This window comes from Paraburkholderia sp. EB58 (assembly GCF_050436665.1).
Lineage (GTDB): Bacteria > Pseudomonadota > Gammaproteobacteria > Burkholderiales > Burkholderiaceae > Paraburkholderia.
Genome location: NZ_JBNDMQ010000001.1, coordinates 287,950 through 345,620 on the forward strand (window position 1 = coordinate 287,950; position 57,671 = coordinate 345,620).

Annotated in this window: 48 protein-coding genes and 1 pseudogene (1 of these 49 running past the window's edge); 15 read left to right on the forward strand and 34 right to left on the reverse strand. The window is 61.9% G+C overall.

What is annotated here, in order from left to right:
• The first annotated feature begins 49 nt into the window (after window positions 1-49).
• The 3 genes from P3T40_RS01360 (at window position 50) to P3T40_RS01370 (ending at window position 3,128) form a co-directional block, all read left to right on the forward strand.
• A complete protein-coding gene (locus P3T40_RS01360; RefSeq protein WP_429265879.1) occupies window positions 50-553 on the forward strand; it encodes a DoxX family protein in 504 nt (167 codons plus the stop codon).
• Between the two features lie 155 nt (window positions 554-708).
• The gene (locus P3T40_RS01365) at window positions 709-1,350 is read left to right on the forward strand and encodes a DUF1109 domain-containing protein (RefSeq protein ID WP_429266118.1); all 642 of its coding nucleotides are present in this window, start codon (window positions 709-711) and stop codon (window positions 1,348-1,350) included.
• 122 nt (window positions 1,351-1,472) lie between these two features.
• Window positions 1,473-3,128, forward strand: coding sequence for a methyl-accepting chemotaxis protein (locus tag P3T40_RS01370; RefSeq protein ID WP_429265880.1), 1,656 nt, complete (start codon window positions 1,473-1,475; stop codon window positions 3,126-3,128).
• Here P3T40_RS01370 and P3T40_RS01375 read toward each other — a convergent pair.
• Window positions 3,112-4,776: a sigma-54 interaction domain-containing protein gene (locus tag P3T40_RS01375; protein WP_429265881.1), complete on the reverse strand. Its 1,665-nt coding sequence runs from the start codon at window positions 4,774-4,776 to the stop codon at window positions 3,112-3,114. The two genes, P3T40_RS01370 and P3T40_RS01375, sit on opposite strands and share 17 nt — an antisense overlap.
• Before the next feature lie 355 nt (window positions 4,777-5,131).
• Between P3T40_RS01375 and P3T40_RS01380 the strand changes: the two genes are divergently transcribed.
• From P3T40_RS01380 to P3T40_RS01395, 4 genes are all read left to right on the forward strand, one after another.
• Entirely contained in the window at window positions 5,132-5,515 is a 384-nt protein-coding gene (locus P3T40_RS01380) for a DUF485 domain-containing protein (RefSeq protein WP_429265882.1), read from the forward strand.
• Complete coding sequence (locus tag P3T40_RS01385) at window positions 5,512-7,074, forward strand: solute symporter family protein (RefSeq protein WP_429265883.1); 1,563 nt, start codon at window positions 5,512-5,514, stop codon at window positions 7,072-7,074. The genes P3T40_RS01380 and P3T40_RS01385 overlap by 4 nt, the downstream gene beginning before the upstream one ends.
• A 72-nt stretch (window positions 7,075-7,146) precedes the next feature.
• Window positions 7,147-7,833, forward strand: a complete 687-nt coding sequence (locus P3T40_RS01390) for a haloacid dehalogenase type II (RefSeq protein WP_429265884.1) — start codon at window positions 7,147-7,149, stop codon at window positions 7,831-7,833.
• Between the two features lie 196 nt (window positions 7,834-8,029).
• On the forward strand, window positions 8,030-9,589 hold the full coding sequence (locus P3T40_RS01395) for a class I SAM-dependent methyltransferase (RefSeq protein ID WP_429265885.1): 1,560 nt from the start codon (window positions 8,030-8,032) through the stop codon (window positions 9,587-9,589).
• Between the two features lie 594 nt (window positions 9,590-10,183).
• Here the strand turns inward: P3T40_RS01395 and P3T40_RS01400 are convergent.
• The 9 genes and pseudogenes from P3T40_RS01400 to P3T40_RS01440 all read right to left on the reverse strand — a co-directional run bounded on the left by P3T40_RS01400 (window position 10,184) and on the right by P3T40_RS01440 (window position 19,181).
• Window positions 10,184-10,624, reverse strand: a complete 441-nt coding sequence (locus P3T40_RS01400; RefSeq protein ID WP_429265886.1) for an SET domain-containing protein — start codon at window positions 10,622-10,624, stop codon at window positions 10,184-10,186.
• Window positions 10,625-10,811: 187 nt separating this feature from the next.
• Window positions 10,812-11,036, reverse strand: a complete 225-nt coding sequence (locus tag P3T40_RS01405; RefSeq protein WP_429265887.1) for a hypothetical protein — start codon at window positions 11,034-11,036, stop codon at window positions 10,812-10,814.
• A 177-nt stretch (window positions 11,037-11,213) separates the two neighbouring features.
• Window positions 11,214-11,297, reverse strand: a pseudogene (locus P3T40_RS01410) (HU family DNA-binding protein); the annotation flags it as partial.
• A gap of 231 nt (window positions 11,298-11,528) precedes the next feature.
• Window positions 11,529-12,326, reverse strand: a complete 798-nt coding sequence (locus P3T40_RS01415; RefSeq protein WP_429265888.1) for a transglutaminase family protein — start codon at window positions 12,324-12,326, stop codon at window positions 11,529-11,531.
• Between the two features lie 13 nt (window positions 12,327-12,339).
• Window positions 12,340-13,290 (reverse strand): alpha-E domain-containing protein, encoded by a 951-nt coding sequence (locus P3T40_RS01420; RefSeq protein WP_429265889.1) that lies wholly within the window; start codon window positions 13,288-13,290, stop codon window positions 12,340-12,342.
• A 107-nt stretch (window positions 13,291-13,397) separates the two neighbouring features.
• Window positions 13,398-14,807, reverse strand: a complete 1,410-nt coding sequence (locus P3T40_RS01425; protein ID WP_429265890.1) for a circularly permuted type 2 ATP-grasp protein — start codon at window positions 14,805-14,807, stop codon at window positions 13,398-13,400.
• A 396-nt stretch (window positions 14,808-15,203) separates the two neighbouring features.
• Entirely contained in the window at window positions 15,204-15,653 is a 450-nt protein-coding gene (locus P3T40_RS01430) for an HU family DNA-binding protein (protein WP_144153053.1), read from the reverse strand.
• A gap of 346 nt (window positions 15,654-15,999) precedes the next feature.
• The gene (locus P3T40_RS01435; RefSeq protein ID WP_429265891.1) at window positions 16,000-17,484 is read right to left on the reverse strand and encodes a PLP-dependent aminotransferase family protein; all 1,485 of its coding nucleotides are present in this window, start codon (window positions 17,482-17,484) and stop codon (window positions 16,000-16,002) included.
• Window positions 17,485-17,660: 176 nt separating this feature from the next.
• Window positions 17,661-19,181, reverse strand: a complete 1,521-nt coding sequence (locus P3T40_RS01440; RefSeq protein WP_429265892.1) for a peptide MFS transporter — start codon at window positions 19,179-19,181, stop codon at window positions 17,661-17,663.
• An 831-nt stretch (window positions 19,182-20,012) separates the two neighbouring features.
• Between P3T40_RS01440 and P3T40_RS01445 the strand changes: the two genes are divergently transcribed.
• Window positions 20,013-20,585 (forward strand): helix-turn-helix domain-containing protein, encoded by a 573-nt coding sequence (locus tag P3T40_RS01445; protein WP_429265893.1) that lies wholly within the window; start codon window positions 20,013-20,015, stop codon window positions 20,583-20,585.
• 114 nt (window positions 20,586-20,699) lie between these two features.
• Here P3T40_RS01445 and P3T40_RS01450 read toward each other — a convergent pair whose 3' ends face one another.
• From P3T40_RS01450 to P3T40_RS01485, 8 genes are all read right to left on the reverse strand, one after another.
• Window positions 20,700-20,999, reverse strand: a complete 300-nt coding sequence (locus tag P3T40_RS01450) for a hypothetical protein (RefSeq protein WP_429265894.1) — start codon at window positions 20,997-20,999, stop codon at window positions 20,700-20,702.
• Window positions 21,000-21,109: 110 nt separating this feature from the next.
• On the reverse strand, window positions 21,110-22,045 hold the full coding sequence (gene panE, locus P3T40_RS01455; protein ID WP_429265895.1) for a 2-dehydropantoate 2-reductase: 936 nt from the start codon (window positions 22,043-22,045) through the stop codon (window positions 21,110-21,112).
• Between the two features lie 164 nt (window positions 22,046-22,209).
• Window positions 22,210-23,394: a thiolase family protein gene (locus P3T40_RS01460; protein WP_429265896.1), complete on the reverse strand. Its 1,185-nt coding sequence runs from the start codon at window positions 23,392-23,394 to the stop codon at window positions 22,210-22,212.
• Between the two features lie 167 nt (window positions 23,395-23,561).
• A complete protein-coding gene (locus tag P3T40_RS01465) occupies window positions 23,562-24,986 on the reverse strand; it encodes an efflux transporter outer membrane subunit (RefSeq protein WP_429265897.1) in 1,425 nt (474 codons plus the stop codon).
• Window positions 24,987-25,007: 21 nt separating this feature from the next.
• The gene (locus tag P3T40_RS01470; RefSeq protein ID WP_429265898.1) at window positions 25,008-26,579 is read right to left on the reverse strand and encodes a DHA2 family efflux MFS transporter permease subunit; all 1,572 of its coding nucleotides are present in this window, start codon (window positions 26,577-26,579) and stop codon (window positions 25,008-25,010) included.
• Between the two features lie 80 nt (window positions 26,580-26,659).
• The gene (locus tag P3T40_RS01475; protein ID WP_429265899.1) at window positions 26,660-27,766 is read right to left on the reverse strand and encodes an HlyD family secretion protein; all 1,107 of its coding nucleotides are present in this window, start codon (window positions 27,764-27,766) and stop codon (window positions 26,660-26,662) included.
• Between the two features lie 79 nt (window positions 27,767-27,845).
• The gene (locus tag P3T40_RS01480) at window positions 27,846-28,262 is read right to left on the reverse strand and encodes a MarR family winged helix-turn-helix transcriptional regulator (protein WP_429265900.1); all 417 of its coding nucleotides are present in this window, start codon (window positions 28,260-28,262) and stop codon (window positions 27,846-27,848) included.
• Window positions 28,263-28,363: 101 nt separating this feature from the next.
• Window positions 28,364-28,789 (reverse strand): MarR family winged helix-turn-helix transcriptional regulator, encoded by a 426-nt coding sequence (locus tag P3T40_RS01485; protein WP_429265901.1) that lies wholly within the window; start codon window positions 28,787-28,789, stop codon window positions 28,364-28,366.
• Window positions 28,790-28,997: 208 nt separating this feature from the next.
• Here P3T40_RS01485 and fliD point away from each other — a divergent pair, with 208 nt between their 5' ends.
• Window positions 28,998-30,482 carry a flagellar filament capping protein FliD gene (fliD, locus tag P3T40_RS01490; RefSeq protein ID WP_429265902.1) on the forward strand — a complete coding sequence of 495 codons (1,485 nt, stop codon included), beginning with the start codon at window positions 28,998-29,000 and terminating at the stop codon, window positions 30,480-30,482.
• 112 nt (window positions 30,483-30,594) lie between these two features.
• On the opposite strand, the gene hutG is transcribed toward fliD, so the two are convergent.
• The 5 genes from hutG to P3T40_RS01515 are packed head-to-tail and all read right to left on the reverse strand — an operon-like array spanning window position 30,595 to window position 34,543.
• Window positions 30,595-31,533, reverse strand: a complete 939-nt coding sequence (hutG, locus tag P3T40_RS01495; RefSeq protein WP_429265903.1) for a formimidoylglutamase — start codon at window positions 31,531-31,533, stop codon at window positions 30,595-30,597.
• Window positions 31,530-32,297, reverse strand: a complete 768-nt coding sequence (locus tag P3T40_RS01500; protein ID WP_429265904.1) for an amino acid ABC transporter ATP-binding protein — start codon at window positions 32,295-32,297, stop codon at window positions 31,530-31,532. Before P3T40_RS01500 ends, hutG begins: the two co-directional genes overlap by 4 nt.
• A complete protein-coding gene (locus tag P3T40_RS01505) occupies window positions 32,294-32,962 on the reverse strand; it encodes an amino acid ABC transporter permease (RefSeq protein WP_429265905.1) in 669 nt (222 codons plus the stop codon). The genes P3T40_RS01500 and P3T40_RS01505 overlap by 4 nt, the downstream gene beginning before the upstream one ends.
• Before the next feature lie 17 nt (window positions 32,963-32,979).
• The gene (locus P3T40_RS01510) at window positions 32,980-33,735 is read right to left on the reverse strand and encodes a transporter substrate-binding domain-containing protein (protein WP_429265906.1); all 756 of its coding nucleotides are present in this window, start codon (window positions 33,733-33,735) and stop codon (window positions 32,980-32,982) included.
• A 58-nt stretch (window positions 33,736-33,793) separates the two neighbouring features.
• Entirely contained in the window at window positions 33,794-34,543 is a 750-nt protein-coding gene (locus P3T40_RS01515) for an IclR family transcriptional regulator (RefSeq protein ID WP_429265907.1), read from the reverse strand.
• Between the two features lie 123 nt (window positions 34,544-34,666).
• Between P3T40_RS01515 and P3T40_RS01520 the strand changes: the two genes are divergently transcribed.
• Window positions 34,667-34,804, forward strand: coding sequence for a SymE family type I addiction module toxin (locus tag P3T40_RS01520; RefSeq protein WP_429265908.1), 138 nt, complete (start codon window positions 34,667-34,669; stop codon window positions 34,802-34,804).
• A gap of 63 nt (window positions 34,805-34,867) precedes the next feature.
• On the opposite strand, the gene P3T40_RS01525 is transcribed toward P3T40_RS01520, so the two are convergent.
• Together P3T40_RS01525 and P3T40_RS01530 are read right to left on the reverse strand one after the other, a co-directional pair.
• Window positions 34,868-35,104, reverse strand: coding sequence for a hypothetical protein (locus P3T40_RS01525; protein WP_429265909.1), 237 nt, complete (start codon window positions 35,102-35,104; stop codon window positions 34,868-34,870).
• 16 nt (window positions 35,105-35,120) lie between these two features.
• On the reverse strand, window positions 35,121-35,861 hold the full coding sequence (locus P3T40_RS01530; protein ID WP_429265910.1) for an RHS repeat-associated core domain-containing protein: 741 nt from the start codon (window positions 35,859-35,861) through the stop codon (window positions 35,121-35,123).
• A gap of 67 nt (window positions 35,862-35,928) precedes the next feature.
• Here P3T40_RS01530 and P3T40_RS01535 point away from each other — a divergent pair, with 67 nt between their 5' ends.
• The gene (locus P3T40_RS01535) at window positions 35,929-36,030 is read left to right on the forward strand and encodes a SymE family type I addiction module toxin (protein WP_429266119.1); all 102 of its coding nucleotides are present in this window, start codon (window positions 35,929-35,931) and stop codon (window positions 36,028-36,030) included.
• Window positions 36,031-36,078: 48 nt separating this feature from the next.
• On the opposite strand, the gene P3T40_RS01540 is transcribed toward P3T40_RS01535, so the two are convergent.
• From P3T40_RS01540 to P3T40_RS01565, 6 genes are all read right to left on the reverse strand, one after another.
• Window positions 36,079-36,447 (reverse strand): DUF6984 family protein, encoded by a 369-nt coding sequence (locus P3T40_RS01540; protein WP_429265911.1) that lies wholly within the window; start codon window positions 36,445-36,447, stop codon window positions 36,079-36,081.
• A complete protein-coding gene (locus tag P3T40_RS01545) occupies window positions 36,441-39,788 on the reverse strand; it encodes an RHS repeat-associated core domain-containing protein (protein WP_429265912.1) in 3,348 nt (1,115 codons plus the stop codon). Before P3T40_RS01545 ends, P3T40_RS01540 begins: the two co-directional genes overlap by 7 nt.
• A gap of 250 nt (window positions 39,789-40,038) precedes the next feature.
• Window positions 40,039-40,353 (reverse strand): hypothetical protein, encoded by a 315-nt coding sequence (locus P3T40_RS01550; protein ID WP_429265913.1) that lies wholly within the window; start codon window positions 40,351-40,353, stop codon window positions 40,039-40,041.
• Between the two features lie 563 nt (window positions 40,354-40,916).
• Window positions 40,917-41,807 carry a transglutaminase family protein gene (locus tag P3T40_RS01555; RefSeq protein WP_429265914.1) on the reverse strand — a complete coding sequence of 297 codons (891 nt, stop codon included), beginning with the start codon at window positions 41,805-41,807 and terminating at the stop codon, window positions 40,917-40,919.
• Entirely contained in the window at window positions 41,804-44,428 is a 2,625-nt protein-coding gene (locus P3T40_RS01560; protein ID WP_429265915.1) for a circularly permuted type 2 ATP-grasp protein, read from the reverse strand. Before P3T40_RS01560 ends, P3T40_RS01555 begins: the two co-directional genes overlap by 4 nt.
• 28 nt (window positions 44,429-44,456) lie before the next feature.
• Window positions 44,457-47,960: a DUF2126 domain-containing protein gene (locus tag P3T40_RS01565; RefSeq protein WP_429265916.1), complete on the reverse strand. Its 3,504-nt coding sequence runs from the start codon at window positions 47,958-47,960 to the stop codon at window positions 44,457-44,459.
• A gap of 341 nt (window positions 47,961-48,301) precedes the next feature.
• Here P3T40_RS01565 and P3T40_RS01570 point away from each other — a divergent pair, with 341 nt between their 5' ends.
• Both P3T40_RS01570 and P3T40_RS01575 read left to right on the forward strand, forming a co-directional pair.
• Window positions 48,302-49,471, forward strand: a complete 1,170-nt coding sequence (locus P3T40_RS01570; RefSeq protein ID WP_429265917.1) for a zinc-binding metallopeptidase family protein — start codon at window positions 48,302-48,304, stop codon at window positions 49,469-49,471.
• 138 nt (window positions 49,472-49,609) lie between these two features.
• The gene (locus P3T40_RS01575) at window positions 49,610-52,018 is read left to right on the forward strand and encodes a tetratricopeptide repeat protein (protein ID WP_429265918.1); all 2,409 of its coding nucleotides are present in this window, start codon (window positions 49,610-49,612) and stop codon (window positions 52,016-52,018) included.
• 11 nt (window positions 52,019-52,029) lie between these two features.
• Here P3T40_RS01575 and P3T40_RS01580 read toward each other — a convergent pair whose 3' ends face one another.
• The 3 genes from P3T40_RS01580 to phaP all read right to left on the reverse strand — a co-directional run bounded on the left by P3T40_RS01580 (window position 52,030) and on the right by phaP (window position 54,822).
• Window positions 52,030-53,298 carry a DUF3443 domain-containing protein gene (locus P3T40_RS01580; RefSeq protein ID WP_429265919.1) on the reverse strand — a complete coding sequence of 423 codons (1,269 nt, stop codon included), beginning with the start codon at window positions 53,296-53,298 and terminating at the stop codon, window positions 52,030-52,032.
• A gap of 10 nt (window positions 53,299-53,308) precedes the next feature.
• Window positions 53,309-53,758 (reverse strand): DUF2844 domain-containing protein, encoded by a 450-nt coding sequence (locus tag P3T40_RS01585; RefSeq protein WP_429266120.1) that lies wholly within the window; start codon window positions 53,756-53,758, stop codon window positions 53,309-53,311.
• A 641-nt stretch (window positions 53,759-54,399) separates the two neighbouring features.
• Window positions 54,400-54,822 (reverse strand): TIGR01841 family phasin, encoded by a 423-nt coding sequence (phaP, locus tag P3T40_RS01590; RefSeq protein ID WP_429265920.1) that lies wholly within the window; start codon window positions 54,820-54,822, stop codon window positions 54,400-54,402.
• Between the two features lie 494 nt (window positions 54,823-55,316).
• On the opposite strand from phaP, the gene P3T40_RS01595 reads away from it, so the two are divergent.
• On the forward strand, window positions 55,317-57,044 hold the full coding sequence (locus tag P3T40_RS01595) for a methyl-accepting chemotaxis protein (RefSeq protein ID WP_429265921.1): 1,728 nt from the start codon (window positions 55,317-55,319) through the stop codon (window positions 57,042-57,044).
• 240 nt (window positions 57,045-57,284) lie between these two features.
• Window positions 57,285-57,671, forward strand: partial view of a hypothetical protein gene (locus tag P3T40_RS01600; protein ID WP_429265922.1) — the 5' portion only. Its footprint extends 57 nt past the window's final position; 387 of the gene's 444 nt are visible here — the first part of the coding sequence; it begins with the start codon at window positions 57,285-57,287; its stop codon lies beyond the right edge, outside the window.

Here is a 57,671-nt window from a genome sequence, read left to right on the forward strand (position 1 = left end):
CAGCCGGCGCATTTACCGGCGTTCACGTGCAACACGGAGATTGACCAGGATGTCGAACCCACAGAACATTAAACTGCCCTTACCGGCCGTACTCCTATCCGCGATCGTTACCGCGAGACGACTGATCCAGACGCTCGCGCAACCGTGGCTCGTCCAGCTCGTGCTGCGGATAGCGCTAGCCGTGCCGTTCTGGAAATCCGGCATTCTCAAATGGCACGGCTTCCTTCAGCTCAACGATACCGCAATCGATCTGTTCACGCAGGAGTTCCAGTTGCATCTGCCAGGTGGTCCTTATCCGTTTCCCGCTCCAGCGGTTTTTGCGTTTCTGTCGGGTTGCGGCGAGGTGACATTTCCGGTGCTGCTCGTGCTTGGCTTGGGCACCCGGTTCGCCGCAGCCGGTCTGATCCTAATGACATGCATAATCGAACTGACCGTGCCTGAGGGCTGGCCGATCCACTTGACCTGGGTTGGGATGGCGCTGGGCATTGCGGCCTGGGGGCCGGGCCGGATATCCATTGACTATCTGCTGGGTGACAGGTCGTTCAGGTCCTGACCTGAAGTGCTCATCGAACGCAATGTAAACCTGAGAGCGTCGGGACGACAGGTTCGAACTATTGCGCGCCCCCGACCGAGCTCGTGCCCGACACCCATATCCGTATTGCACTACGTATCGCTTTCCGAATGTACGGATGTTTTCCATTGAGCAACATGAGAACTTCAGATCTGATACTCAGGTTGACTAACAATTTGACGCCGATCGAGTCGAATTTTTCTTCCAGAAAGCTTAATCGCGCGCTAAGTGTTGGCCTGGCCAGCAGCACGGCGTTGCTGGTTGTGCTTTACGGCATCCGGAGCGATATGCCGGAATTGCTATTGACGACGATGTTCTGGGTACGACTCGCGTTTCCGGTAGCAACACTCATAACCGCATTGAACCTCGCTGGACGTCTTGGACGGCCCGGCGCACCCATCAAGCTAGCATGGTTCGCGGTCACACTACCATTCATTACCATGTTGCTCGTCGCCACGTTCATGGTGCTCGCGACTCCACGAGGCTATCGCCTGCAACTGATGTTAGGTACAACGTGGAGAGTCACCACAGCGAATATTGTTCTGCTCTCTTTGCCATCACTTGTGGCTGTGATGCATGCCTTGAAGGGGCTCGCTCCTACTCGCCTGATACTGGCGGGTACAGGCGCCGGACTGCTCGCTGGCGCACAAGGTGTGCTCGTATATTCCCTTTACTGTTCAGAGATGTCAGTACCGTTCTGGGGCGTCTGGTACGTACTGGGCATCATCATAACCGCTGGTATAGGTGCCCTATTTGCTCCACTCTATTTGCGGTGGTAGTCCGTCGAGGGCGCCAAGCGAAATCACGTTGCAAGAAAGCGGGTTTCCTGATCAATACGGGTTGTACGTATTGATTGGACACTGAGTCAACGCTTGTTGCAACCCACACCCGAAGGAACATCGTGAAAGCTATTGGTAACCTCAGAATCAGCATTCGCCTTGGCATTGGATTTGGCGCGACGCTCGTTTTGCTATGCCTGGTCGGCGCGCTGGGCCTCAACCAGGCTTCCCGCATTTACGATGGCACGCAGGACCTTGCAACAAACCTGCTTCCCAGTGTCCAGCGCCTGGGTAATATCCGCGCGCTGGCTGATGAGGCGCGCCAGGCATCCTTAAGTTATCTGATTGCAACCAGCGCTTCGGAGCGTCAGTTCCAGCGCTCGAAACACGACGCAGCGCTGAATGAGCTTGCACGGGTGTGGCCACAGTACGAGGCGGTGGTCGGCTCCGCCGAGGAACTGCAACTGTCCAACCAGATAAAGGCAGCATGGAGCACGTACCTTTCCCTGGACAAACGGCTGAACGAGCTTTCCGACAGCGGAGATGAGCATTTCAGTGACGCCCGGGCTTTCGCTGGAGGCGAGTCTTCGCGCGTATTCACCAAAGTCACTGAGCTCATTGCGCAGGATATCGCCCTCAACAGTCAGGGAGCAGACGACTCAGGTACGCAGGCTGCGGCCGTCTTCCACAGCGCCGTGGTGCTTACGTGTGTGCTGATCGGAATAGCCATCGCGTTGAGCCTCATCGTTGCGTTCATCATTACCCGCTCCATAACGGTTCCAATTCGCGCGTCCGTAAAGATTGCCCAAACGGTCGCACAAGGCGATCTCACCTCGAAAATCGAAGTGAGCGGCAAGGATGAAACGAGCCAGCTACTGCGAGCGCTCAAACATATGAATGGAAGACTCGCAGAACTGGTTGGGCAGGTACGATTGAGCAGCGAGAGCATTGCGACGGGTGCTGCGCAAGTCGCAGCAGGCAATACGGATCTGAGCCAGCGCACCGAAGAACAGGCCGCATCGCTCGAGCAAACCGCCGCAAGCATGGAGGAGCTGACCTCCACCGTCAGGCAAAACGCTGAAAATGCGCAACAGGGCAGCACGCTCGCAGCGGGCGCATCCGATATCGCACAGCGTGGCGGCCATGTAATGGGCCGGGTCATCGAGACCATGCATGCAATATCGGAAAGCTCGGCCAAGGTGACCGATATTATCGCCGTGATCGAAGGAATCGCTTTTCAGACCAACATTCTCGCGCTCAACGCGGCGGTAGAGGCGGCGCGTGCGGGCGACCAGGGTCGCGGCTTTGCCGTTGTCGCAGCAGAAGTGCGAACGCTCGCGCAACGAAGTGCCAGCGCTGCAAAAGAGATTAAAGGACTCATCACGCTCTCGGTTGACCGTGTGAAGACCGGCTCGAATCTGGTGAACGAAGCCGGCACGACCATGGGCGAGCTGGTCCAGGCAGTCAAGCGTGTCTCCGATCTGATGGAAGAGATTACCTCCGCATCGCTCGAACAGCATACCGGTATCGAACAGGTCAATACCGCTGTTGCACAGATGGACCAGGTGACGCAGCAAAACGCCGCATTGGTTGAAGAAGCCTCGGCCGCAGCGCAATCAATGTCAGCGCAATCCGGCACGCTGCGCGAGGTCGTGTCGGTCTTCAGGCTGGAAGTCGATCCTGCAAAGGACGGCCTTACGGCACGCCAGACTGAAGTTGCTGCCGCACTGCCAGTCAGATCAGACCGGCGAAATAGATCTTCTATTTGCCGCGCCTGAGCTTGCGGACCACGCTTGACTGGCTGAGCCCCAACACCCTCGCGACTTCACGCGTGTTGCCATGCTGGCGCAACGCATCTTCGATCAGGCGGCGCTCGAAGCGTTCCACACGCTGGCGAAACGTGTTTGGCTCCTCGTCCAGCACGTCGGCCGGCAGCACGCCATCGAGGAATTCTGGCCCGATTACGTCGGTCTGGCTCGTCACGACAAGCCGTTCGACCACGTTCCTCAGTTCGCGGACGTTGCCCGGCCAGTCATACGCGAGCAGCAACGCAATCGCCTGCTCGGAGACCTTGCGGTGCAGCGCGTAGCGCTCGTTGAATTCGTCGACGAACTGAAGCACGAGCGGCGCGATGTCGTCCTTGCGTTCCACGAGCGCCGGCACAGTGATCGGCACGACATTGAGTCTGTAGTACAGGTCATCGCGAAAGCTGCGTTCCAGCACCATCGCCTTGAGGTCACGGTTCGTCGCCGCGATGACGCGTACGTCGATGGAAATCGACTTCGTGCCGCCGAGCCTGACGATGATGCGGTCCTGCAGGACTTGCAGAAGCTTGACCTGCAGATCAAGCGGCAGATCGCCGATCTCGTCCAGAAAGAGCGTACCGCGGTGCGCCAGTTCGATCAGTCCGGATTTGCCTTGCCGCTGCGCCCCGGTGAACGCACCGGGCTCGTAGCCGAACAGCTCCGACTCGAGCAGATCGCGCGGTAGCGCGCCGCAATTGATCTTGATCAGCGGCCCGTTCGCCCGGAAACTTTCCCCATGGATAAGTCGCGCAAGCACATCCTTGCCCACACCCGATTGACCTGTAATCAGCACAGTCGCATCAACTTTGGCCACGCGCGCCGCGAGACTCGCAACGCGCTGCATCGGTTCGCTGCGTAGAACGAGGCCGTCCACCTTCACGTTTTGCAAACGCAGCGCTTCGATCTCCGCGTCCACACGCTGCAGGTCCGCCTTCGCCCTTGCAAGTGCATCCTGAAGCTGGATCAACTCGGTCGTGTTGCGCGAATTGATGATCACCTTGCGTACGTGGCCAAGCGCGTCGAACAGGGGAATACCCGTGACCATAATGGTCTTTCCCGTATGCGTTCGCTGCGTGGTGGAAATGCGCTGCCCGGTTGCGGCAACCTGCTGCGCGACCACCGGCTGGATCCAGCCCTTCTGCTCGAACTCGGACACATGCCGGCCTATCATGTCAGCTGCTTTCAGGTCATAGTTGCGCTCACAGCCTTCGTTGACCATCAGCGTCACGCCGCGGCCGTCTGCAACGAAGATGCCGTCAAAGGAATGGCGAAAGATCTCCTCTAGATCCTGGCACAATTGACGAAGCCGCACGATTTCCGGAAACGGGGTTTCTGAATCGATCCCGGCCATCAGCAGCACCAACGCCGACTCGCCGGACACATGCACACCAACGTAGTAACAGGTGCCGCCCAACTCCACCTGTGCAGCGGCCTGATCCGTTCCGGCGAAGCGCATCGAACCCAGCGCGGCGAGCGACTCGTGAATCACACCAGGATCTCGCGAGTCCCTTGCAATGCCGTTGCGAACCACAGCGTTCTGCCACTCGACCCGTCCATCCCGGATCACCGCGACGCCAACCGGCAAGTCGTCCAGCGTCGCCATCAAGGCCCTCGTGTCCATATGCCATCCGTGTTTTTCGACGATCCAGCATACACCAGCAAAGCCGAATATCCGCCGCCCGCCTGTCGGGTCGAAGCTTGAGTCAAATCTGAATCGGCCGATGTCAAAACTGGTTCGCCTCGCGGTCCTGAAGCAGGGTCAGCGGTGACTTATGAAGGACCCGATAGGGGCACAGACGTACGCCGCGCCAGCCCCCAAGGCTTAGGCGCAAGCACCGCGCGATCTGCGCGCGGCACGTCTGCTGCGCGCTGGCGTGGACCTTGCTCTATGGATTGCGCTGCGTTGAATGGCGAGTGGTCCGCCACCTCACGCGGCCTGCCTACGCGGACACACCTACAAAAGCACGGAGACATCGATGATCGAGCTGTCGCACGACCCGCATTCGCCGCAAAATCGTTCGTTAATCCCGTTGTCCATCGTCGAGGGGTCCGAGGCGCCAATCGCACCGGTTGAGTTGATGAGCTTCCGGGCGCTCGTCAGCTCAAAGATCCGCGTCGTCGCTCCGCTGCTGGGGTTTAGCCTTCTCTTCATCCTGGGCACCGCGCTGCTCGCCGGCTACGACCGCCCGCTGATGGCGCATAAGGTGGCAGGGGCGTTCAATGTTGGATATCTGCTCGTGCTGCTCATGTACGCGCTGAGCTGGGCGGTGGCGTGCGTTTACGTGTATGTGGCCAACAACCGGTTCGACGCGTGGGCTGCGCAGGCTGCCGACGACGTCGGCCATCGGAGCCGGACATGAAAACAATGACCGTCGGCATCTTTCTGCTCATTCTCATGCTTACGCTGGCTATCACATGGTGGGCGGCGCGACGCACGCATACCACCAGCGAGTTCTATGCCGCGGGCGGTAACCTGTCGGCGCGGGCGAACGGCTTTGCGCTGGCAGGCGACTGGATGAGCGCCGCGGCCTTCCTCGGTTTTTCAGGCCTCGTGTCGCTGTACGGCATGGATGGTTCCCTCTATGCCGTAGCCGCGCTGGTTGCTTTCCTTGTCGTGCTGATGCTCATTGCTGAGCCGGTTCGAAACACAGGCCGCTTCACCTTCGGTGACGTAGTGGCCGAGCGCATGCGCAGCCGCCATGCGCGGCTCGCGGCTGTGATCGGCACAGTGGTCGTCAATCTGGCGTACATGGTCCCGCAAATGGCCGGTGCGGGCGCGCTGATCAAGCTGCTGCTCGGCATTCCGTATGACCTGGCGATCGTACTGGTCGGCGTCGGCATGATGGTGTACGTGCTGTTCGGCGGCATGATCGCGACCACGTGGGTGCAGATCGTCAAGGCGGTTCTGTTGCTTGTCGCGGCGGTCGTATTGGTGCTGATGCTGCTCTCGGCCGTGCATTTCAACGCCCTGACGTTGTTCGCGTCGGTGGAGCGCCTCTACGGCCCGCGCATGCTCGTCGCGGGCGGCTATTTCCATCACCCGCTCGATCCGCTATCACTTTTCCTGTCGTTCATCTTTGGGGTGGCGGGCCTGCCTCACATCATGACGCGCTTCTATACGGTGCCCGACGCGCGGACCGCACGCAAATCCGTCCTGTGGCTGATGTTTCTCGCGGGAAGCTTCTTTCTGGTCACGACCCTGATCGGCTTTGCCGCAGCCACCTTCGTGGGACAGGATGCGATCCGCGCAGCGGACAAGGGGGGCAATCTTGCGCTGCCGCTGCTCGCGCAATATCTCGGCGGAGGGGCTGGAACCTTCGGTGGTCAAATCTTCCTCGCGTGCATTAGTGCAATCGCGTTCGCGGCGATCCTCGCCGTTGTCGCCGGTCTGACCCTGGCATCGTCCGGCGCCATCGCGCACGATCTTTACGTGAACGTGATAAGCGACGGCAAGGTCGGCGAAGTCGACCAGGTGCGCATCGCGAGAATCGCCACCGTGGCGGTGGGCGTCGTGGCGGTGCTGCTGGGACTGCTTGCGCAAGGCATCAACGTCGGCGTGCTCGTCATACTCGCGATTGCGGTCGCGGCTTCGGCCAACTTCCCGGTGATCCTGCTGTCGATATTCTGGCGCCGCTTCAATACCGCGGGCGTGATTGGCGGGATGGCGGCCGGACTCGCATCGTCGGTGCTCCTCGCCTTCCTCGGACCCGCGTTCCTCAAGGGACACGCCATCTTCCCGATCGTGAACCCGACGATTCTCAGCATGCCACTGGGATTTGCCGGTGCGTGGGCCGGCACCATGATCACGAGTCGCCGAGGAAGACGTGCCATGCGCGAAGCGCACGAAGCGCGCTTCGATGCCTTCGTGTTCAGGGCACACACCGGCTTCGATCTCGACCCTGGGCATACACCGAAGTAACCCGTTCAACCCGTCCCTGGCCGCACCGTTGATCCGGCGTCGGCCTTCCTGCACCTATCCCGGAGAAACCCTATGAAAGCCATCAAAGGAATCATTTTCGACCTGTACGGCACGCTCTACGACGTGCATTCAGTCGCTCGCCATTGCAGCGAACACTTCCCCGGACGAGGGCTCGAAATCAGCATGATCTGGCGGCAGAAACAACTCGAATACACGTGGCTGCGCAGTCTGATGGGGCATTACCTTCCCTTCGAGGAAGCCACCGACGATGCATTGCGCTACACCTGCAGCCACCTGAAACTGATGCTCACGAACGACGTGCGAACCACACTGTGCAACGAGTACCTGAAAATCCAACCGTATCCGGAGGTGCCGGCGGCGCTCGCCGAACTTCAGGCAATGGACTTGCCGCTAGCGATCCTCTCTAATGGGTCAGTGCGCTCGATTCACAGCGTGGTGAGTCATTCCGGACTCGAAGGACACTTCGCACATCTGATCAGCGTGGAACACGTCAAGGTGTTCAAGCCGCATCCTGACGTGTACGCGTTGGCGGAAAACACGATGGGGCTGCATCGGTCGGAAATCCTGTTCGTGTCGTCAAACGCGTGGGATGCCTCCGGGGCCCGGCATTTCGGCTATCCCGTCTGCTGGGTCAACCGGGCTGACAGTTCGTTCGAAGAACTCGGCCAGCAGCCCGACCATATCGTGTCGCGGCTGGACGACCTGCCGCTATGGCTCGGCCAGGCGGTCCCGCGCTGATTGAGGACCGGGGGCGCGAGGATGCGCGCCCGGCTCTGCACGCTGAAGGTCGCGTCAGATCCGAGACTCTAGCCCGCATCAAGGATGCTTTGCATTACGTGCCAGCCACCGGTATCGTGTCGGGCATCGCCAGACAGCCGGTTCGGCAATCTGAGGAGCCAATGCGGGTACCCGCGCAAAGAACGAGAGCTAAAACATGAGTGAGTCGGACACAGGCTACGTTGATGAGATTGCATACACATTCGGCTATTGCGACGAGCTGAATCCGCTGCGGCTGAGCCTTCCTTTGCTGCACGCTGGGCTCGCTTTGCCAGCTATGCATACCGCTTGTGAGCTGGGTTTTGGCCATGGCTTGAGCATAAATATTCACGCTGCCGGGTCTCCAACGCGATGGTACGGCACCGACTTCCACCCGTCTCACGCGAACTTCGCCCGACGACTTGCGGACAGTGCCAAATCGCAGGCGCAATTGTTCGGCGAGCCTTTTTCGGAGTTCTGCCGGCGCGACGATTTACCGGATTTCGATTTCATCGGCATGCACGGCATCTGGAGCTGGATTTCGGACGAAAATCGTGCGCTGATTGTTGAATTCATACGCCGCAAGCTCAAGGCCGGTGGCGTGCTGTATCTGAGCTACAACACCCAGCCGGGATGGGCCGCGATGCTGCCCGTGCGCGAATTGATGCAGCGGCATTTTCAAATCGGTTCGGTATCCGAGCCGCACCACGACGCGGGTGCCGAAGAGCGCACGCAGACGCGCATTAAAGCCGCCGTCGATTTTGCGCGGGCCGTATTTGCTACGCAGCCGGGCTATGCACTGGGTAACCCACTGCTTGCCGAGCGCGTCGACGCGTTGTCCGGCGAGAACCCGAACTATCTCGCGCATGAGTATTTCATCCGTGACTGGCACCCCATGTCTTTCTTGCAGGTCGCCTCGTCGCTTGTCGCGGCGGGTTTGACTTATGGGGGATCTGCGGACTATCGCGATCACGTTGATGAGATCAACCTCAACCCGGCGCAGCGCGCTTTGTTAGCGGACATTGCGGATACGAGTTTGCGAGAAACGGTGCGCGATTTCTGCGTAAACCGGTCGTTGCGGCGCGATTATTGGATCAAGGCCCCACGGACGCTCAATGACGACGAGCGGGACGCGAAACTGCGCGCCCATCGGGTGATCCTGGCCCTGCCGAGAGCCTCCGTGGTGCTGAAAGTGCGCGGTGCGCTGGGGGAGACGCTGTTACCGGAAACGCTATACGGCCCCATTCTCGACGCGCTCTACAGCTATCGTCCGATGACCGTGTCCGATATCGAAAACAGCGTTCGTGGACGGGGCATCATACTGGCGCAGATCGTCAAGGCCGTGACGCTACTGGTTGGTATGGGCGTTTTGTTGAATGCCCAAAATGACGCGCAAATCAGTGCCGCCCGGCCGTTGGCGAACAGGCTGAACGCGGTGATCTGCGAACAGGCGCGCCATCATGACGAAGTTCAGTTTCTGGTGAGTCCGGTCTCGGGTTCGGGGATTTTGATGCCGCGTGTGGCGCAACTCTTTTTATTGGCACGACTGCATCACATGCAGCAGCCGACGCAATGGGCTGAGTTCGCTGAGTCCGTGCTGCGCGCGACTCCCCAGCCTGCGCGAGCAACGTCAGGGCCGCCATCGGGCGCAGCGGTTTCTCTGGCTGACCTAATAGCGAAAGCGAACCGCTTTGCTCAGATTCATCTACCGATATTGCAGGCACTGGGGATCGCTTGAAATGAGATCGGCGTGGTAGCGTACCTGCCCGCTTCAGACCAATTGCAATGGAAGGGCGTCGCAACGAACACCGCCAGGTTGCGGCAAGGATCGAGCGCTCTGTCCGAACGACCGCCGCGATCGCGTGACCGGTGAGTCTTGAGGTGCGCACTGCAGTGCGAGCGCGATGCAGTCGAGTGGCATCATCATTGCCCTCCGCCGCCAAAGCTAATTTTCTGTTCAGCCTTCTGCAGAAACAGCGTGGCAGATTCAACGTGCCATTGTTGAACTGGCGACTGGGTCGATGGTTCGGATATCTAAGAGCCGCGGGTCGGATTCAGGAAAACAGCGGCAACGATTCGACCGCCGTCTGGCGAACACGTCGCGCAGCCCGTGAACGCCTCGTCTTTGCAGCAGCTGTCTCGCTCGCCGGGCCAAGCCCGCGGCTCAGAATCGATAGCGCATTGAGGACAGATGAACCCGGTCGCATCTCCGTTAGCGCCAGTGCAAGCCGCTCAACCAGTTCCGGGAGACTTACCTCCCCTACTGTCCTCCGGAGGGGATAACCTCTCTCCGGGATCGCAATGATCTCCCCGATCCCCTGCGTCGTTCTGTTCACGCAGCTGTCGCCAGCATTGACTGTCGGCAACACGTCGCGGCACATCGGCAGGCATACTGCGCACGAACGTCTTCATCCATCGGACTTTCGACAGCCAGCAGATATTCAATGAAGAGTTCTTCGCCAGCCTCGATTGACCGGATCGCCTGGATAAAGATGCGACCGCCGTCTTCAATTGACTCGCAGTTCGGTGCGCAGGAGTGGTTCAACCATCGTGAACTGTTACCCCCGCAACTGCCGTCGATGACACGCCCGTCCGACAGGCCAAACAGGAACGTGTGTCCCGCAATCCCATTACGCCGATGACGGCGTACTGCGACGTGCCACGGTGTGATTGCACCTTTGTACTCGAGTACGCGCTCACCCGCTGCCAGCGGCCGCATCGCAAACACACCCTTCCCGTGGACGGACGATCGCCGGACAATCACGCGCCGCATACTGTTTCCCTTGACTGATATTCCCGCCAGTATAGGAGCGACAGATTTCCCCCTCCACAAAAACCACGTGACATGTCGTGCGTTGTCGGGCCACTGGATCGGACAGTGACCTGGAGGCGGGTATCCGGGATCCTTCACGCGGGCCTTCGATATGGGAGGCTGACCCGCCCTGCGACTGCCTTTCACACTAGAACAACTGGGCACCGAGCTCGCGCAGGCTGTGCCATTTCACGGTGCTGACAAAGCTCCTGCCGGCGGTATCGAGCGACTCTATCATTGCGCGCTGTCCCCGCGCTTCCGCTATGACGCGCACGATGCGCGTGCGGTAGCGCAGAAGTGTCCCGATCGGCGGGCAGAGGACTTCCTTCTGAATGCGCGACCGTCTGATTTTCATATCGCCAGCCTTGTTCATATCCAGCCAGTAGCAGGGCCACGGTAACCCGCGGCGTTCCGGCACGACATGCTACCAGGCCGGCCAGGCCCCGTCCAGGACGCTGGATCAGTCGATCCCCCCGAAACGGGCCATCTGCCTGGTGACGACCCTCCTTCGCTCGTCCACGGGCGCAGCCGCAGCGGCGGCTACGCGCGGTCAGGCGTTCACGGCATCCTTAAACGCCTTGCCCGCCGTAAACTTCACGGTCTTTGCTGCGGGGATCTGGATCTCACCACCAGTCGCCGCGCGCAATGCCGCTTCGTCTCCAACTCGACAACTACGTCAAAACGGCTAGCTACATGGGTAGCTGATTAGGAACTGGCAGCACTCGCGCCATTCCAAGCGCATGATATTAAACAATAATCTACTTTAACTCGACTTACCCACACAGTAAGTCATAGAGAATATCCAGAAGACCAGCAAACGCCGCTATTGCAATGCGGCGGCGCCCCGTCTTTCGTTCGATGCCTCTTATTGTGGCGCCTGCGCGCTCACCGTGACCGAGACGTTCAGCTTCTCTTCAAGGCCGCCGATGCGCCGGCCACGCACCGGCGCGGCCGCCTCGTAGTCGCGCGCCGCCGCCAGCCGGCAGTAGATTTCGCTGGCAAAGGCGGCACGCGTCACGTCGACCGAAATCCAGCCGGCGCCGAGCCAGACGTCGACCCACGCGTGACTCGCGCCCTGCGGCGCCTCGCCCGGCTCGATGTAACCGCTTACGTAACGCGCCGGGATGCCGCGTGCGCGGCAGCACGCCAGCATCAGGTGCGCGTGGTCCTGGCATACACCCTTGCCGAGCGCGAGCGCCTCGGAGGCCGTGCTCGTCACGTCGGTGCTGCCTGGCCGGTATTCCACGCGCTGCGCGATCTCCTCGGACAGTTTGATCAGTCCTTGAGGCGTGCCGAGCGACGGCACCGATTGCGCCAGTTCGCGTATGGCTCCATCCGCTTCAGTGAGACGTGTGCAGCAGGTGTAATGCTCGAGTGGAATCGGACCCACCGCATCGCGCAAAAGCCCGTCGACGAGCGGAATCGTGTCGACTTCCCCCGACACATGCAGGCGGATCTCGCTATGCGGCTTGTTCAGCACCAGCGTGTGCAGCACGTTGCCGTAGGCGTCGAAAGTGGCATCGAGCTTGCCGGGCGCGTCGATGCTCCAGCGCCGCACCGTCTGCGACGCGCCGCTCAAAGGCGTCAGACGCAACTGCTGGATCGAATAATGAACCGTCGCTTCGTAGCGATAGGCGGTGTCGTGGCGGATCGTCAGGTACATAAAGAAAACTCCGTCAGGCGACTGGCAACATCAGATAGGTCCGCGCCACCAGATTGCCGAGTTCGAACACGCGGGCGAGGAACTGGGTCAGATAGGCATGCAGGCCCGCTTCGAAGATCTGCCGGATGTCGGAGTACACCAGCTCGGCGCGCAGCTTGCCGGCAAAGCGCTCGCACTGGTTGGACCCTGAGGTGCGCAACATCGCCAGATTGACGCACACGCCTTCAAGCGAGGCGAGCAGCGAGCGCGGCATCTGCTGGTTCAGGATCATCAGTTCCACCACGCGCGCGGGCGTCACGACGTCGCGATACACCTTGCGGTAGATCTCCAGCGCCGAGACCGAACTGAGAATCGAGGTCCAGTAGTAGAAGTCTTCGAGCTGGCGGGCCGCGTCGCGCGAATTCGGTTCGACGTCGGCAAAGCGCACGTCGAGAATCCGCGCGGTGTTGTCCGCGCGTTCGAGATACGTGCCGAGCTGCGTGAAAAAGAACGCGTCGTCCTGCAGCGCGGTGCCGATCGTCACGCCGCGCGAGAGGTGCGAGCGGAACTTGACCCACTCGAACAGTTCATCCGGGTTCGCGGTGAGCTGACCGGCCGCCGTGCGTTCGTTGAACTCGAGCCAGGTGTCGTTGATCGTCTCCCACCATTCGGTGGTCAACGTGCCGCGCACGGCGCGAGCATTTTCACGCGCGGCCTGCAGGCATGAATGAATGCTCGACGGATTGGTCGAGTCCGCCACCATGAAATCGAGCACGTGTTCGCGCGTCGGTTCGTCGTAGCGTTTCGCGAAGGCCGCTTCGAGCTCGGAGATACGCAGTACCGAACGCTGCGCGCGGGCCTCCTGCTCAGGCGTCTGCGGCAACAGCAGCGTCTTCAGGTTGATATCGAGCATGCGCGCGGTGTTCTCGGCACGCTCCATGTAACGGGCCATCCAGAAGAGGTGGTCGGCAGTGCGGCTTAGCATGACGGCTTTCCATTTTTAGTGACGCGCCGGCGGGACCTCGCGCCGGCTTTCCTTGTCACGGGTTCCGCCGCCTGATGACCGGAGCGGCGGCAGTACCCGCAACCCCCTCAGTCGACCATCCAGGTGTCTTTGGTGCCGCCCCCCTGCGATGAATTGACCACCAGCGACCCCTCCTGCAACGCGACGCGGGTCAGTCCGCCTGCGCACATCGTCACCGTTTTGCCGGACAGCACGAACGGGCGCAAATCGATATGGCGCGGCGCGATGCCGGCTTCGACAAAGGTCGGGCACGCCGACAACGCAAGCGTGGGCTGCGCAATGTAGCCCGCCGGCCGCGCGATCAGACGCTCGCGGAACGCTTCGATTTCGGCGCTGGTCGATGCCGGCCCGACCAGCATGCCGTAACCGCCGGCGCCGTGCACTTCCTTGACCACCAGTTCGGGCAGATGCGCGAGCGTGTAGGCGAGATCGTCCGGCTTGCGACACTGGAACGTCGGCACATTGTTCAGGATCGGCTTCTCGCCGAGGTAGAACTCGATCATCTCCGGCACATACGGATAGATCGATTTGTCGTCGGCAATGCCGGTACCCATTGCGTTGGCGAGCGCCACACGCCCTGCCCGATAAGCTGTGAGGAGACCCGGCACGCCGAGCGCCGAATCTGTGCGGAAAGCGAGCGGGTCGAGAAAATCGTCGTCCACCCGGCGATAGATCACGTCGACGCGCTTGGGCCCCTGAGTGGTGCGCATGAAAACGTAGTTGTCGTCGACGAACAGATCCTTGCCTTCCACCAGTTCCACGCCCATCTGTTGGGCGAGGAAGGTATGCTCGAAATACGCCGAGTTGTACATGCCCGGTGTGAGCACCACCACCACCGGATCGTCGACGCCTTCGGGCGCGACCGAGCGCAAGGTATCGAGCAGCAGGTCGGGGTAATGCGCCACCGGCGCGATCCGGTTCTGCACGAACAACTCGGGAAACAACCGCATCATCATCTTGCGGTTCTCCAGCATGTAGGAGACGCCAGAGGGCACCCGCAGGTTATCTTCGAGCACGTAGAACGCGCCGTCTTCGCCGGCCCGCACTACGTCGACGCCCGCGATATGCGCGTAAACACCGAGCGGGACTTTGACGCCCTGCATCTCGGGCCGGTACTGCGCATTGGTATAGACCTGTTCAGCCGGAACGATGCCCGCGCGCACGATGTTGCGGTCGTGATAGACGTCGTGGATAAACAGGTTGAGCGCCTGGACTCGCTGCCGCAGCCCTGCTTCGAGGGTTTGCCATTCGCTGCGTGGGATGATGCGAGGGATCAGATCGAAGGGAATGAGCCGTTCCGTGCCGGACAGATCGCCGTTGACCGCGAAGGTGATGCCCACGCGGCGAAACAACAGATCCGCCTCCGCGCGCTTGCGCGCGATTGCCTCGTTGCCCTGCTTCACCAGCCAGCGTTCAAAGCGTGCGTAATGAGGCCGCACGACTTCGTCGTCATGACGCATCTCGTCATAGCATCGCATGTCACGCCCCGCTCTTTTTGTCGGATAGAAGGCGAATGCGCTGCGCATTCGGTGTTCGACAAGCATCAAAGCAAGCGCTATGCCATTGGCTTTCCGCACGCAAACCCAAGTGGATGCACACGAACAGCGCATACGGCCGGCACGGCTTCTGCACCATCGTACTGCGGCGGCTCGCAATGCGCCACTCCGGTGCAGCGAACACCTAATAACGGCGTATATCCGTGCATCCGCGGGGCATCAGCAGAGCAACGAGCGGGCAACCACGAATGCCCGGCAGCAATAAAAAATCCCCGTGGGTTCGCACCCGCGGGGATTTTTGCACTTCCTAAAGATCGAGCGATTCAGCTCGGCATAGCGCCAACGGTCATCAGAAAACGAACGGGGCGCCCTGCACGATTACGCTGCTGCTGCGTCCTTCAGCTTCTTCAGCGGACGTGCCTTGATGCGCACGCTAGCCGGCTTGGCCGGGAACCAACGCTCTTCGCCCGTGAACGGGTCTTTGCCGAAGCGCTTCTTCTTCGCCGGGACAGCAGTCACGACGATCTTCAGAAGACCCGACAGCGTGAATTCGCCAGCACCCTTCTTGTGGACTGCGCCGAGGATCGTGTCTTCGAGCGCGGCCAGCACAGCCTTGGCAGCCTTAGGTTCAACAGCAGCACGTTCTGCGACGTGTGCAGCCAACGAGGCCTTCGTGAAGGTGTCCTTGATCGGCGACAGAGCGCCGGACGCCTTCACGGCGACCTTCTTAGCTGCGACGGCTTTCTTCGCAGGAACTTTCTTCGCAGCAACCTTCTTGGTCGGTACCGTAGCAGCCTTCTTGGCCACCTTTTTTGCGGAAGTCGGCATGTTTCTCCTACCTGTTGTTGGTCAGTGAATGCAAGAAGCGCTCGCGGAATGCGCACGCTTCAAGGCCGGATTCTACAAGCGCTATAGTGTTTTGCGCGACTCTTTTGTGTATAAGCGTTACGGTTTGTTGCGCGGCGCCGACTCCGCAACACTTTTTAACCCGTATTTCAGGGGGTAAACGTGAAATGGCGAGTCCTGACGCGTGGTTGTTTCGCTTCCCGCAACGGACCTCAAGGTTGGGCAAACCAGCTGAAGAGTGCCTGTTTTTAGCTGCTTTAGCGTCGATGCGCGAGTTCGGCGACGGCAAAGTGCGGGCCGTTCGCTGCACTTTCGGCGCGTCCGCCGCTCACTTTGCGAGCCGCGGCATGAGTCTGGCGAGCACGCTCAGCGCGGCGTCGATCTGCTCGACGGCGATGCCGCCATAGCCGAACATCAGACCCGGTTGCACCCGTGCCCGCCGATGAAATCGGGCGAGCCCATATAGCCCGATCGACGCCTCACGAGCCGCGTCAATCACCGCTTCTTCGGCAATCGGCCCTCTGAGATGCGCGGCCAGGTGAATGCCACAGGTCGGCACTATGGCCTCGAACCACGGCGCGAGGCCGCCTTGCAGATGATCGAGCAGGCACGCGCGACGCTCGCCATAGAGCTTGTGCATACGCCGCAGATGCTTGGCGAAATCGCCATTCAGCATGAATGCCGCGAGCGCCGTCTGCGTCAGCGTGCAGCCGTGCCAGTCCGTCACCTGCCGCGCGGTGCAAAGCGGCCCGAGCAACGATGCGGGCGGCACCGCGTAGCCGACGCGCAGCTCCGGGAAGATGGTTTTGGAAAACGTGCCGATATAGGCGACCAGTCCAGCGCGGTCGAGACTTTTCAACGGCTCCATAGGCCGCCCTTCGAAACGGTATTCGCTGTCGTAGTCGTCTTCGATGATCACCGCGCCGCGCTTTTGCGCCCACTCCAGCAACGCAACGCGCCGCTCGAGACTCATCGGCATGCCGAGCGGAAACTGGTGCGAAGGCGTCACATAGACGAGCCGCGCGTTGTCCGGGAGCTTATCGACGACCAGGCCGTCTGCATCCACCGGCACCGAAACGACCTTCGCTCCGGTCGCGGCGAAAGAGGCCAGCGCGGGCGGATAACCCGGGTCTTCGAGCACGGCGACGTCGCCCGGGCGCAAGGTGACGCGCGTAATCAGGTCGAGCGCGTGCTGCGCGCCTTGCGTCACGATCACCTCATCCCAGTTGCACACGACGGCGCGGTTGAACCCGAGATAGCGCGCGATGGCGAGACGCAATTCCTGCTCCCCTGCTGCCTCGCGATAGGTGCCTGGACTGCGCGATTGCGCCCGTATGGCCTGATTGATGCAACGGCGCCAGACGTCGAACGGGAACAGCGACTTGTCCGTCTTGCCGCCGATGAAATCATGCGCCAACGCCGACGGCGGCCCCACCAACGACAACCCATGAGGCATCTGCTCCCAGAGCGGCTGCGCGCGCGCTTTCGGTTTCGCTTTCGCACTCGCGTTCGTCTGCGCGTGCGCAGATTCAACTGCCCCGACATGTCCGGAGCGCTCTGCAGGCAGTCGCTGCAGTCCTTCCGCGACAAACGTCCCCGAGCCCGAACGCGCGCTTAGATAGCCCTCGGCGAGCAGCCGCTCGAACACATCGAGCGTCGTCTTGCGCGAAACGCCGAGTTGCGTCGCGAGATCGCGCGTCGACGGCAAACGCGTGCCACCCGTCAGACGCCCTTCGACAATCCCCGCGCGCAATTGCCGGTAGATCTGTCCCGCCAGGTCGTGGCGCCCCTCGACCGCGATGTGGATGTCCATCGAAGTGGCTACCTGAAAGATTCAATTGATCGCTATCTTATACGACCAGTGCAGACGCTAAGTTTGAAGCAACTGTGGCAGCCAATGCCGCCGTAAACGGAAAAGGGCGCGCCGTTCAGGCGCGCCCTTTTCCTCAAATCACGCGGGATTCAACCCGGCATCCTCTCGCGACAGCGTTATTCCGCGGCCGGCGAAAGGCCATTCGCCATGCGCGCGGCATCGCGCGCTTCGCTTGCGCTGCGATGGTGCTCGCGCGACAGGCGGTTCATCAGCGGCAGCAGCAGCACGGCCACCAGCGCGCCGAGCGCCGCCAGCCAGCCGAGACCCATGAACAGCTTCGTGTAGAGCGGCAGCGACTGCAGCGGGTCGAGATCGCCGGACGGCATCTGCGCAAAGTTCGCCACCACGCTGCCCAGGTATTGCGACACGCCACTGGCCACGAAATACGCGCCCATCAGGAAGCCGCTCATGCGCGCCGGCACGTAGCGCGCAATCATCGCGAGACCCAGGCCGCTCACCAGCAGTTCGCCGAGCGAATACAGTCCATAGCCGCCCACCATGAACCACGACGACACCCGGCCGTCCACTGCGTAGCGACCGCTCACCGCGTAGACGAAGAAACCGGCTGCCACGACTGCGAAGCCGATGGCGTACTTCACCGCGACCGATACATCATTGCCGCTCTTTGCCGCCTTCGTGTACATCACCGCGAGAATCGGGCTCAGCATCATGATCCAGATCGGATTGAGCGCCTGAAACTGCGCAGCGCTCCAGGTGAACAGCGATACGCCGAACACCGAGAAGTGCGGGTCGACGTTACGCACCGCGAACAGCGTGAGCGAGGTCGACATTTGCTGATAGAAGATGAAGAAGAGGATGGCTTGCAGCGTGAGAACCAGCGCTGCGATCAGGCCCGCGCGTTCCGAATGTTCGCATTTGGCAAGCATGTAACCGAAGATCGCCAGAATCGCGACACCGGCCGCGTACACGCAGGCCACCGCGATGGCCTTGTGCTGCAGCACGAACATGGTGGCGAGGCACAATGCGGCGCCGCCGAGCACCACCGCGCCCACACGTCCCCAGCGGACCGGTTGCTCATCCGGTGCGGAACCCACGTGAGCCAGCGTGCGAAACATGATGAAGTAGTTCAGCACGGCGAGCAGCATGCCCGCGCAGCACACGGCGAATGCTGCGTGCCAACCCCAGTGATCCTTGATCCACGGCGTGGCAAGCATCGACACCGTCGAACCAATGTTGACCGCCATGTAGTAGATCGTGAACGCGCTGTCGATCCGCGCGTCGTCGCCTTCATAGATACGGCGCACCAGATTCGCGGCATTTGCCTTGAACAGGCCGTTGCCCACTACGATCACGCCAAGCGAGGCGTACATGTAGCTGAGCTGGTCGTTCGGCATGGCGAGCATCAGATAGCCGCACGACAGCACCAGCGCGCCGAACACCATCGTGCGGCGCGCACCGAGGATCTTGTCGCCGATCCAGCCGCCTACCGACGGTGCGGCGTACACGAGCGCCGTGAATGCGCCCCACGTGAGCGTGGCGTGACTATCGGTAAAGCCGAGCTTGTCGATCATGAACAGGACCAACAGCGCGGCCATCCCGTAGTAGCCGAAACGCTCCCACATCTCGATCAGGAAGACTGTCGAAAACGATCGAGTCTGGGATACGGTTGAATTCATTATGTGCCTCGTGTTCTGTTCTTGCGATTGCGGCGGCGTGCGTATGGATCTGCGCACCGCTGGAAACTGGGTCTGGAAATATCAGGCTGCCGTGGTGCACAGAAGTGCCGGCATGCGCACGCTTTTCTGCAGAACAAAGCGCAGCAACCAAGGAGGAAAAGGGAACCTGTTCGATACAAATCGCGCCATATTGGCGCCGGACGCTATCAAGCGAAACGGCCCCAATGATAAAGCATGGGGTTGGCGAAGCAGCCGGAGGGCGGCAGGCAGCGGCCCGTGCGGGCGGGCTGCGGAACAAGCTTGGCGGTACGCATCAACAGTTGCATTCATCTCAAGTTGGCAGCGCAGTTGGGGTAAACCGCGCTGCTCGTCGTTCCGCGTGCAGGATCGCTGCGCACGGGATTGGAAACAGCATGCGGACCGAAAGGCTGGATCGGACCGTAAGCGCACGCGATTGTCCGGAGCGCGAGCCGTGCCGTCACTCAGGGAATTCACTGATGCATCCCGCACCAACCCAGGGCAATTGCAAATTTTGCGGCGGCTTGCCGCGCGATATCATCCATAAACTCGAAATGCATCAGTTGATTTAAGCGCCAGATGCGTTAATGGTTCGAATTTCAAATAGGCGCCCGTTTTAACGCCCGCTTCGCTTTCGAACCTAAACGGCTGTCGGGCAAGCTGCAAACCGGGTTGGGCTTCTGGCAACACAGTGGGTTTGTTTCTAAAAAAAATGCCTCACAGGCATACTCATGCTGTTCCGATGGCCTTCTAGGCTATCAAACTTTGTTTACTTAAATCAAACATATTTTTGACGGGCTGATTGATCTCGCTATGGTCACGAAAACTGAAAACAAAAATCCGGCCCTCGAGCTGGGTAGCAAGATACGCGCGCTGCGGCAACGTCTGAAGCGCACGCTCGATGACACAGCTACGGCGGCACGCATTTCGAAGCCTTTCCTGTCGCAGGTGGAACGCGGCCTTGCGACACCGTCTCTCACGTCGCTGGCCGGGATTGCCAGCGCACTCGGCGTCACCGTGCAGTATTTCGTCGACACCCCCAGCGAGGAACGTTCAGTAAGCCGTGGCGACCAGTTGAGGTTTTTCGGTTTTGCCGATTCCGCGAACCTGTTCGCACGTCTGACCAACCTGACGGGAGGCCGTCAACTGGAAGCGATCCTGGTCAAAATGCCACCGGGGCAGAAGCGCTCCGAAGTGAACACCCATGCCGGCGAAGAGTTTTTGTATGTGATCAGCGGCAAGGTGTCGTTGACGCTGGAAGGCAAGACGTTCGCGCTGCAAGCGGGGGACAGCGCGCATTACGAATCGACGGTGCCGCATAGCTGGGCCAATACGGCGCGCGGCGAGACACTCGTTGTCTGGGTCGGGACGCCAAGACTGTTCTAAAGGGAGGCTGCTCCGACGAATCGGTTTTCGGCTGGAGACAGCCGTTCCAATCTATTGGGATTACTAGCGATTCGGTGGAGTGCGCGGCGACGCTTCAGTTCTGCTCAGCGCATTTCACTTCACGACGGAGAGCGTGACCGCGAGCCAGATCGCGCTCACGCCGCCGAGGAACAGGCGCCGGGCGACCCGAATCCCGGCGTCGTTGCTTTCCGACTCGACTGGGCGGGTCGCCATAAACGGCACGAGACCGAGGCAGGCGAAGCCGCCCAACGCGAACAGCACTACCAGCATGTCGGTGAATTTCCACGGCGCAGGCTCGTGCACGCCCCAGTAGCCGAGATACACAATCCCGAACGAAAACGCCGTTGCCGACGCCGAACTTAGCGCCACCACCGACCCTGTTGGACTCGGCATCTCGCCCTCCTGTTGCACGCCAGCACGCCAGCACGCCAGCCGCCCAGCGCGGCCTGAGCGATTCTACCGCGCGGCGTGCGCCGTTCTAAAGCGCGCCACGCGGCCAGACTCTATGCGGTACGCGCCTCGCGCGCCTCATAGGCTTTCAGGTGGCTATAGGCGATCCGCAGCAGCGACAATCCCGCGTCGCGCTGCTGGGCAGAACCGCCGCGCTGGATCAGATCGCCCAGGATATGGTCGGCCTCGATACGGGAATGATTCTCGACGTCGCGCAGCATCGAAGCCGTCAGCGGCGACGGCGTGAAGAGCGTCTGATTGGCGCGGGCGTCGAAATGCGGGCCCATCGTAAAGCCGTTGTGCTCCGCTACCGCGCGGCATTCGCCAAGTAGTCCTTCGATCGCGCGGCGGCCGTCCGGTGCACTCAGAATATCCGCCACCGCGCCACGGAACAGGCACGTGCTCGCGGCTAGCGTCGCCAGGAACACCCACTTTTCCCACATGCTCAGCAGAATATGGTCGCTCGACAGGACGTCGAAGCCCGCGCCGGACATTTCCTGGCCAATCGCGCGCACGCGGGCCGACAGCCCGCCTTCGAGTTCGCCGAACGAGATCGAATGCATTTCGTTCAGGTGGACGATCTCGCGCTCACTGTTGAGCGTCGCCGCAATCACGCATTGGCCGCCCAGCACGCGCGCCGCACCGAACTTTTCTTTGAGGACATCGATATGGCGCATGCCGTTGAGCAGCGGCAGGATCAGCGTGGATGGGCCGACCAGCGGCTCGAACGAGGCGATCGCATCGTCGAGGTTGTAGGCTTTGCAGCTCAGCACCACCAGATCGAACGGTTCGACGGTATCGCCCGCCTGCACGGTCTTCACATCGCGCAGCGTAAGGTCGCCACGCGGGCTCTTGATGACGAGACCGGCGCGGCGCAGCTCTTCAGCCCGGCCCGCACGCACCAGAAACGTCACGTCCCGCCCGACATGGGCGAGACGCCCGCCGAAGTAACCGCCCACCGCACCTGCACCCACAACCAGAATTCGCATCACATTGTCTCTCAGGAGGATTTGTCGTTCCGCCCGCGGCCGCCCGCGTCCTCTCCGATCAGAAGGACGCAGGCCACGTACCGGGCATCTGCGTCAATGTAGCAAAAATTCCCGCTTTGCATTGGCGCGGCCGGCGGTTGCCCGCCTTGCACGCCAATGCCGGGTCAGAGAATCTCGAGCGCCAACGCAATCCCTTGGCCGCCGCCGATGCACAGCGTGACGATGCCGCGCTTGAGTCCGTCACGCCGCATCGAGTGAATCAGCCGCGTGGTCAGCACCGCGCCGGTCGCGCCGATCGGATGGCCGTGGGCGATCGCGCCGCCTTCGACGTTGACGAGCTCCTCTGCCAGCCCCAGCTTGCGCAACACGGCGATGGGCACCGCGGCAAAGGCCTCGTTGATCTCGACGCGTTCGACATCCTTTAACTGCCAGCCGGCGCGAGCGAGCGCCATCTGCACGGCGGGCACCGGTCCGAGCCCGAACATGCCGGGCTCGACCGCTGCGACGCCATAGGAGACGAGCCGCGCAAACGGCTCGATGCCGTGCGCCTCGGCAAAGCCGCGCTCCGCGACCACCATCGCGGCAGCGCCGCTGTTCAGACCCGGCGCGTTGCCGGCGGTAATCGTGCCGTCGGGGCGAAACGCGGGGCGCAGCCGGGCCAGGGTCTCGACGGTGGTATCGGCGCGCGGTTGCTCGTCACGCGAGAATTGCTGCGGCCCCTTGCGTCCTTCGATTTCGACGCTCACCAGTTCGGCGTCGAAGCGGCCGCTCGCCTGAGCCGCCGCGAAACGCTGCTGCGAACGCGCGGCCCAGCGGTCCTGGGCGTCGCGGGTGATGTCCATCTGCGCCACGAGATCTTCGGTGTGCCAGCCGGAATGCTCGCCGGAAAACGCATCGAGGAGGCCATCGCGCAGCATGCTGTCATGCACCTGCGCATTGCCCATCCGGTAGCCCCAGCGGCCGCCGTCGAGCAGATACGGCGCGCGGTCCATGTTCTCCATGCCGCCCGCCACCGCCGCGTCGCCCAGACCCAGCCAGATTTCCTGGGCCGCCGAGGCGATGGCCTGCGCGCCCGAGCCGCAGACGCGGTTCACGGTCAACGCCGGCACCGCGACAGGCACACCGCCACCGATTGCGGCCTGACGGGCCGGGTTCATCTTGTTGCCCGCCTGGATCACATTGCCCAATACCACTGAGCCGAGTTCGCCTGCGGCAAGGCCGCTGCGGCTCAGCGTCTCGCGCACGGCCAGCGCGCCGAGGGCTGTCGCCGGCACGTCTTTCAGCGTGCCGTTGTAGGCGCCAATCGGCGTTCTCACAGGATTGCAGATCACTACGTCTCGGTTGCTCATCATCGTCTCTCACATTCAATCAAGTACCGGCCGTCGGCGCCTCGAAGGCTCGAGGCTCGCTTGCCCATCATGTCCGGGGTCCGCGCAGGCCGGTCTTGCGTCCCCGGTGGGTTCAGTTCCCTTCCTTTCGCTCTGGTTCGGTTTGCATGGGTTCGGCTTGTCTGGGTTCAGTTCGCTGCCAACGCAGGCACCGCATCCCATCCGCCACCCAGCGAGCGGTACAACGCCACCGCCGCCAGTGAGTGTGCGCGCTTCGCCTGATTCAGCGCCTCGGAATCGCGCAGATACGCCTGCTGCGCGTCGAGCACGTCGAGGAAGCTCGACGCGCCGTCCTTGTACAACTCGGTGGACAAATGCAGGGCGTGATTCGACGCATCCAGCGCGCCGCCGAGGCGATCCACCTGAACGGCGTCGCTGACCAGATCGCTGCGGGTGTCTTCGACTTCCTTCAGCGCCTGCAGCATGGTCTGCTGCAGCCCGAGTTGCGATTCGCGCATCTTGCTTTCGTTTTCGTCGATGCTCGCGGTGATCCGGCCGGCGTTGAAGATCGGGCTCGTCGCGTTCAAGGCGGCGCTAAAGAGGTTGTCAGTCAGGGTGGGCAAGCCGAGATATGACGACGCCAGCAAGCCATCTGCGAGATTCAGCTTGAACTGTGGATACCGCTGCGCCTTCGCGGCCCCAACTTCCGCTGCGCGCTGTTCGACGCTTGCATAGGCGGTGCGCACGTCGGGCCGGCGCAATAGCGCTTCGGAAGGCAGGATCTGCGGCACGCTCTGCGCCGGTGCCGGAATGTCGCGCGCTTGCGTGAGCAGCAGGTTGTCGACGCTCTCCGGCGTGCGCCCCGAATACACGGCGATCAGGCTCAACTGATGCTGGATCGTGGACTGCACGTGCGGAATCTGCGCCTGCAGGTCCTGCAACTGGTTCTGCGCACGAGCGACGTCGAGCTGCGTCGAAAGGCCGTAGTGCAGCCGCTCTTGTGTGAGCTTGAGCGCGCGGCTGCGAATCTGCTCGTTGTCGCTCAGGATCTGCTGCTCCGACTGCGCCCAGCGCAGATCGATATAGGCCGCGGCCGAGTTGGCTGCGAGTGCGAGCCGCAATTCGTTCAGCGCCGCTTCACGGCCCGCGACCTGGGCTTGCGCGGCCAGCACCGCGAGCCGTTCGCCGCCGAACACGTCCGGCGTCCAGCTAGCCGCCACACCGAAGCCTGCCTGACGCACATAGCCGAGCGGCGGCGGCACGCTTTCGCGCTCATAGGCCGCCGTCGCCGTGGCGTCCAGTTCGGGCAGCAACGTCGAGCGCTGCTGCGTGGTGATGGCTTGTGCCTGCTTGACACGCTCGACCGCGGCCTGCACATCCAGATTGCCGTTCAACACGGATTCGACCAGTTGATGCATGACCGGGTCGCCGAAGCGCGCCCACCAGGCGTTCGCATCCACCGTGTCTTGCGGCGCGCCGACGCTCCACGCCGCAGGCGCTACGGACTGCGCAACGTGCGGGAGATCCGCATGGGTCTCCGGTTGCACCGCACATGCGGCCAGCCCCAGCAGCAGCAACGCGCTCACACCACTTTTTGTTGCGATCAATTTCATATCGCTTTCCTGATTAATTCTTCAATGTGCGTCGGGAGGCGGCGAGCTCAAGCCGAACGGGCGCGAAAACGCCACGCTCAGCAAACCCACCACGAAGCAGAGCGCCACTGCGAGAAAGGCGTCGGAGAAGGTCAGCACGAGCGCTTCGCGCATCAGCAGCGAATGCAGCATGTCGAGGCCCGCATGGGTCGCGTTGAGCGTATTGCCGCCCACCACCGCGAGGCGAGCAGTCTGCTGCTGCAGCAAGCTTTCGATCACCGGCCGCCCGGCGGTGAGGTGTTCATCGAGCCGTTCGTAGTGCAGATTCAGGCGGTCGTTGAGCATGGTGCTGCTCACAGCGATGCCGATGGCGCCGCCCAGATTGCGCATCAGATTGAACAGGCCGCTGGCCGAGCGCAGCCGCGATTGCGGCAGCGAGCCGAGCGCCATGGTCACGATCGGCGGCACGCAAAACTGCTGGCCAATGCCGCGCAAGGCCTGCGGCAACAGCAATTCCTGCCAGCCCCACTGACTGGTCAGCGGCACATACAGGTAGCAGCCCAAACCGAAGCACGCGAGGCCGAATACCATCAGCCAGCGCATGTCGATAAAGCGCGCCAGCGTCGAATAGGCCGCCAGCGCCATCAATTGAAAACATCCCACCGACAGCAGCGCCAGACCGATCTGCAACGAGTCGAAGCCGCGCACGCGCGCGAGGAACACCGGCGTGAGAAACACCGAGCAGAACAGGCCTACCCCGGTAATGAACGACAGCAGGCTGCCAATGCCGAAGTTACGGATTGCCAGCGCGCGCAGATCGACGATCGGTTCTTTGGCCGTGAACGCGTGCACGATAAACAGAAAACCGCAAATCGCGGAAATCCACGTGCACAGCAGGATCGCATCGTCGCCGAACCAGTTCTTACGCGGCCCTTCTTCGAGGACATATTCCAGGCAGCCGAGGAAACCCGACATCAGCAGGATGCCAAGGTAATCGCCCTTTTTCAGCAGCGAAAGATCGACCTCATCGATATGGACGAACTTCGGCACCATCAACGTGACGAACACACCCGGCACCAGGTTCAGGTAGAACAGCCAGTGCCAGGACCACTGATCGGTGATCCAGCCGCCGATTACAGGGCCGATGGTCGGTGCGAGCGAAGCAAGTGCGCCGATCGTGGTTGAGGCGATCAGCCGCTGCTTACCGGGGAATAACACGAATGCGGTCGTGAACACCGTAGGAATCATCGCCGCGCCGAGTGCGCCCTGCAGGCCACGGAACAGGATCATCGAGTTGATGTCCCACGCGAGGCCGCACAGCATGCTGGTGATCGTGAAGCCCAAAGCGGAGAACGCAAACAGCCAGCGCGTCGAGAACACCCGCGTAAGCCAGCCGGACATTGGAATCACCAGAATTTCCGCAATCAGGTACGAGGTCTGCACCCATGACAGCTCATCCTGGCTCGCAGACAGGCCGCCGCCAATATCCCTCAAGGAAGACGCGACGATCTGGATATCCAGCGTCGCCATGAAAAAACCGAGGCACATCAGCGCAAATGCGAGGACTTTGGTGCGGGTCGGCTGGTCAGCGGGATTGAGCGGTGGGTGGGTCATGGTCGGCGTGTCTCAGGCGAACGCGAGGGCGGCGCGAAATGGCGTGGCGCGGGATGGTGTGGCGCGGGGTGGCGTAGGAATTAAGAACGCGCCGGCGCGCTGCTGCCGCTGCCCTCGAGATGAACCTTGACGGTCGCCGACAACCCAGGCCGCAGCACACCCTGCATGTCCTGCGGCACATCGAGGCGAATCCGTACCGGCACGCGCTGCACGATCTTCGTGAAGTTGCCGGTCGCGTTCTCCGCGGGCAGCACGCTGAAGGTCGCGCCGGTTGCCGGGGCAAGACTGTCCACGACGCCGTGCAGCGATTTGCTGGAGGCGTCGAGCTCGACGTCGACCGGATCGCCGACACGCATCTTCTTCAACTGGTCTTCCTTGAAGTTCGCGTCGACCCATAGACCAGACGAAGGCACCACGGTCAGCAGCGAAACCCCCGTATTGGCGAGCAACCCCACCTGGGCGGTGCGATTGCCGACGTAGCCATCCACCGGCGAGCGGATCGTCGTGTATTCGACGTTCAACTCGGCGACGCGCTGCGCTGCCTGCGCCGTCGCGACACGCGCCTCGGCGGCGCCGATCTGCGCATCGAGCACGCTGATCTCACGCTGTGCAGCGAGCAGCGCCGCGCCGCTGCGATCCACCGCGGCATGTGCCTTGACGAGGTCCGCGTCGGCCCGCTCGACGACCTGGTTGGACACCGCCTCGTCCTTGACGAGCTCGCGGTAACGCGCCTGATCCAGAGTGCTGCGGGTCAACTCCGCGCCCGAAGCTTTCACTTCGGCTGCCTGCTGGTTGATCGTCGCCAACTGCAGCGACTTCTTCGCCTGCAACTCGGTAACCGACGCCTGCGCGCTCTGCACGTCCGCGTGCGCCTGGGCAAGACGCGCGTCGTAATCGCGCGCGTCGAGCCGCACCAGCACCTGACCCACCTGCACATGCTGGTTATCGCGCACCAGCAGATCGGTCACAAAGCCGTTCACCTTCGGCGCCATCACCGTGACGTCACCGCCGACGTAGGCGTCGTCCGTACTTTCGACAAAGCGGCCGACGATAAACCAGTACGACAGCGCGGACGCCAGCACCACCACCACGGCGATCACCGCAAGCAGCATCCACGGGATGCTGCGGGCCTGTTTCGCGACACCGGCGGCGCCAGCCGGTGCAAGAGTAGAAGGAGTCGTGGACATGGTTGTATGTGCGTATGCACTAAATAATGGTCAAAACAGGCGTGAAAAGCACGCCACCCCTTACCTGCTATCCGATACATCAAGCCTTCGTCATCGCAAACAACTCGTGCCGCAGCGACGCCGCGCGTTGGGCGCCAAAGCTGCGCTCGAACTCTTCCTGCGCGGCGCGCCAGCGAAGCCGCGCCGCGACGAGCTTCGCCTCACCGGCCTCGGTCAGGGTAAGCGCCAGCTCCCTGCTCTTCCCTTCCGAGCTGCGGCTCAACAACAAGCCATCGCGCTGCAGCGGCTGGAGCGCTCGCACGAGCGTGGTCCGCTCCATCACCATCTCATCGGCCAACTTCTTCATCGTCATGGGCGCCGCCCGTTTGATCCGGCTCAGGATCGAGAACTGCGTGATCGTCAAGCCAACCTGCGCCATGTGCCGATCGTAGAGTTGCGACACGTAGCGGGCCGCCTGGCGGATCGCAAAACAGTCGTCATCGGGCAGCGCTTCCATATCGTCCATCCGTGTCCCAGATGCGGAGTGCATACGCACTTAATTGAGCAAAATATTGCCGCCAACCTTACAGCGATTCACGGTGTGATCCGTCCTCGCGCTCAATCCGCGGTTAAGCCAAACAGCTCCGCACGCAACGCTTTGGCCCTGGCATGGCCGAACTTGCCTTCGAACTCCGCCTGCGCGTTGCGCCACGCTGCAGCGGCCTTGGTAAACGTCGCCTTGCCGCTCGCCGACAAGCTGAACAGATACGTCCGGCCGTGGTGCTCCGACGCTTCACTGACCACCAACCCGTCGCGCTGCAACGGTTTGAGCGCGCGCACCAGCGTCGTGCGGTCCATTACCATCGCATCCGCCATCTCGAGCATGGTTGCGGGCGCGCGGCGCGCCAGTTTCGCCATGATCGTGAACTGCGCAGCCGTCAACCCCACCTCGCCCAGGTGGCGCTCGTAAATCTGCGTGACGTAGCGGGCAGCCTGCCGCAGCGCGAAGCAATTGCACTCGTCGTAGGTGAGAGGTCCGTTCATGCGATGCAGTATATGTGTGCGTACACACAGAGTCAATGGGGCAAGGAAAACGAAAACTACTTGTAATATTCATACAAGGATTATTACAATACCTTACAGTCTGATTCGTTCGGGCTTACGACCAGCATGAGCGCTTGCCGTAACTTGCACGAGCGCCTGCCCGGTGCCGTATTCCAATCATTTTGCTGACGCGAGGGGCCAACACGTCATGTCAACGGTAACCAGTACTTCCAATTCTGCGAGCACATCGATTCAGGACGCAGCGCAATCGATCATCAGTGGTTCGACCAAATCGAACACGGACGTCAACGCCATCATCACGGCGCTCGTCAACGCGAAAGTGGCCGGCAAAACGGCGGCGCTCACCGACCGGGCCACCCGCGACAACAATCAGTTGACCGCGATCGGCATGCTGAACTCCGTGCTCTCGCTGCTGCAAAGTGCCTTGACGCCGCTCGCAAACGGCAGTGCCTTCAATATGTTCACGGCATCGGCCAGCGGCAAGGGCCTGACCGCCTCGGCCGGCCAAGGTGTGGTGGCGGGAAGCTACGAGGTCGACGTCAAAAACATCGCTGCTTCGCAATCCATCACCTCTGGTGCGTTCACCAGCAAAACGGCGCTCGGTGCGGGCTCGCTCACTTTGTCGGTAGGCGGCAAAAGCACCACCATCAACATCGAAAGCGGCAAGAGCACGCTTGCCGATATCGCTGCGGCCATCAACTCGGCGTCTGGCAATCCGGGAGTCTCGGCCACGGTCGTCAACGGGGTGGACGGTGCGCATCTGATGCTGCACTCCACCTCCACGGGTCTCGCGAACGGCATCAATATCCAGGTGAAGTCGGATAGCGCAGATCTCAACAAGCTGAGCGTCAAGACCAGCGTCTCGACCACCATACCGGCCACCACCGAGGTGGACGACTCCGGCAACTGGAAGCAAAGCGTCGCCGGGCAGGATGCGCACCTAAGTATCTCCGGCATGGAGATCGAGAGCGCGAGCAATACCGTCACGTCCGCTATCGACGGCCTGACACTGAACCTGTCTGCCGATGCGGTGGACAATCCGCAAACGCTGACGATCGCGCAGGACGTCACGGACCAGAAGACCGCGATCAGCGCGTTCGTCACGGCGTACAACAACTTCGTCACCAGCGCCGCCTCGTTCGCCGGTTTCGATGCCACCAAGAAAGCCGGCTCGCAGGGCGGCGTGCTGCTCGGCGATACCACCCTCAATGCGATCCGCAACACGCTCTCCGGGGCAATCAGTGGTGGTGGCCTAAAACAGGGAAGCGGAATGGCCAATCTGGCGGCCATTGGCATCACGCTTCAGAAGGACGGCACGCTCAAGACCGACGACGTCAAGCTGACGACCGCGTTGACCACCGACCCGATGGGCGTCGCCAAGCTCTTCAACTCGAAGACCGGTCTGGCTGCCTCGATGAATACGTCGTTAACTTCGTTTTTGAAGACCGGAGGCACGCTCAATGCCCACAGCAACGCGCTGACTGCGGACCTGAAGTCGATCTCCGCCCAGCAGGCCCAACTGACCGCTTACACGGACAAGCTGACCAAGGGTTATAACGCCCAGTTCACGGCGCTTAATAACCTCATGACGCAGATGAGCCAGAACGGTGACTATCTGACCGCGCTGTTTGGCGGGCAGAATAGTGCTGGGGCGTTGGCGAATAATAAGTAAGCTCGCGCTTAGCTGAAGCAGCGCCGCGGGCACGCGGCGCTGCTTCGAAGGGGGCGCGTAGCGTCGGCGAAAGTCATGCCTGCCACCGCCCCCGGCACGCAGACCAGCCCGCTCACAGCAGCCGATGCGCCAGCCGCGCCGCAGCCCGCGCGGTGCGTTTGTCCTGGTCGAGTGAAGGGTTGTACTCGGCGATGTCCGCCGCGCGTAGCTTGCCGGAGGCGCGCACCCGTATCACCATCGCTTCGACGACCGCCAGCGGAACGCCCAACGCCGCAGGTGCCGATACGCCGGGCGCGGTCGCGCCAGGCAGTACGTCCAGATCGATGGTCAGGTAGATATCGTCAGCAGCTTCGATCAACGGTGCCAATTGAGCCAGCCGTTGCGGCAATTGAGACTCCTGCATGTCCGTATCGAGCACGTACCGCACGCCGAGTTGCTGCGCCCGTGCGAACAGCGCCGCTGTGTTGGCGAGGTCGCTGATCCCGAAGCACGCATAATGGAACGGCACGCCACGCGTCGCGCAATCACACGCAATCTGATCGAACGGCGTGCCGGAATTCGCCGGACGCGTCTGGCGTAAATCGAAGTGAGCGTCGAAGTTTACAATCAGCAGCCGGCGTTCGGGGCGCTCCGCCAAATGAGCACGCAAGCCGCTATAAGTGCCCCACGCCACTTCATGGCCGCCGCCGAACACCAGCGGCCGCCCTCCGCACTCGAGAATCTCCGCAACAACTTGGCCCAATGCGTGTTGTGCAGTTTCGAGGTCACCGTCGTCGCAAACCACATCACCGGCGTCGTGCAGTGCCGTCAATGCCTTCGCAGGCAGGCCCGCCAACGCACGCCGTAACTCCTTCGGCGCATGCGCCGCGCCAATGCGCCCCTGGTTGCGGCGCACGCCTTCGTCAGAGCCGAAACCGACAATCACCGGCGTATCGTCGGCGACCCGCTTCCCGGCAAACCGCGTGACCTGGCTGAACACACGTCGAGTGTCGCCTGGCTCGCCGTCGTCGCAGCGACCGCTCCACACCTTTTCGTCGAACGGAACTCTCATGCGCGCGACAACACCGCCTGCAGAAAGGCACGCGTACGCGGTTGCGTCGGCGCAGAAAAAATCTCCGACGGTGGCCCGGCTTCGACAATCACGCCGCCGTCCATCACCACCACCACATCGGCGACTTCCTTGGCAAAGCCCATTTCGTGCGTGACGACCACCATTGTCATACCTTCGCTCGCCAGCAACTTCATGACCTGCAGTACTTCGCCGACCAGTTCCGGATCGAGCGCCGAGGTGGGTTCGTCGAACAGCATCACACGCGGCTGCATGGCGAGCGCCCGTGCAATCGCCACGCGTTGCTTCTGACCGCCCGAGAGACTGGCGGGCATCACATGGGCCTTGTGCGCGAGACCCACCTTTTCGAGCAGCGCCATGGCCGCGGTTTCGGCTTCGGCCTTGCTTGCACCGCGCAGCATGCGCGGACCAACGGTAATGTTATGCAGTACCGACAGATGCGGAAACAGATTGAACGACTGGAACACCATGCCGACTTCGGTGCGCAACGCATTGAGCGAGCGCTCTTTCAGCATGACGCCGTGATCTACGAGGCGATGGCCGCAAATATCCACGGTGCCGCCTTCGGCCTGCTCAAGGCCATTGCAGCAGCGCAGAAAGGTGCTCTTGCCCGAGCCGCTTGGGCCGATCACGACCACGACCTGTTGCGGCTGAATATCGAAGTCAATGCCGTTCAATACCACGTGCGGGCCGAACGATTTGGTCAGTCCGCGAATCTGGACGATGGGTTGCGATGCGTTGCTCATTGCACCATGCCTCCTGCACGCAAACGGCGCTCGACGCGATGCAGTGCGTAATTGGTCGCCTGGGTCAGCACGAGATACACCAGCGCAATGGCCAGGTACACCTCGAGCGAACGGTACGACACGCTGATGATTTTCTGACCTTCGTGCATCAGATCGTCGATCGTCAGCAGGGAAACCAGCGCCGAGTTCTTGATCAGCGCGATGAATTCGTTGCCGAGCGGCGGGATCATCCGCACTACGGCCTGCGGCAGGATGACGGCGCGCATCGCCTGGCCCGAGGACATGCCGATCGAACGCGCCGCTTCCATCTGTCCGCGGTCGACCGACTGGATCGCTCCACGCACGATCTCCGATACATAGGCAGCCGAATACAGTCCCAACCCGAGCACGCCGCACACGAACGCCGGCAACAGGATGCCGAACTGCGGCAAGCCGAAGAACAGCAGAAACAGTTGCACAAGCAACGGCGTGCCGCGGAAGAACGTCAGGTAAGCCGTGCAAAAGCCGTACAGCACGCGGCGTTTTGGCGTGAGACGGCCTATGCCGATCAAAAGACCGAGCACGCAACTGAGCGCGAGCGCCGCGGCGGTCACTTCCACCGTGACGAGCGCGCCGTGCAAGATGTCGGTCCAGCCGGCGATGACCGGCGAGAAATCGAGTTCCATCTGTGTGATCCGGCCGGTTATTGCGCGTCAGCGCCGAACCACTTGTGGACGATCGCCGTGTAGGTGCCGTCGGCCTTGATCTTGGCGAGCGCGGTGTTCAACGCGGCCTTCAATTCAGGCTCATCCTTGCGCACGGCAATGCCGTATTGCTCCGTGGTGAGCTGCTGCGTGATCACGCGAAAGCCGCCGCGCGTTTTGGCCAGTTGATACGCTGCGGGCTTGCCGGTGACGGCCGCATCCGCCCGGCCGATGCCGACCAGATCGAACATTTCCTGATTCTTCTCGACTTCGACGCGCTGCACTTGCGGGTAATTGTCACGCAGGAAGTTGACCGATTTCGTGCCCACCTGCACCGAGACCTTCTTGCCGTTCAGATCGGTCAGCGCCTTGATGGGCGAATCGGTTTTCACCAGTGCGACGAGGCCGCCCGCGTAGTACGGATCGGTGAAGTCGACCACCTTGGCGCGCTCGTCCGTGATGTAGATTGCCGAGATCGCAACGTCGAAGCGGTGTGCGATCAGGCCGGGAATCAGCCCCTTGAAGTCGATGTCGGTCCATTGCACGGTTTTGCCCATCGCCTTGGCGAGCGCATTCATGATGTCGATGTCGAAGCCGGTACGCGCGCCGTTTTCGGTGAATTCCATCGGCGGGAAGGTCGCGTCAGTAGCGACCTGCAGCACGTTGGCGCCTTGCGCCGAGGCGGTGCCGGAGAAGCCGGCAAACGTGACGGCGAGCGTCAGGCAGGTGAGAGAGAGCAGGCGTTGCAGTTTCATGGCGAAGCTCCAAAAAAGGATTAGGGCGAGGATCGATTCGAAATCGGGATCAGACAAATCATTCGGATTGCAGATGCTCGGAAATGGCGCGGGCCGTGCGTAGCGTCCCGTCGATAAACTGGTTCTCGTGGCCGGCGGCGCGGGTAGACGGCGCCATCAGCGTGATCGATGCACTGCAGCCCGCCGCGCGTCCGCCGCGACGGAAGATCGGCGCGCTCACGCCCCACACCCCCGGATCGACTTCGCTGTCACTGACTGCGTAACCTTGGCCGCGGATCTGCATCAGTTCGGCTTCGAGTGAGGCACGTCCTGTTGCGTCATGTTGGAACGTGCTGTCGAGCACCTCGGTGCGGGCCTTGTCGTTCATGAAGGCGAGCAACGATTTGGCGGAGGCGCCGGCTTTCAAGGGCACGGCCCGCCCCTTCTCGAAGGAGCAGCGCAACGAATGCTGGCTCTCGACCATTTCGAGGCACATCACCTGATTCTTCACTGCGACGACGAGACCGATGCTTTCTTGTGACACCCGCGCCAGCACCTGCATTTCGCTGCGGCTCGCTTCGACGAGCAGCGAATTGACGTCGAAACCGAGCGCGAGTTGCAGGCTAATCGGGCCCGGTGCGTAGTGGCCGGCGTTTTCCGCGACGAAACCCCAGCGCTTGAGCAGGGCGATCTGCCGGTAGAGGGTGCTTTGCGCGAGTCCGGTGATGGACTGCAGGTCGCGGACGGACAACGCTTTGCCATGACTGGCCAGCGCTGCGAGGACGAGCAGCACACGTTCTGCACCGGTGACATTCTGTTCCGCGTTCACGGCCACGACACGACGAATCACAATGCAGTGAGGATGCCAGAACGTTCTCAGATTTCAAAAATAGATTTCCCACCCGGTGGGAATGGGAGAGGAGGGTTTTCCCGTGAAGTGGAGGATGTGCTCGTGCATCTGTGCAAGGAGCCGCCTACCTTTCCGTGGATGAAGCTCTCCGGACGATGGATCGAGACCGCTGGTTTCGAGCCCGGACAGCGCGTGCGTATCACCGTCGAGCACCAGAAACTCATCATTACGCCGCTTTAAATACAGAAGGGCCGCAAAGCGGCCCTTCTGTGATACCACAAACTCCTGGCAATAGCCGGGACCTTAGCCGATTGTTGCATCGTTGACGATCCGGAATATCTCATCCGTGTCGTCTATGACGCTTTCATCGCCAGCGAACTGAGACATCTCCAATCTTCCGTCTTTAAATACATCGATCTCAATCCGCTTGCCAGGCAGCGTCAGAGAAACCAGCACCGAGTCTATACGGTGCCGACTTAGACTGTAGTACAGCCGCCGGCTATCGAACTCTTCCAACAAGTCGTACAGCGCGTGGGTCATAGCGCCTCCATCAAGTTCACTTTCTGAACCGGCCGTCGTTCAAGAGCTTCCAAGCCGTCTTGGCACCACGGTCTCCGCTTTGCGCCAACGCCCTGATTTCAGCCAAGGTCATTCCCAGATATTGCCCCGGGAAAACCCGCCGAACACTAGCTTGGCACTGGTCAGAAATAATATCGTCAGCGGTCGGAATCGATGCCAGACCAAGCGGATCGATGTTTTGAACCGGATTACCGTTGACATAAGCATACGCATTCGTCTGCCCACTCGCCCAGCCTATGGGGTCTTCGCTGATGAACCTTGAGGTGTTCGGATCGTAATACCGCTCCCGATAGTAATACAACCCCGTCCCATCATTCTCCCGCGCAGTGTACTGCTGCACGTTCACATCATCATCCCCGCTCAGCTTCGTCTGTCCGTAAGGCTCATAGCTATACTGCGTCCGGATTCGCTGACCCGCATCCGTCAGCGCGATCACATTGTTGTTGCCGTCGCGCAGCACATACCGGTCACCGCTCGCATCATCGCCAATGCGCCGGTAGGTCAGTTCGTCCACGCCAATCTCGGGGTACGGCGAGAACACCCGGATACGCTGCGACCAGTCCCCGTCAGGAATCGAGAAGTTCAGTTCATCCCCGATCCACACCGTCTGCATCCGGTCGCCATTCACCGTGCGGTCCCGGCGCCGGCCCAGCGCGTCGTAGCTAACGAGCGCCGTGACGGCACCATTGATCTGTTCCGCGTCGCGATCGCAACTCACCGTCGTCGCTCAGAAACCGGCACGCCTGCCCTTCCATATGCGCAAGGAGCCGCCCACCTTCCCGTGGATGAAGCTCTCCGGACGATGGATCGAGACCGCCGGCTTTGAACCCGGATCACGCGTGCGTATCACCGTCGAGTACCAGCGGCTCATCATTACGCCGCTTTAAAACCAGAAGGGGCCGCAAAGCGGCCCCTCTGTGATGCATCAGGCAATTTCAAGGATTCGACCCGCCAGACGATGGCACAAAGTAATTCCATCTCTCTGGCAGTTTCCTTATAGGTCCTGGAGTGTCCTTATAAATTTCGATCTCCTGGCATATCCCGTCGATCACATGCAGCAGAACATGCACGTCGAAACCATCTGTATCCGGCGCATATAGTTCAACCGGCACCCTGGCAATAACCGACGCCGTTACAGCGTTTTTTATCTGCAAGCCAAGGCTACCTTCATCATCGATCTCGCGCACATTGCACGACCCTAGCTGCTCCCGGATCTCCTCTACCCCCGGGAAATCGGAAGCAACGAGTAAATCCATCAGTTCTCGCTCGTGCGTTGTAGGCTCTCGATAGCCAGGAGTCACCATGGGAAATATGTTCCTATATGTACGCCGCCGTTGATAGGCATCCCTCGATACTGGATTCTCGTACCGTCAACAACTACCGTTCCCCAAAAGCCAGCGCCGATGCTGGTTTGCGGTAGCAGTGGCTGTACCTGCGCAGATATCGCACCTTCAACACACTGTGCCGAAAGCCCCGTATCGGCAAGATGTCGTGCGCCATGGCCGAAGGTAATGCTAGCTTCACCGGTAGGGTCCGTGAACTGAACCGGATTGCCGTTGACGTAGGCATACGCGTTCGTCTGCCCACTCGCCCACCCGATCGGATCCTCACTGATGAACCTTCCGGTGCTCGGGTTGTAATACCGCTCCCGATAGTAATACAACCCCGTCCCATCATTCTCCCGCGCAGTGTACTGCTGCACGTTCACATCATCATCCCCGCTCAGCTTCGTCTGTCCGTAAGGCTCATAGCTATACTGCGTCCGGATTCGCTGACCCGCGTCCGTCAGCGCGATCACATTGTTGTTGCCGTCGCGCAGCACATACCGGTCACCGCTCGCATCATCGCCAATGCGCCGGTAGGTCAGTTCGTCCACGCCAATCTCGGGGTACGGTGAAAACGCCCGGATACGCTGCGACCAGTCCCCGTCAGGAATCGAGAAGTTCAGTTCCTCCCCGATCCACACCGTCTGCATCCGGTGGCCATTCACCGTGCGGTCCCGGCGCCGGCCCAGCGCGTCGTAGCTGAACAGTGCTGTGACGCCGCCACTCATCTGGCTCAACAGACCCTGTTCGTTCCAGCCGTACTGGTTCACCCCGTCGTTGGCGAGGTTACCGTTCAGGTCATACGTCAGGTCCCTGCCCGCCCAATGCGTCAACTGGTTCGCCGCGTTGTACTGCGCGTCGTCCACCGCCTGCGGCAGACTCACCCTGGCGAGGCTTCCGCCCGCCTTCGTGCGTCGCCCCGCCTGGTCGTAGCCATATGTCAGGTCGCCCAGCACGCTGCCATCGGACCGCCGGTACGTGATGCCCGTCAGCTCGCTCGCCGCATCCCATGCGTAGTCCGCCGTGATCCCGTTGGCCAGCGTCGCCTGGCTGCGCCGGCCCAGCGCGTCGTATGCGTAGCCGAACGTCTGTGCCGCATCGTCGTTCACCTGATACTGGATCTGCGTCACGCGGTGTTCCGCGTCGCGGCTGTACCTCACCGACGCCCGATCCATGTCGAACCCCGCCAGGTCCCGCGTTTCGTTGTCGTAGCGGTACGTCCAGAGTCCCTGCACCGACGGCCAGTCGAATGTGCGGGTCAGCTTGCCGGTGATGCTGTCGTAGTTGAACAGCGTATCGACTTCGGTCTGGACCCGGGCGTCGCCGCCCGGAATCAGGTCCCGGATATTGTCGAGTTTGTCGAGTCCGTAGTTCCAGCCATACCGCCAGCTCCGGCGTGGCGGTGCGTCGGCACCCGGCAGGAAATCGGTCTCCGATAGTCGCCCCGCTGCATCATACGCATACGTCGTCACCTGTCCCTTGCGATCGGTTACCGTTTCCAACTGGCCCGCGCTGTTCCACGTATACGCTTCGCTACGGCCCAGCGGATCGGTTTCGCTGACCGGCAGGCCAATGGCGTCATAAGCGTAGCGAGTCGTGTCGCCGCGCGCATCGGCTTTACTCAGCAGATGCCCGTTGCGGTCCCACGTGAAACGCGTCACCCCGCCCAGCGCGTCTGTGACGTCCGTCGTTCGGTCAAGCGCGTCCACCGTGCGGCTCGTCTTATCGCCCAGTGGGTCCTGCACGGCCGTTACACGACCGGCGGCATCGGTCGTGATCTGCGTGGTCCGCTTCAGCGGATCCATAACGGCGCTCAGATCGGGCCCGTTGTATGTGAAGCGGGTTACCCCCTTGAGCGCATCGGTTACGGTGAGCGGCCGGCCCTGCGTGTCATTCGTCACGGTGGTACGGTTGCCCATCCGGTCGGTAACGGTCAGCAGGTTGCCACGCGCATCGTAGGTGTAGACCGTGCTGACGCCCCGCTGCGGATCGCCCGCCTGCGCTTCGGTGAGGATCTGGTTGAAGCTGTCGAAAGTACGTGTCAGCAACGGGCCGTACTGGTCGGCTTCGGTAATGCGATTGCCTTGCGCGTCATAGCCGAACGTGTACTGGCGGTCCGTCGATGTGAGGTTCGTCACCCGTCCCGTGGCGTCATACGTGAAGGTCTGCACTTCATCCATCGCCCGGCCAGCAACATCCCTCTGCCCGTAAGGATAGGTGTTGCGCACCACGTGACCACTCGCATCGAACTCCACACGGCGGATGCTCGCACGCCGGTCAGTAATGTCAGTCAGCGTGACCTGGCCATTTGTCAACGTGTAGGCAAAATCGAACGTGCTACCGTCAGCCAGCGTCTGATGTGTCACCCGGTCATTGTCGTCGTAGGTGTTGACGACCTGCTGATTGCCTTCCGGATCGGTGACGTTGACCAAACGGCTTTTGCTGTCCCAGCCGTATTTCCAGGCACCACCGCCCGCGTCCGTTACCTGAATCAGCCGGTCCTGACTGTCGTATTGATACCCGACCTGCCGGTTCAGCGGATCTGTGACCCGGCTCACTAGCGGCGTGCCGAGGCTCCCGGTGATGGAGGTGAACGCCAACACCCGGCCGCCGGGGCTGGTGATGCTGGTGACCGCGCCTGTCGTGCTGTTGCGCGCAATCACCACGACGTTGCCGTTGCGGTCCTGCAGGCGGCTCAACCGGTAAATGCCGCCAATCATCGTGAACTGCTGCACGCGACCGTCACTAAAGGTGAGGACCTTGGTCGTGCCGGTGCGGTCCGCATCGCTGATACTGGCCTTGTAGTAGTCGCGCGCGTCGGTGAGGTTGTCCCACGTCGAACTAGTGCCCGCGCGCAGGGTGAACGTGACCCTGATACCGCTTGGCAGGTATAGCTGGACCGACTGCCGCACACCACTGCTATCCGCGGCGCTCAACGTCAGGTAGCTGTCGTAGTTGAACGTCGTCCCGATGCCGAAGGCGCCGGCCATCGGCCTGCCCGACGTATCGTAGGCGCTGCTCCGATAGACCCGCGCGAGATCCAGCGCGATCGTTGTGTCGGCGAGATGCAGGTCGTGCGCAACCAGATGGAACTGGCCCGTGTAGAGCCTGACCGGATCGCCACCTGAGGTGCTGCCGCCGCAGCCAGCCGTCGCATCGCCACCGCTGCAACCACCTGTCCCGCCGGGTTGGCCGTCTAACTCGTCGCCATCGATCACCACCCCCTCGTCGGGCGAAATTGGTTCGACTGTGGCGCCAGCGGACGGACCGTTGCAGTACGCCGCAATGGCATCTGGGTCCGCACACGAGTGGCTTCCCATGGTGAAGTGGGCAGTCGCCGCCTGCGCTTTACATAGCGGAGCGGTAGGATACGCCCCTACCGCCGCATACAGCGACGAACAGTCGACATCGGCGCGCGCGCGGCACAACAAACCACGACAGCAGAACCAATAGCAACAGCAGGGATGAGCGCATCAACGATCGCTGACGCCAAGAACACACGCGTGTAATTCGAATTGCGTCCATGACTGATTAATCGTGAAGAATCAACGGAAGGGGAAATCCGCGTAATCAGTGTGCAGCTGGCTGATCAATCGCTTTTGCCGGAGACTTACCGGTACGGTGGGAAGCGCTTTCTGCAGTCTGACGCCGAATCGCAGTGATATTGCCGGCCGCGTCGTAGTCGTAATAGGCCGTGTCGCCGGCTACCGTTACGGAAGTGAGTCTGCCGAGGGCGTCATAACCGTAGGTGATATCGTCGGCATGAGCGACGACCGGTGAAAACAGTGCGCAGACCATCAGAGGGCCGACACAACGCCGAAACGCGGTTTGTGTGCAGCTGAGCAACGCTGTTACGACAGAGCAGATCAGCTTAAACGTAATCATCAATATTTCCCTCGAAAAATCCCGATTTTTACAAAATCCAAATTAAATCGAGCCTCGATTAGTTTACGCAAACAATGAATGAAATAATTTACAGATCCGCCAACAAACGCAGTAACGCCAAACGCGCGAGACAGAATGGGAATTTCTCACCCATTGGCCGCCAAAGCAACATCACCTATTGCGCAAGAATATTACACACATTGAGATCGAAGCAACGGAAAAACGAATATTTAAAAAATAAAACCCGATGTTTCAATATTAACTCCAATAATTTCCACCATTTCATTTAACAAAATAATGCAAGATTAAGTCAAAAACTTAAAGGAAAAATTAAAAAGGATTCCTCACTCCAAGTCCTCCGAAACTCTGTGCCACAAACGAGAAACGGGAATACGAGTGCACGAGGATCGATGAGTTTGCGGCCCAACACAGACTGATCGCTGATGGGAGGAGCACGCGAAGTGTCGAGCAAGATCACAATCGGCCGATGAACCGTCTGCCAAGACGACGCATCGTGCGCTGCTCCGGATTGTTCGCAGCGTACATCTCCTGAAACGGGAGGCTCAAAGCGGCAGCACACTCACCCCCACTTCCACGCGATGCGCACCGCCGCCCAGAATCATCCCGCGCAACAAGGAAACATCGCTGTAATCACGCCCAATCGCGAGCGTGACGTGATCCATATCGGCGAGCACATCATTAGTCGGATCGAGATCGATCCAGCCACTCCCCGGGCAATACACCGAAACCCACGCGTGCGACGCATCCGCCCCAATCAACCGCGGCTGCCCCGGCGGCGGATCGTTGCGCAGATAGCCGCTCACATACCGCGCCGGCAATCCAAGCGAGCGCAGGCACCCAATCATCACCTGCGCAAAGTCCTGGCATACCCCGCTCTTCAACTCGAACGCGCGCTCGGCCGGCGTATCGAACATCGTTGCCGAAGGTTTGTAGTCAAAGTCGCGGTAAATGCGATGCATCAGATCAATCGCCCCGGCCGCGATCGACGTGCCCGGCGTGAAACTCGGCAGCGCATAGGCTCGCAACGCCGGCCGCAGCGTGATATTCGGCGAAGCGAAACAAAACTCCACTTCAGGCCGAAACTCGCCGCCCACGCAAAAACGCAGCGCCTCGGCCACCTCCTCCCACTCAGGCGTGGTCTCAGGATCGAGACTAGTCCAACGCGGCGTCAGTTGCACCGTCGTTTCGCTGACCATCTGCAGACGCTCGTGCGGAGAATCGAGCGTGAAATACAGCACGTCGTTGCCGAACGCATCAATGCGGCTATGCATGTACGACGGTTCCGGCTCGATCTTCTCTTCATGCGAGATGACGCGCTGCCAGGCGCACACCAGCGGGCGGATGGTCGCCAGGTGCTGCGCGGTCTCGACGAAAGTCGAATAACGGTAAGTGGTGCGGTGCGAGACCGACAGGATGGTCTGTGCAGTCTTCATGACGATACCTGCGAAGCGAGCGTGTTGGCGTGGCTGAAGTAGCGCGCGCTGATTTCGTTAGCCGCCGCGGCGGCGAAAGCGCCGAGGTCGTCGCACACCTGGATCAGCGCCGGGTAGGCGCCGTGCTCGTCCCTTTCGCACAGGCGTTCGAGCGACGGCAGCGTGTCGGGCGGCGGCATCAGATCGACAAACGCGCGGTGCCGTGTGCCGCCCGCCGCAATCGTAATCTCGTCGAGCTTGCCGCACAGGCGTTCGTAGACACCGTACAGGCCGCGCGGATTGGTCGGCTCGACCACCAGCAGGTCGAGCAGCGCCGGCACTTCGAGACGCCCCGGGTACAGCGAGCGGTAGGTCAACGTGCTGTCGAACAGCTGCAGCAGCAGGTCGAAGCCAGCGGGCGTTGCGAGCTGCCCCTTGTCGGCCACGACGCGCAGGATCGACGTCATCGAGGCGACCCGTTCGATATGCCGGCCGGCGAACAGCAGGCGCCACGCTTCGTCACGAGTCATGCGGTCACCTTGCGCGCCGCTGATCGCCGAAAGCTTCGTGGCCAGATGTTCGAGCGCTTCCATCAAGGTGACGCGGTCGTAGCGGTCATGACGGCCGCCCGCTGCCACGGATGCGCCATTGCCGTTCGTAGAGCTCGCATTGGCGGCCGGCATCAGCTTCTGCAAGGCATCGCGAAAGTCGTTACGGGCGGCGAGAATCGTGCGCCAGTGGTCGTTCGAGAGGCGGCCGCGAATCTCGCCGCTCGCCCGGACCTGCGCGTTCAGCACCTGTCCAATACTGGCCGGGCCCGTGGTTTCATGCAGGTTCGCCACCAGCGTGCGCTCGAAGGCCTGCAGCGAATCGTCGGTGCGCACGTCGCCGAATTGCACGAGCCCGCAGTACAGCGCCAGTTCGACCAGCGTCTCAAACATGGCGTCCGCATCATTGCTCTCCAGCGAGCCGAGGATCAGGCGCAACAACCGCACGTTGTTCTCGGCGCGTTCGCTGTACCGCCCGGCCCAGAACAGATTCTCCGCGGCGCGGCTCGAGACCGTGCGATGCTTGCGCGCGAGATCGGCGGGCTGCATCGGCGAGGGCAACAGCGTGAAGGTGGAGATCGGCTGGCTCGACAGCACCCAGGTATCGACGCTGCTGCCGCCGAACTGCATCGACACGGTAGCCTGCCGTTCCGCGGCGAGACGCGTGAAACCGCCCGGCATCACATGCCAGCCGCCGTTGAAATCCGCGATGGCATACACGCGCAGCACCGACGGACGGCGGCCAAGCGTGCCGTCCTCGTAACGCGGCGCGCACGAATACGGCAGCGGCCGTTGAATCGTGAAGTTATCGGGCAGCGCTTCGATCCGGTCGCGCCAGGCATCGAGTTGCTGCACGCCTTGCTCCAGCCCCGGCGGACTGTCGCGTTGCGCAGCCGGCCAGGTCGGCACGAGGAAGGCTTCGTGCAGATGCGCAAAGGCGTGCTCACGCGCGGCCTCCTCGCCGCACCACCAGGTGGGCACGCCCGGCAGCAACAGGTCTTCGCCCAGCAGCGCCTCGGCAATGCCCGGCAAAAAGCCGTGCAACGCGGGGGATTCGACAAAGCCCGAACCCGGCACGTTCGAGACGATCACGTTGCCCGCCCGCATCACCTGCAACAAGCCCGGCACGCCGATGGTCGAATCCGCGCGCAGTTCGACCGGATCGCAAAACGCGTCGTCGAGGCGCCGCACCACCACATGCACACGCTCGAGGCCCGCCAGCGTCTTCAGATACAGCATGTCGTCGCGCACCGTGAGGTCTTTACCCTCGACGAGCGTCACGCCCAAATAACGCGCCAGAAATACGTGCTCGAAATAGGTTTCGGCGAATGGCCCCGGCGTGAGCAGCGCGATATGCGGCGAGCTGTCCTCGGCGTCGCCGTGCATCACGGCACGTGCCGACTGCACCATGGTGGCGATCAGTTGCGAATAGGTCGGCGCGAGGCGGCTCACGTGCAGGGAACGGAATGGCTCGGCGAACTGGCTCGAAACAATCAGCCGGTTCTCCAGCGCGTAGCCGAGGCCCGAAGGCGCCTCGGTGCGATGCGACATCACCGTCCAGTTGCCGTTCGAGGCGCGCGCCAGATCCACCGCCACGACCTGCAGATACTGTCCGCCCGGCGGCGTGAAGCCGCGCACCGAACGCAGATAACCCGGATGGCCGAACACCAGCGCCGGCGGCAACTGGCCGCGCTGCAGCAAGGTCTGCGGGCCGTAGACGTCGGCCACTACCGCGTTTAACAGTTGCGCGCGCTGCATCACGCCCTGCTCGATCTCGGCCCACTCGGCCTCGTCGATCAGGAACGGCAGCAGATCGAGCGCCCACGGTCGCGGCTCGCCCTTGTCCGCGTAGACGTTGTAGCTGATGTCGTTATCGCGGATCTGCTGCGCGACCGAGGCGGTGTTGTTTTCGAGCCCGGCAATGCCGTCTTCGCCGAGTAAATCGAAAAACTGCCGCCATGGTTCGCGCAACGCCCCGGACGAATCGAGCAACTCGTCCCAGTGCCCATCGCGGACCGGCAGCACCCGCAGGAGCGACAGCGCATCCGCGTGAGCCGCGGTTGCCTCAAAGGGAAAAGTCGATTGAAAGGCCAAGGTCGTATCGGGTTAATTGTTTTTCAGGTCACCAGTAGCGTAAGTCCAACGTGAACGGGAATTCCAGACTGCGTTGCGGCGCCTCTGCCACGAGCGGTCCAGGCGTATGACCCATCGTAAAGAAGCGCGCGCGCCGCCGGCTCTCGGCCTCGTACGCGTTGACCGGGAAGGTCTGGTAATTGCGCCCACCCGGATGAGCCACATGATACTGGCATCCGCCGATGGAACGGCCAGTCCAGGTGTCGACAAGGTCAAAAGTGAGCGGTGCGTCGACGCCAATCGTCGGATGCAAAGCCGAAGGCTGCGACCACGCCCGATAGCGCACGCCCGCCACATACTCGCTGACGCGGCCTGTGGATTGCAGCGGCAGCGGCACGCCGTTGACGGTCACCACATGGCGGTTCTCGTTCAGACCCAGCGCGCGCACTTCGAGCCGCTCCACCGACGAATCCACATAACGCACCGTGCCGCCGGGCGCCCCCTCCTCGCCCATCACGTGCCACGGTTCGAGCGCGCTGCGGATGGTGAGCGTCACGCCGCCGGTCGTCGTTTCGCCCACCAGCGGGAAGCGGAACTCGAAATGCGGCGCGAACCATGAGCGGTCGAAGGCATAACCCGCCTCGGCCAGATCCGCGAGCACGTCGTCGAAATCCATCTCCACAAACGTGCCGAGCAGGAAGCGGTCGTGCAGTTCCGTGCCCCAGCGCGTCAGGCGCGTGGTGTACGGCGTCTTCCAGAAGCGCGCCACCAGCGCGCGCAACAGCAACTGCTGCACGAGACTCATGCGCGCATGCGGCGGCATTTCGAAGCCGCGCAGCTCCAGCAGACCGAGCCGGCCGGTCGGGCCATCGGGCGAATAGAGCTTGTCGATGCAGAATTCGGCGCGGTGCGTATTGCCGGTGACGTCGATCAGGATATTGCGCAGCGAGCGGTCGATCATCCATGCCGGCAGTTGCCCGCCGTGGCGGCCGCCGAGCAGGTCGATCTGGCGCTGCAGTTCGCGGAAGGCGATCTCCAGCTCGTAGATCTGATCGTTGCGCGCCTCATCGACGCGCGGTGCCTGGCTGGTCGGCCCGATAAACAGACCCGAGAATAAATACGACAGCGACGGATGGTTGAGCCAGTAAGCCACCAGGCTCGCGAGCAGGTCCGGGCGGCGCAGGAACGGGCTGTCTGCGGGCGTCGCGCCGCCGAGCACGAAGTGATTGCCCCCGCCCGTGCCGGTGTGCCGGCCGTCGGTCATGAACTTCTCGGTGCTCAGATACGTCTCGTGCGCCGACTGGTACAGATACTCGGTGTGGTCGACCAGTTGATCCCAGCTCGACGCCGGATGGATGTTCACTTCGATCACGCCCGGGTCCGGCGTCACCTGCAGCATCTTCAGACGCTGATCGCGCGGCGGCGGGTAGCCTTCAATGACGACCTTCATGCCCAGTTCGGCAGCGGTCGCTTCGACTGCGGCGAGCAGGTCCAGGTAGTCGTCGAGCTCGGTGAGCGGCGGCATGAACACATGCAGCATCTTGCGGCCGCTGCCGAAGGTCTCGGTTTCGACCTTCGGACCGGCGGCGCGGGCGGGGTCACGGGCTTCGACGCACAGCGCGGTGCGGGTGATCCAGCTGGCGGATTCGCCGCGCTCTGGTATGCGCAGGGTGGATGGCGTCGAGCCTTCGCCTGGGCCGCCGCTGCCAGCGCGGAGGGCGGCCGTACTATCTGCACCCGCTTCACCGCCTGACGTGCCTGCACCGTAACCATCCGCCCCAAGCGCCTCGCCGTCAGCGCGGACTCCCTCCTCCCCAATCTGCCCTTCATACTGCATGCGCAATTGCGCCGCCGTGCGCAGCGGCGCCGGCGGCGCGAACGGATCGTGCGCGTGCTGATACGGATAGTCCGTCTCCGAAACCCACGGCAGCGCGTCGAGCGGCAGACGGTAGCCCATCGGCGAATCGCCCGGGATCAGATACATGCGATCGCCGCGGAAATACCACGGCCCGGTCACCCAGCGCGGTCCTTGCAGCGGCATGTCGCGTTCGCGCGAGAGCGGCAGCACGTAGCCCGTCACCGAGGCGAGGCCGCTATCGTAGACGCGCCGCAAGCGCACGCGCTCCATCTCGTCCTCGAGACGCGAGTCGAACGGATCGACGTTGACCGGCAGGCGCCGCTCGCGCCACAGGTAATACCAGGTGTCCTCGTAGCCGGCCTTGATGAACTGCGTGTCGAGCGCGAGCTTGCCCGTCAGGTGGGTCAGAAAGGTTCGGGCGTCTTCCGCGGTATAGCTGCCCGGCTCGCGCTCGTCGGCGAACAGCGTGGGATCGTTCCAGCACGGCTCGCCGTCCGCACGCCAGTAGAGCGACAGCGCCCAGCGCGGCAGTTGCTCGCCCGGATACCACTTGCCCTGACCGATATGCAGGAAGCCGTTCGCGCCGTAGCGGGAACGCAGCTTGTCCATCAGCCCGACTGCATAGCTGCGTTTAGTCGGCCCGAGGGCGTCGGTGTTCCACTCGGCGGCGTCGCGGTCGCGCACCGCGACGAAGGTCGGCTCGCCGCCCATCGTCAGGCGCACATCCATTGCCTCCAGTTCCTCGTCGACGTGAGCGCCCATCTTCAACACGTCGGACCAGACTTCCTCGGTATAAGGCTTGGTGACCCGCGGCGTTTCCAGCACCCGCTCGATTGACATCGTGTGTTCGAACTCGACCTCGGACTCGTCCACGGCGCCCGAAATCGGCGCGGCGCTGCCCGGCTCCGGCGTGCAGGCCACGGGAATATGCCCTTCGCCCGCCAGCAGACCCGAGGTCGGATCGAGGCCAATCCAGCCGGCGCCCGGCAAATAGACCTCGCACCAGGCATGCAGGTCGGTGAAGTCGACTTCGGTGCCGCTCGGACCGTCGAGCGATTTGGTATCCGGCGCCAGTTGCAGCAGATAACCCGATACAAAGCGCGCGGCGAGCCCCAACTGCCGCAAGGTCTCGACCAGCAGCCAGCCGGAATCGCGGCATGAACCCGCGGCGCTGACAAGCGTTTCCTCCGGCGTCTGCACGCCGGGCTCCATGCGGATCAGATAGCGGATTTCACGCTGCAGGCGCTGGTTCAGTTCGACCAGAAAATCCGCAGTCACCTTGGGCGAGCGGTCGATGCTCGCCACAAACTCCTTGAAGCGCGGGGTCGGCTCGCGCTTGACCAGATAGGGCGCGAGTTCGGCAGCAAGGCCGGGCGCGTACTCGAACGGAAATTTCTCGGCGGACGGCTCAAGGAAGAAGTCGAACGGGTTATAGACGGCCATTTCGGCCACGAGGTCTACGGTGATCTTGAACTCGCGGGTCTTCTCGGGAAACACCAGCCGCGCCTGGTAGTTGGCGAAAGCATCCTGCTGCCAGTTGATGAAATGCTCAGCCGGCTCGACGCGCATCGAATACGACACGATCGGGGTACGGCAATGGGGCGCGGGCCGCAGCCGCACAACCTGCGGCGACAGCGCGACCAGGCGGTCATAACGATAATGTGTGACATGGTTCAACGCGACACGTATAGACACACCGGACTCCTGGGCGAAGGATGGCAGCCCGCCAAAAAGCAAGCTTCATGCCGTTGGTAGAAAAACCTGCCGAGTCTGGCCTCGCGGCCGTAAAACAAAACCCCGTATGCACCTGCGTGGACTTTGCAGCCTCCCCAAGCCTGCAAGAACCTGTCAACGCTGCTTTGAGCTTGCCCGCCGGCCAGCCTCATAAAAGGCTTTCCCGCCCACACGCACCAAAGCGGCGCAGTCCCAATGCCCCATCATGCACGTAATGTGCGTTAAACCAGTGACCTCTGGCAAATGCGGCATGAAGATTGCGCTGTGGTTTGCGCCCGTCAGCCTACCCAATCAGGTCCTCCATGAAAACTTTCCACTGCAACCGCTGCGAGCACCTCGTGTTTTACGAAAACGTCGTCTGCGAGCGCTGTGAGGCGTTGCTAGGCTTCGTGCCGGAACTGGGCGAGCTCAGCGCCTTCGAGGAAGCCGGTGACGGCCTCTGGCGCAGTCTGCATCCGCAGGCGGCCGGCGCGCTGTACCGCCAATGCAACAACTACGCGCTCGAACATGTCTGCAACTGGATGATTCCAGCCGACCAGCCGGACACGTTGTGCCGCTCCTGCCAGTTGACGCGCGTCATCCCGAACCTCACCCCGCCCGATAATCGGCTCTACTGGTACCGCCTGGAGGTTGCCAAGCGGCGCCTGCTCTATACGCTCGCGACGCTGGGCGTGAAGGTCGAGTCGCGCCACGCCAATCCGCAGGAGGGGCTCGAGTTCGAGTTCCTCGAGGATACCGGCAAGGGCGGGCAGGTTCTGACCGGCCACGACAACGGCCTGATCACGCTGAACATCGCGGAAGCCGACGACGCCTACCGGGAAAGCACCCGCACCGCCATGCACGAGCCCTACCGCACCCTGCTCGGGCATTTTCGGCATGAAACCGGTCACTACTATTTCGACCGTCTGGTCGCCGGCACGCCGTGGCTCGAGCCGTTTCGCAAGCTGTTCGGCGACGAGAGCGTCAATTACGCCGAGGCGCTGGACGCCTACTATCGCGACGGCGCGCCGGGCGACTGGCAAGCGTCGTATATCAGTGCCTACGCGACGATGCATCCATGGGAGGACTGGGCGGAGACCTGGGCGCACTATCTGCTGATCGTCGACGTGCTGGACACCTCTACCTCGTACGGCGTGGCCCTCTTGCCCAGCGATCCAACGGACCCAACGTTGACCGACCAGACTCCGGTCGAAGACGCCAGCTTCGATAACCTGATGAAGCGTTGGTTTCCGCTGACGTACGCGCTCAACAGCCTGAACCGCAGTCTGGGCATGCCGGACGGCTATCCGTTCACGCTCGCGCCGCCTGTCGTCGAGAAGCTGCGGCTGGTGCACCGGGTGATTGCCGGGCCGCCGCCTGCCGCCGGTCCGAAGTCGTTGCCCGCGGCAGAAGCGCCGCCGTCACAGCCGCCGCAGCCATCGCCGCAATCACCACCCGCACCGCCCGGCCCTGAACCCGTTACGCCGTCGTAATTTTTTGTTACAACTGGTAAACATTGGTAGTGAAACGGCCGCTATCCTGCTCGTTCGCGCGGACAGCCGCTGCCCCGGCGTGCCCGCCCGGCTGGCTCCGCATAGATCGCTACCCTTTCGGATCAAGGCAGGACCTCGATGCGGACCGACCAGTGTCTGGCGTTGGCAAAAGAACGTCACCTCGCGGGCGACCTCGCGAGCGCCCGAACGCTCTACGAAACCGTCCTCGCTGACGATCCGGCCAATGCCGACGTCATGTTCCGCCTTGGCGTGCTCGGACTGCAATGCGCCGCCTACGGCGACGCGCTCGCCTGGCTCGACCGTGCAATCGCGCTGGCGCCCCGCGAATCCCGCTATCAGTTCGCGCGCGGCCAGGTGCTTTCGGCCGCGGGGCGTTTCGACGACGCCATCGACACATACCGCGCCCTGCTCGCCTTCGACGCGACGTCCTCGGACCTGTGGTTCGCGCTTGCCAGCGCGTTGCAGTCGAGCGGCGACGCACGCGGGGCGGTAGCGGCGTATGAGTCGGCCGCTGCGCTCGATCCGGCACAGGTCGATGCGCTGAACAATCTGGGCAACTGTCACCGTCAGCTCGGCGCGCCTGAGCAGGCGCAAGACGCGTATCGCCGCGCCCTTGCCGTGCAGCCGAACCATGCGAGCGCCTTGACGAACCTCGGCACACTGCTGCAGGAGAGCGGCCAGATCGACGCCGCGATCGAACTGCTCATCGAGGCGCTGCGCAGCGCGCCGGACTCCCCCACGTGCCTGCTCAACCTCGGCGTGGCGCGGTACGCGCGTCGCCAGTTCGACGACGCGGCGGTCCTGCTCACCCGCACGCTCGAACTCGACCCGCACTTTCCCGAAGCCGCGTACAACCTCGGCAACGCGCTGCATGCGCTCGGCCGCCGCCGGGACGCGCAGGCGCAGTACCGCAACGCGGTTGCGCTCGATCCGTTGCATGCCGATGCGCACAACAACCTCGGCAACGTCAGCAAGGAACTAGGCGAATACAAGGCCGCCTCGCAAGCGTTCGACGCCGCGATCCGTGCACGGCCGGGCTTCGTGGCGGCCTATAACAACGCGGGCAATCTGATGCGCACCCTGCGCCGGACGGCCGACGCGGAAGCGCTGTTCGAAGCCGCGCTCGCAGTCGATCCGGACCACTCGGCGTCGCACAACAACCTCGGCAACGTGCTGAAAGACTGCGGTGCGCTCGACGAAGGCATCGTCCACTATCGCCGCGCAATCAAGTCGGATCCGGACAACGTGGTCGCGCACAGCAACCTTGCGTATGCGCTGACGTTTCAGGCCGAGCACGGCGAGGCGGTCCTCGAGGAATGCCGTCGCTGGTCTGCTCAGCACGAAACGCCGCTGCGCGCTGCGCGCCAGCCGCATACGAACGACCGCAGCCAGCACCGGCGCTTGCGGATCGGCTACGTGGCGGCGGATTTCCGCGATCATTGCCAGTCGCTCTTTACGGTGCCGTTTTTCTCGCATCACGATCACGAGCAGTTCGAGATCTTCTGCTATGCGAGCGTCGAGCGGCCCGACGACCTGACGCGCCGCGTTGCCGGTTATGCCGACGTGTGGCGCGACGTCCGCGAACTGGACGACGAGCGCCTCGCGCAGCAGATTCGTGCGGACGGCATCGATATTCTCGTTGACCTGGCCATGCACATGGCCGACGGCAGGCCTTTGCTGTTTGCCCGCAAACCGGCGCCGGTGCAGGTGGCGTGGCTGGCTTACCCCGGCACCACCGGGATCGAGGCGATCGACTATCGCTTGACCGATCCGAATCTCGATCCGCTGGATCCGGTCGATGTGAAAGGTCAGCGCAACGCGCCAGGCGGGCGCGAACTGATCACGAGCGACAGCCACTACACCGAACGCTCGGTGCGTCTGCCCGACTCGTTCTGGTGTTACGACCCGTTGACGGCCGAACCCGCCGTGAATGTACTGCCGGCACTGACGGCGGAGACCCTGACGTTCGGCTGCCTGAACAACCCGTGCAAGCTGACCAACCGCACTCTGGCCGTGTGGAGCGCCGTGCTGCACAAAGTCCCGCACGCACGCCTGCTGCTGATGGCGCCGGCCGGCAATGCACACCAGAATCTCGCACGGCGGATAGAGCGCCAAGGAATCGACATGCAGCGCGTTGATTTCGTGCCGTTCCAACCGCGTGCCGATTACCTGCGCACGTATCACCAGATCGACCTCGGACTCGACACGTTTCCATATAACGGCCACACGACGAGTCTCGACTCGCTGTGGATGGGCGTGCCGGTCGTGACGCGGGTCGGCGCGACCGCCGTGGGACGCGGCGGCCTGAGTCAGCTCGTCAATCTGCGACTGGACGAACTGGCCGCGTACTCGGACGAGGAGTTCGTGCGCATCGCCGTTGAACTGGCGACGGACCGGACGCGTCTCGCGAACTTGCGACAAGGTCTGCGGTCACGTATGGAGCAATCGCCGCTGATGGACGGCGCGCGGTTTGCCCGAAATGTCGAAGCGGCCTATAGGAAGATGTGGCGTGAGTGGTGTGCGTAGCGAGGCGCCGATCAGTACGCGATATAAGGCCCCGTGCCGCCCGGCGTCGATTGCTGCTCGACTGCCGCATACACATTGCGGCCGTAGAAAAACGGCAAACCCCAGTCGAAGATCGTCGACGTCACAAATGCAGGACCGGCGAGCAACGGCATCACCGAATCGCCGCCGGAACTCTGTGACAGCGCCGTGGCGTTGCCCACATTGAATGACACCGCACTGTTGACACCATTCACACCTTCGATCAATGCGCTCAACTGCTCGGTCGAACTCGGGCAGTAATAGGCATTGTTCGGACCCGCACAGGTGGGCAGCGCGCTGGTTTCGAAGAACAGGCCGGTCGAGCCGCTGTCCATGATGCTCTTCGTGTAGGTCGTGCCGTTTTGCACCGTCGAGAATGTCCCGTTCGACGGACTGACTCCGATCACCTGAGCACTGCCCAGGCCGTTATTGCTCTGCGTGCCGATGCCGAACACAAGTTCACCCGTTAGCGTGGCCTCGCTGTTCGAGCCGACCGCAGGCAACATCAGGATCGACCCATTGTTGTCGTTCGTGAAGTAGGGAATCGGATTGGCAACCTGCAGATTTTCCGCGACGGCGAGCGACGTGCAATTCGTCCCTGCACACCCGTAGTAGGTCGCCGGGACCGCCTGCTGTACGCAGTTGGCACCGCAATCGTGCTTGAACACGCCAATGCCGAGGATACCGTTGGCCGCCAGCGAGATGGGCGTATTGCGCGGCGCGCCGACACTGCTGCAGTTCGACGGTACCGCGCTGTAGCCCGGATCGATCACCTGAATCGGCAGCGAGGCGGCTTTTTCGCCGCCAATCTGTACATCCGCGATCCGTACCGAGCCCCACGTATAACCATCGAAGAACTGCATGCATTCAGCGAGCAGGTTGCCCGACGCATCCTGTTGCTGAGGCAGCGCCATCGACGCAGGCAGTTGTGAGGCGAAAACACGCAGTCCCCAGGATCCCGTATCGACCAGCACGTGATTGATGGTCTGACATTGCGTCGTGCCCGGTGTACACACGGTGACGCTGACGAACGGCATGTTCGGCACGCCGCTTACGCCCGAGTCGACCGTCACCGCTACCGCGTTGGCCGCCAGCACCTGGGTACTCGACGACGTATTGGTGACCGACTGTGTCGGCGCCGCCGCGTTCGTCGCGCTGCTGCTCGCACTACTGCCACCACCCCCACCACCGCCGCATGCCGCGAGCAGCAACGCCAGAATGGCGGCAATCGCTAGCTTAAGGAACGAATCTGAATTGCGCATGATCGCTCCGTTATTGAATGACGTTGACATCGACGCCCGCCGGGACTGCCTGCGGCAAGTACGCGTGGCCCGCGAACGCGCGCAGATGGCCGCCCGAGAACACCACCAGGTCGCTGGTCGATACGGCGAGCGGCGTGGCACGGCGCGTCGCTGTGGCGGCCACGTACTGATCGAAAGCTGAGCCGAGTGTGGTCTTCAGATCCGGCAGCGTCGGCCCTTCCCAGGCCACGCCGAACACGGTGCCGCCCGGCGCCACATACTCGCGCACTAGCGTGCCCGAGGGCAGCGTCAGCAGATGAACCGTGTACGCAGTTTGCGAAGTCGCGCTATGTGCACTGGCATGCATGAGCACCTGATCATTGCCAACGGTGCCGACGTTCTGGCCGAGGGTGGCCTGTGCGGGCAAGGAAAGGACACAGGTTGCCCCTAGCATTGCGCAAGCAATGCCTTTATGAAGCATCGTTTTCAAGTGAATTCCTTCGAGGTGAAAACGCTCGCGGTCCCCGTAGCGAAACGCGAACGCTGAATTAGGGGCGCACTCCTCGATCGGCGGGCACCGGTGCTGCAATCACGCCTCCCGAGGCTGCGTGAATGCGTCTACGGAGTGGCAGCGCGAAACTTTAGGGACGGAAAGGACCGCCTCGCAATCGTTTGGCTCGCTGCATGAAACGAAGCGACGACATTCGCTGTTTGACTGCATAGATCGACGCCAGTACGGGCGGTGCGTACGGGTCGATTAGTCGCTTTTTTTCGTTTTAAGCGAACACCATCAGAAAAATGAAGCGCGGCAGCAAAAAAAACGGCTGCTGCGGAACATTTTTCGCACGGTATTAAATGGACGCTAAATAGCCGACACCAGTCCGTTTTCTTCAGACTTTTCGTTATGCGAACTTTTATATTTTGTCTGAAGAAACAGCGACGGCTTTGTGCTTCGGATCGGCAAGACGACGAATCGTCGAGACTGCCGCATTGACGCGTTCGTGCCTGCGAAAGAAAAATGCCGACGCTGACGGATTATTTCCTGTCAGCGTCGGCATCCTGTTCGAGCCGCGCGCGTCGAACTCGAGTTCGAATCGCGCGCGCACGACTACAGCAAATCTGTTACGTCTTTGGTTGCAGTAGTGTTTTCAGTTCTTGCACGTTCTCTTCGACACGTTTGGCGATTACAGCGTACGACTCCGCCTGCGACTGATACGCGGCTTGCGCGAGCTGTTGCATATCGGCCAACGCTTTATGCAAGGTCTGTTGGACCAGTTCGGCCGTTTGCGCGGAGGGCGCCCCACCCGCGGCGGAAAACTGCCCCGCCAGCGACTGCAGTTCGCCCAAAGTCGAACGCAGCATTTCGGCCTGCTTCTGCGCGAGCGACTGCATGCCCTGCAGCGCAGCCTGATTAGCCGTTACCAGCGCCTCGACGTCCTTGCGTCGCGCTTCCATGATGGCGGGCACGTCGAAGCCGGGTAGCTTGAACTGCTCCAGCATTTTGGTGAAATCGCCAAATGGATTGGCGGCGTCAGGTCGTTCCATGCTAATTCCTCCTGGGGCAGATGGGTCTATGCCAACCGTTGCACCGCTGATGACACGCGGTCGATGAATGCACCTCGATTGGCTCGCGTGTGCCGTGACTCGCTGTTGCTCCGGAGTGACGTCAGAACTGCGAAGAAACCGCGTCCTGCCAATCTCGCCATTGCCTGCCGAGCGCCCGCGGCGCCATGCCAGCACACGGACCAATCATGCGCCTTCTGCACGTATTGCGCCAGCTAAGGGACAGAACTCGCCGCCAGCCGCCAGCTTTGTGCCGACAGGCTTGCATTTTGCAGGCTGCCGTAACCCGAATGAAATAAACCGCTCCGTATCGACACAAGCTCATGTAAATCTGCAACCCGCACCTCAAGAACTCATTGCGCAGGTCGTTTACCGAGCTATGCCCTGCGCAGCATGAGATTTTGGTCCGACGAAATATCCTCGCGCACCCGCCCTCCGCAGAGATCGCTTTTCCCCCATCGTGTACAGGTATCCGCATGAACAAGCTGACGAACACAATCAAGTTCAAGATCATTCTCGCGCTCGGCGCGTGCATCGTCTTGATGATCGGTATTGGATTGATGGGCGTTCGTGGGCTCGCGACCCTGAGCTCGGACATGAACTCGATGTACACCGACAGCACGGTGCCGATTGAAGACCTCGCCGCTACTCAGGCTTACGCACTGAAGATTCGCCTCTCGCTAAGCCGCCTGCAGGCCATCCACGATCCGAACGAAGCGAAACAGGCCGCAGAGCAGATCCGCGACCTGCAGAAAAAGCTCAACACAGCATGGACCGACTACTACCCAGGTAAAGTCTCCGCAGACGACGAGCGCAAACTCGCCGACCAGATTTCCGCGCAATTCGCCGACTTCAAATCGCTGACCGACACGGAGCTGGCGGCCGTCGACAGCGGCACGCCTACTAACGCCGACACCGCCGCCGAGAACATGCGGAGCGTGGGCACCAAACTGTCCGACGCCATCGATCAGGACATCGACATTAACGCCACCCAGGTCAAGCAACTCGCCGATGAGGGCGTAGATACGTTTCACATGTTGCTGTGGATCGCGATCGGCGCGATCGTGCTGGGTCTCATCGTCGCCATCGCCGCCTCCGCTTATTTGCTGAAGGCCATCATGAGCCCGCTCGGCTCGGCGGTAGAGGTCGCGCAACGCATCGCCGAAGGACAGCTGGAAAACGAACTCACGATCCATTCGAAAGACGAATTTGGCAATCTGCTCGGCGCGCTGAAGCAGATGGATACGCAGCTTGCCGGCATCGTCCGCGGCATCAAGACTTCGAGCGAATCGATCATGGTCGCCTCGAGCGAGATTGCCGCCGGCAACATGGACCTGTCTTCGCGGACCGAAGAGCAAGCCGCCTCGCTGGAAGAAACGGCGGCCAGCATGGAACAGCTCTCCGCTACAGTCAAACAGAACTCCGAAAATGCGCGTCAGGCCACCACGCTGGCCGGCAATGCATCGGACGTGGCCGACAAGGGCAATGCGGTAGTGGAACGCATGCTGGTCACAATGGGCGATATCACTGCCAGCTCGGCGAAGATTGCCGACATCACCACGCTGATCGAGGGCATCGCGTTCCAGACCAACATCCTCGCACTGAATGCGGCCGTCGAAGCGGCGCGCGCCGGTGAACAGGGCCGTGGCTTTGCGGTGGTCGCCGGTGAAGTGCGCAGCCTCGCGCAGCGTTCGTCCAGCGCCGCGAAGGAAATCAAGGATCTGATTCAGAGCTCGGTCGCCACGATTCACGACGGCTCGTCGCAAGCTGAAGAAGTGGGCCGTACGATGGCGGAAGTGCAGCAGGCTATCAAGCGAGTGGCCGATATCAACGCGGAAATCTCCGCCGCGTCGGATGAGCAAAGCCGCGGCATCGAGCAGGTGAATCAGGCAGTGGGCCAGATGGACGAAGTCACGCAGCAAAACGCGGCGCTCGTCGAAGAGGCGTCGGCAGCGGCGCAATCGCTCGAACAGCAGGCCGCGCAGCAAAAACGTGCGGTCTCCGTGTTCAAGGTCACCGAGAGCAAGTCGGCGGCAGCGGCGCCGCGTACCGTCGCCGCTCCAGGCAAGGCACGCGCTCCGCTGTTGCGGCCCGCGTTGAAACGCGCGCCGGCCGCTGCCTCTGCGGCAAAACCCGCTGCTGCAAAACCCGCTGCTGCGGCTATGTTGGCCGAGACCGGCTCCGAGAGTTGGGAAACGTTCTAAAGCGTTCGGACGGTAGCGGTGCGTGCTTGAGGCTCGAGGCCGCAACCGTTTTGTCGCATCCTGGGCGGCCGGTCCTTAAGTCTCTCTTCGACACGAACCACGCGCTCCCGTCGCATGTCTCTGCAAGGTTGTGTAAGTTACTTTCAGGACTTCCGTAACCCTGCAGAACGCCGTGCCGATTATCGTGTTGCCATGGTCGGCGTACTGTCGCGCCGACCATGACCCAATGGGAGCGACAACATGAAAAAGACTCTTCTGGGCGCGGCATTGGTCGCGCTTCTGGCCGCCGCAACGTCGTCCGCATTCGCACAGCAGGACGGCCCGCCGCGTTCACCACCGCAGGGCCACGGCCAGCCCCCGCATGACGACTTTATGCCGCCCCACGGTCCCGGCTTTGCCGCCGTCAACGATCTCGAGCAACTGCGCCGGCTGTACGCGATGACCGGCCACGAAGCCGACATGATCGCGGTCTACCATGACGTGTTGAACAAGACACAGGACCCGATGCTGCGGCACTTCGTTTATGACTCGCTCGCACGCGAGCAACTGAAACCGGCGAACCCGGATCAAGCCATCGCGACGCTGCGCCTGAGCCTTGCTGAAGATATTGCCGCCACGAACCGCGCA

Coding starts and splice junctions, on each gene's coding strand:
- P3T40_RS01360 (WP_429265879.1), top strand. CDS start 50: ATGTCGAACCCACAGAACATTAAACTGCCCTTACCGGCCGTACTCCTA.
- P3T40_RS01365 (WP_429266118.1), top strand. CDS start 709: ATGAGAACTTCAGATCTGATACTCAGGTTGACTAACAATTTGACGCCG.
- P3T40_RS01375 (WP_429265881.1), bottom strand. CDS start 4,776: ATGGACACGAGGGCCTTGATGGCGACGCTGGACGACTTGCCGGTTGGC.
- P3T40_RS01380 (WP_429265882.1), top strand. CDS start 5,132: ATGATCGAGCTGTCGCACGACCCGCATTCGCCGCAAAATCGTTCGTTA.
- P3T40_RS01385 (WP_429265883.1), top strand. CDS start 5,512: ATGAAAACAATGACCGTCGGCATCTTTCTGCTCATTCTCATGCTTACG.
- P3T40_RS01390 (WP_429265884.1), top strand. CDS start 7,147: ATGAAAGCCATCAAAGGAATCATTTTCGACCTGTACGGCACGCTCTAC.
- P3T40_RS01395 (WP_429265885.1), top strand. CDS start 8,030: ATGAGTGAGTCGGACACAGGCTACGTTGATGAGATTGCATACACATTC.
- P3T40_RS01400 (WP_429265886.1), bottom strand. CDS start 10,624: ATGCGGCGCGTGATTGTCCGGCGATCGTCCGTCCACGGGAAGGGTGTG.
- P3T40_RS01405 (WP_429265887.1), bottom strand. CDS start 11,036: ATGAACAAGGCTGGCGATATGAAAATCAGACGGTCGCGCATTCAGAAG.
- P3T40_RS01415 (WP_429265888.1), bottom strand. CDS start 12,326: ATGTACCTGACGATCCGCCACGACACCGCCTATCGCTACGAAGCGACG.
- P3T40_RS01420 (WP_429265889.1), bottom strand. CDS start 13,290: ATGCTAAGCCGCACTGCCGACCACCTCTTCTGGATGGCCCGTTACATG.
- P3T40_RS01425 (WP_429265890.1), bottom strand. CDS start 14,807: ATGCGATGCTATGACGAGATGCGTCATGACGACGAAGTCGTGCGGCCT.
- P3T40_RS01430 (WP_144153053.1), bottom strand. CDS start 15,653: ATGCCGACTTCCGCAAAAAAGGTGGCCAAGAAGGCTGCTACGGTACCG.
- P3T40_RS01435 (WP_429265891.1), bottom strand. CDS start 17,484: ATGGACATCCACATCGCGGTCGAGGGGCGCCACGACCTGGCGGGACAG.
- P3T40_RS01440 (WP_429265892.1), bottom strand. CDS start 19,181: ATGAATTCAACCGTATCCCAGACTCGATCGTTTTCGACAGTCTTCCTG.
- P3T40_RS01445 (WP_429265893.1), top strand. CDS start 20,013: ATGGTCACGAAAACTGAAAACAAAAATCCGGCCCTCGAGCTGGGTAGC.
- P3T40_RS01450 (WP_429265894.1), bottom strand. CDS start 20,999: ATGCCGAGTCCAACAGGGTCGGTGGTGGCGCTAAGTTCGGCGTCGGCA.
- panE (WP_429265895.1), bottom strand. CDS start 22,045: ATGCGAATTCTGGTTGTGGGTGCAGGTGCGGTGGGCGGTTACTTCGGC.
- P3T40_RS01460 (WP_429265896.1), bottom strand. CDS start 23,394: ATGAGCAACCGAGACGTAGTGATCTGCAATCCTGTGAGAACGCCGATT.
- P3T40_RS01465 (WP_429265897.1), bottom strand. CDS start 24,986: ATGAAATTGATCGCAACAAAAAGTGGTGTGAGCGCGTTGCTGCTGCTG.
- P3T40_RS01470 (WP_429265898.1), bottom strand. CDS start 26,579: ATGACCCACCCACCGCTCAATCCCGCTGACCAGCCGACCCGCACCAAA.
- P3T40_RS01475 (WP_429265899.1), bottom strand. CDS start 27,766: ATGTCCACGACTCCTTCTACTCTTGCACCGGCTGGCGCCGCCGGTGTC.
- P3T40_RS01480 (WP_429265900.1), bottom strand. CDS start 28,262: ATGGAAGCGCTGCCCGATGACGACTGTTTTGCGATCCGCCAGGCGGCC.
- P3T40_RS01485 (WP_429265901.1), bottom strand. CDS start 28,789: ATGAACGGACCTCTCACCTACGACGAGTGCAATTGCTTCGCGCTGCGG.
- fliD (WP_429265902.1), top strand. CDS start 28,998: ATGTCAACGGTAACCAGTACTTCCAATTCTGCGAGCACATCGATTCAG.
- hutG (WP_429265903.1), bottom strand. CDS start 31,533: ATGAGAGTTCCGTTCGACGAAAAGGTGTGGAGCGGTCGCTGCGACGAC.
- P3T40_RS01500 (WP_429265904.1), bottom strand. CDS start 32,297: ATGAGCAACGCATCGCAACCCATCGTCCAGATTCGCGGACTGACCAAA.
- P3T40_RS01505 (WP_429265905.1), bottom strand. CDS start 32,962: ATGGAACTCGATTTCTCGCCGGTCATCGCCGGCTGGACCGACATCTTG.
- P3T40_RS01510 (WP_429265906.1), bottom strand. CDS start 33,735: ATGAAACTGCAACGCCTGCTCTCTCTCACCTGCCTGACGCTCGCCGTC.
- P3T40_RS01525 (WP_429265909.1), bottom strand. CDS start 35,104: ATGACCCACGCGCTGTACGACTTGTTGGAAGAGTTCGATAGCCGGCGG.
- P3T40_RS01535 (WP_429266119.1), top strand. CDS start 35,929: ATGAAGCTCTCCGGACGATGGATCGAGACCGCCGGCTTTGAACCCGGA.
- P3T40_RS01540 (WP_429265911.1), bottom strand. CDS start 36,447: ATGGTGACTCCTGGCTATCGAGAGCCTACAACGCACGAGCGAGAACTG.
- P3T40_RS01545 (WP_429265912.1), bottom strand. CDS start 39,788: ATGGGAAGCCACTCGTGTGCGGACCCAGATGCCATTGCGGCGTACTGC.
- P3T40_RS01550 (WP_429265913.1), bottom strand. CDS start 40,353: ATGATTACGTTTAAGCTGATCTGCTCTGTCGTAACAGCGTTGCTCAGC.
- P3T40_RS01555 (WP_429265914.1), bottom strand. CDS start 41,807: ATGAAGACTGCACAGACCATCCTGTCGGTCTCGCACCGCACCACTTAC.
- P3T40_RS01570 (WP_429265917.1), top strand. CDS start 48,302: ATGAAAACTTTCCACTGCAACCGCTGCGAGCACCTCGTGTTTTACGAA.
- P3T40_RS01575 (WP_429265918.1), top strand. CDS start 49,610: ATGCGGACCGACCAGTGTCTGGCGTTGGCAAAAGAACGTCACCTCGCG.
- P3T40_RS01580 (WP_429265919.1), bottom strand. CDS start 53,298: ATGCGCAATTCAGATTCGTTCCTTAAGCTAGCGATTGCCGCCATTCTG.
- P3T40_RS01585 (WP_429266120.1), bottom strand. CDS start 53,758: ATGCTTCATAAAGGCATTGCTTGCGCAATGCTAGGGGCAACCTGTGTC.
- phaP (WP_429265920.1), bottom strand. CDS start 54,822: ATGGAACGACCTGACGCCGCCAATCCATTTGGCGATTTCACCAAAATG.
- P3T40_RS01595 (WP_429265921.1), top strand. CDS start 55,317: ATGAACAAGCTGACGAACACAATCAAGTTCAAGATCATTCTCGCGCTC.